General features: G+C 72.6%; 55 protein-coding genes (2 of these 55 cut by a window edge). 32 read left to right on the forward strand and 23 right to left on the reverse strand.

Features of this window, described 5'->3' with window-relative positions; all coding sequences use genetic code 11:
* Together BJ958_RS01085 and BJ958_RS01090 are read left to right on the forward strand one after the other, a co-directional pair.
* Positions 1-913 carry the 3' portion of an AlkA N-terminal domain-containing protein gene (locus BJ958_RS01085; RefSeq protein ID WP_179724777.1) on the forward strand. 572 nt of this gene lie to the left of the window's left edge, so the window shows 913 of its 1,485 coding nt (coding positions 573-1,485); its start codon lies beyond the left edge, outside the window; the stop codon is at positions 911-913.
* Entirely contained in the window at positions 910-1,407 is a 498-nt protein-coding gene (locus tag BJ958_RS01090; RefSeq protein ID WP_343052524.1) for a methylated-DNA--[protein]-cysteine S-methyltransferase, read from the forward strand. Before BJ958_RS01085 ends, BJ958_RS01090 begins: the two co-directional genes overlap by 4 nt.
* A gap of 114 nt (positions 1,408-1,521) precedes the next feature.
* On the opposite strand, the gene BJ958_RS01095 is transcribed toward BJ958_RS01090, so the two are convergent.
* Positions 1,522-2,244, reverse strand: a complete 723-nt coding sequence (locus tag BJ958_RS01095) for an IclR family transcriptional regulator (protein WP_139622247.1) — start codon at positions 2,242-2,244, stop codon at positions 1,522-1,524.
* A 100-nt stretch (positions 2,245-2,344) separates the two neighbouring features.
* Here BJ958_RS01095 and leuC point away from each other — a divergent pair, with 100 nt between their 5' ends.
* The 3 genes from leuC (at position 2,345) to BJ958_RS01110 (ending at position 5,269) form a co-directional block, all read left to right on the forward strand.
* Positions 2,345-3,757 (forward strand): 3-isopropylmalate dehydratase large subunit, encoded by a 1,413-nt coding sequence (gene leuC / locus BJ958_RS01100; RefSeq protein ID WP_179724779.1) that lies wholly within the window; start codon positions 2,345-2,347, stop codon positions 3,755-3,757.
* Positions 3,758-3,772: 15 nt separating this feature from the next.
* Positions 3,773-4,366: a 3-isopropylmalate dehydratase small subunit gene (gene leuD, locus BJ958_RS01105; protein ID WP_179724781.1), complete on the forward strand. Its 594-nt coding sequence runs from the start codon at positions 3,773-3,775 to the stop codon at positions 4,364-4,366.
* Between the two features lie 288 nt (positions 4,367-4,654).
* Positions 4,655-5,269, forward strand: coding sequence for an HU family DNA-binding protein (locus BJ958_RS01110; protein WP_179724783.1), 615 nt, complete (start codon positions 4,655-4,657; stop codon positions 5,267-5,269).
* 64 nt (positions 5,270-5,333) lie between these two features.
* On the opposite strand, the gene cofC is transcribed toward BJ958_RS01110, so the two are convergent.
* Positions 5,334-5,984, reverse strand: a complete 651-nt coding sequence (gene cofC / locus BJ958_RS01115) for a 2-phospho-L-lactate guanylyltransferase (RefSeq protein WP_179724785.1) — start codon at positions 5,982-5,984, stop codon at positions 5,334-5,336.
* Positions 5,985-6,052: 68 nt separating this feature from the next.
* Here cofC and BJ958_RS01120 point away from each other — a divergent pair, with 68 nt between their 5' ends.
* Both BJ958_RS01120 and BJ958_RS01125 read left to right on the forward strand, forming a co-directional pair.
* Positions 6,053-6,805 (forward strand): 1-acyl-sn-glycerol-3-phosphate acyltransferase, encoded by a 753-nt coding sequence (locus tag BJ958_RS01120; protein ID WP_179724787.1) that lies wholly within the window; start codon positions 6,053-6,055, stop codon positions 6,803-6,805.
* Positions 6,805-7,809 carry an NAD(P)H-dependent glycerol-3-phosphate dehydrogenase gene (locus BJ958_RS01125; RefSeq protein WP_179724789.1) on the forward strand — a complete coding sequence of 335 codons (1,005 nt, stop codon included), beginning with the start codon at positions 6,805-6,807 and terminating at the stop codon, positions 7,807-7,809. The genes BJ958_RS01120 and BJ958_RS01125 overlap by 1 nt, the downstream gene beginning before the upstream one ends.
* Before the next feature lie 6 nt (positions 7,810-7,815).
* Here BJ958_RS01125 and BJ958_RS28335 read toward each other — a convergent pair whose 3' ends face one another.
* The 3 genes from BJ958_RS28335 to BJ958_RS01140 all read right to left on the reverse strand — a co-directional run bounded on the left by BJ958_RS28335 (position 7,816) and on the right by BJ958_RS01140 (position 11,871).
* Positions 7,816-9,450, reverse strand: coding sequence for a LuxR C-terminal-related transcriptional regulator (locus tag BJ958_RS28335; protein WP_179724791.1), 1,635 nt, complete (start codon positions 9,448-9,450; stop codon positions 7,816-7,818).
* 57 nt (positions 9,451-9,507) lie between these two features.
* A complete protein-coding gene (locus BJ958_RS01135; RefSeq protein WP_179724793.1) occupies positions 9,508-10,602 on the reverse strand; it encodes a flavin-containing monooxygenase in 1,095 nt (364 codons plus the stop codon).
* Between the two features lie 153 nt (positions 10,603-10,755).
* Complete coding sequence (locus BJ958_RS01140; protein WP_179724794.1) at positions 10,756-11,871, reverse strand: trans-sulfuration enzyme family protein; 1,116 nt, start codon at positions 11,869-11,871, stop codon at positions 10,756-10,758.
* A 24-nt stretch (positions 11,872-11,895) separates the two neighbouring features.
* Here BJ958_RS01140 and BJ958_RS01145 point away from each other — a divergent pair, with 24 nt between their 5' ends.
* Positions 11,896-13,020, forward strand: coding sequence for a D-alanine--D-alanine ligase family protein (locus BJ958_RS01145; RefSeq protein ID WP_179724796.1), 1,125 nt, complete (start codon positions 11,896-11,898; stop codon positions 13,018-13,020).
* 6 nt (positions 13,021-13,026) lie between these two features.
* Here the strand turns inward: BJ958_RS01145 and BJ958_RS01150 are convergent, their stop codons facing one another.
* The 7 genes from BJ958_RS01150 to BJ958_RS01180 are packed head-to-tail and all read right to left on the reverse strand — an operon-like array spanning position 13,027 to position 21,007.
* Positions 13,027-14,469 carry a chlorohydrolase family protein gene (locus tag BJ958_RS01150; protein ID WP_179724799.1) on the reverse strand — a complete coding sequence of 481 codons (1,443 nt, stop codon included), beginning with the start codon at positions 14,467-14,469 and terminating at the stop codon, positions 13,027-13,029.
* Positions 14,466-15,290, reverse strand: a complete 825-nt coding sequence (locus tag BJ958_RS01155) for an ABC transporter ATP-binding protein (protein ID WP_179724801.1) — start codon at positions 15,288-15,290, stop codon at positions 14,466-14,468. The genes BJ958_RS01150 and BJ958_RS01155 overlap by 4 nt, the downstream gene beginning before the upstream one ends.
* Positions 15,283-16,290, reverse strand: coding sequence for an ABC transporter ATP-binding protein (locus BJ958_RS01160; RefSeq protein ID WP_179724802.1), 1,008 nt, complete (start codon positions 16,288-16,290; stop codon positions 15,283-15,285). The genes BJ958_RS01155 and BJ958_RS01160 overlap by 8 nt, the downstream gene beginning before the upstream one ends.
* Positions 16,287-17,168, reverse strand: coding sequence for an ABC transporter permease (locus BJ958_RS01165; RefSeq protein ID WP_179724804.1), 882 nt, complete (start codon positions 17,166-17,168; stop codon positions 16,287-16,289). The genes BJ958_RS01160 and BJ958_RS01165 overlap by 4 nt, the downstream gene beginning before the upstream one ends.
* 12 nt (positions 17,169-17,180) lie before the next feature.
* Positions 17,181-18,122, reverse strand: a complete 942-nt coding sequence (locus BJ958_RS01170) for an ABC transporter permease subunit (protein WP_218865526.1) — start codon at positions 18,120-18,122, stop codon at positions 17,181-17,183.
* An 8-nt stretch (positions 18,123-18,130) separates the two neighbouring features.
* Positions 18,131-19,762 (reverse strand): ABC transporter substrate-binding protein, encoded by a 1,632-nt coding sequence (locus BJ958_RS01175; RefSeq protein ID WP_179724806.1) that lies wholly within the window; start codon positions 19,760-19,762, stop codon positions 18,131-18,133.
* 18 nt (positions 19,763-19,780) lie between these two features.
* Complete coding sequence (locus tag BJ958_RS01180) at positions 19,781-21,007, reverse strand: amidohydrolase (protein WP_218865528.1); 1,227 nt, start codon at positions 21,005-21,007, stop codon at positions 19,781-19,783.
* Between the two features lie 172 nt (positions 21,008-21,179).
* On the opposite strand from BJ958_RS01180, the gene BJ958_RS01185 reads away from it, so the two are divergent.
* Entirely contained in the window at positions 21,180-21,893 is a 714-nt protein-coding gene (locus BJ958_RS01185; RefSeq protein ID WP_179724810.1) for a GntR family transcriptional regulator, read from the forward strand.
* 7 nt (positions 21,894-21,900) lie between these two features.
* On the opposite strand, the gene BJ958_RS01190 is transcribed toward BJ958_RS01185, so the two are convergent.
* Together BJ958_RS01190 and BJ958_RS01195 are read right to left on the reverse strand one after the other, a co-directional pair.
* Positions 21,901-22,389, reverse strand: a complete 489-nt coding sequence (locus BJ958_RS01190) for a DUF3515 family protein (protein ID WP_179724812.1) — start codon at positions 22,387-22,389, stop codon at positions 21,901-21,903.
* Positions 22,368-22,604: an Lrp/AsnC family transcriptional regulator gene (locus BJ958_RS01195; RefSeq protein ID WP_179724814.1), complete on the reverse strand. Its 237-nt coding sequence runs from the start codon at positions 22,602-22,604 to the stop codon at positions 22,368-22,370. Before BJ958_RS01195 ends, BJ958_RS01190 begins: the two co-directional genes overlap by 22 nt.
* Positions 22,605-22,723: 119 nt before the next feature.
* Here BJ958_RS01195 and BJ958_RS01200 point away from each other — a divergent pair, with 119 nt between their 5' ends.
* Complete coding sequence (locus BJ958_RS01200) at positions 22,724-23,695, forward strand: thiamine-phosphate kinase (protein ID WP_179724816.1); 972 nt, start codon at positions 22,724-22,726, stop codon at positions 23,693-23,695.
* Positions 23,696-23,942: 247 nt separating this feature from the next.
* Here the strand turns inward: BJ958_RS01200 and rpmB are convergent, their stop codons facing one another.
* Positions 23,943-24,128, reverse strand: coding sequence for a 50S ribosomal protein L28 (gene rpmB, locus BJ958_RS01205; RefSeq protein ID WP_179724818.1), 186 nt, complete (start codon positions 24,126-24,128; stop codon positions 23,943-23,945).
* A gap of 136 nt (positions 24,129-24,264) precedes the next feature.
* Between rpmB and BJ958_RS01210 the strand changes: the two genes are divergently transcribed.
* From BJ958_RS01210 to mutM, 8 genes are all read left to right on the forward strand, one after another.
* Entirely contained in the window at positions 24,265-25,962 is a 1,698-nt protein-coding gene (locus BJ958_RS01210) for a DAK2 domain-containing protein (RefSeq protein WP_179724820.1), read from the forward strand.
* A gap of 13 nt (positions 25,963-25,975) precedes the next feature.
* Complete coding sequence (locus tag BJ958_RS01215) at positions 25,976-28,228, forward strand: DEAD/DEAH box helicase (protein ID WP_179724822.1); 2,253 nt, start codon at positions 25,976-25,978, stop codon at positions 28,226-28,228.
* Positions 28,229-28,234: 6 nt separating this feature from the next.
* On the forward strand, positions 28,235-28,828 hold the full coding sequence (gene rsmD, locus BJ958_RS01220) for a 16S rRNA (guanine(966)-N(2))-methyltransferase RsmD (protein WP_179724824.1): 594 nt from the start codon (positions 28,235-28,237) through the stop codon (positions 28,826-28,828).
* Complete coding sequence (coaD, locus tag BJ958_RS01225; RefSeq protein WP_179724826.1) at positions 28,825-29,310, forward strand: pantetheine-phosphate adenylyltransferase; 486 nt, start codon at positions 28,825-28,827, stop codon at positions 29,308-29,310. Before rsmD ends, coaD begins: the two co-directional genes overlap by 4 nt.
* An 80-nt stretch (positions 29,311-29,390) precedes the next feature.
* Entirely contained in the window at positions 29,391-29,945 is a 555-nt protein-coding gene (locus BJ958_RS01230) for a YceD family protein (protein ID WP_179729909.1), read from the forward strand.
* 43 nt (positions 29,946-29,988) lie between these two features.
* Entirely contained in the window at positions 29,989-30,174 is a 186-nt protein-coding gene (gene rpmF, locus BJ958_RS01235) for a 50S ribosomal protein L32 (RefSeq protein WP_028655951.1), read from the forward strand.
* A 113-nt stretch (positions 30,175-30,287) separates the two neighbouring features.
* Positions 30,288-30,941 carry a ribonuclease III gene (gene rnc, locus BJ958_RS01240; RefSeq protein WP_246318988.1) on the forward strand — a complete coding sequence of 218 codons (654 nt, stop codon included), beginning with the start codon at positions 30,288-30,290 and terminating at the stop codon, positions 30,939-30,941.
* Between the two features lie 10 nt (positions 30,942-30,951).
* The gene (mutM, locus tag BJ958_RS01245) at positions 30,952-31,824 is read left to right on the forward strand and encodes a bifunctional DNA-formamidopyrimidine glycosylase/DNA-(apurinic or apyrimidinic site) lyase (protein ID WP_179724828.1); all 873 of its coding nucleotides are present in this window, start codon (positions 30,952-30,954) and stop codon (positions 31,822-31,824) included.
* Here mutM and BJ958_RS01250 read toward each other — a convergent pair.
* The gene (locus BJ958_RS01250; RefSeq protein ID WP_179724829.1) at positions 31,748-33,055 is read right to left on the reverse strand and encodes a hypothetical protein; all 1,308 of its coding nucleotides are present in this window, start codon (positions 33,053-33,055) and stop codon (positions 31,748-31,750) included. The two genes, mutM and BJ958_RS01250, sit on opposite strands and share 77 nt — an antisense overlap.
* On the reverse strand, positions 33,052-33,693 hold the full coding sequence (locus BJ958_RS01255; protein ID WP_179724831.1) for a sigma-70 family RNA polymerase sigma factor: 642 nt from the start codon (positions 33,691-33,693) through the stop codon (positions 33,052-33,054). Before BJ958_RS01255 ends, BJ958_RS01250 begins: the two co-directional genes overlap by 4 nt.
* Before the next feature lie 160 nt (positions 33,694-33,853).
* Here BJ958_RS01255 and BJ958_RS01260 point away from each other — a divergent pair, with 160 nt between their 5' ends.
* From BJ958_RS01260 to BJ958_RS01280, 5 genes are all read left to right on the forward strand, one after another.
* The gene (locus BJ958_RS01260) at positions 33,854-34,804 is read left to right on the forward strand and encodes a calcium-binding protein (RefSeq protein ID WP_179724833.1); all 951 of its coding nucleotides are present in this window, start codon (positions 33,854-33,856) and stop codon (positions 34,802-34,804) included.
* Between the two features lie 96 nt (positions 34,805-34,900).
* Complete coding sequence (locus tag BJ958_RS01265) at positions 34,901-35,830, forward strand: calcium-binding protein (RefSeq protein ID WP_179724835.1); 930 nt, start codon at positions 34,901-34,903, stop codon at positions 35,828-35,830.
* Positions 35,831-36,024: 194 nt separating this feature from the next.
* A complete protein-coding gene (locus tag BJ958_RS01270; RefSeq protein WP_141799620.1) occupies positions 36,025-36,219 on the forward strand; it encodes a hypothetical protein in 195 nt (64 codons plus the stop codon).
* Between the two features lie 226 nt (positions 36,220-36,445).
* The gene (smc, locus tag BJ958_RS01275) at positions 36,446-40,012 is read left to right on the forward strand and encodes a chromosome segregation protein SMC (protein ID WP_179724837.1); all 3,567 of its coding nucleotides are present in this window, start codon (positions 36,446-36,448) and stop codon (positions 40,010-40,012) included.
* 67 nt (positions 40,013-40,079) lie between these two features.
* Positions 40,080-40,550: a thioesterase family protein gene (locus BJ958_RS01280; protein ID WP_179724839.1), complete on the forward strand. Its 471-nt coding sequence runs from the start codon at positions 40,080-40,082 to the stop codon at positions 40,548-40,550.
* On the opposite strand, the gene BJ958_RS01285 is transcribed toward BJ958_RS01280, so the two are convergent.
* Both BJ958_RS01285 and BJ958_RS27485 read right to left on the reverse strand, forming a co-directional pair.
* Complete coding sequence (locus BJ958_RS01285; protein ID WP_179724841.1) at positions 40,486-43,038, reverse strand: rhamnan synthesis F family protein; 2,553 nt, start codon at positions 43,036-43,038, stop codon at positions 40,486-40,488. The genes BJ958_RS01280 and BJ958_RS01285 overlap by 65 nt on opposite strands.
* The gene (locus BJ958_RS27485) at positions 43,035-43,535 is read right to left on the reverse strand and encodes a hypothetical protein (protein WP_246318990.1); all 501 of its coding nucleotides are present in this window, start codon (positions 43,533-43,535) and stop codon (positions 43,035-43,037) included. Before BJ958_RS27485 ends, BJ958_RS01285 begins: the two co-directional genes overlap by 4 nt.
* A gap of 142 nt (positions 43,536-43,677) precedes the next feature.
* Here BJ958_RS27485 and BJ958_RS01295 point away from each other — a divergent pair, with 142 nt between their 5' ends.
* The 6 genes from BJ958_RS01295 (at position 43,678) to BJ958_RS01320 (ending at position 50,594) form a co-directional block, all read left to right on the forward strand.
* Positions 43,678-43,902 (forward strand): hypothetical protein, encoded by a 225-nt coding sequence (locus BJ958_RS01295; RefSeq protein ID WP_179724843.1) that lies wholly within the window; start codon positions 43,678-43,680, stop codon positions 43,900-43,902.
* Between the two features lie 91 nt (positions 43,903-43,993).
* Entirely contained in the window at positions 43,994-45,136 is a 1,143-nt protein-coding gene (gene ftsY / locus BJ958_RS01300; protein WP_179724845.1) for a signal recognition particle-docking protein FtsY, read from the forward strand.
* A gap of 147 nt (positions 45,137-45,283) precedes the next feature.
* Positions 45,284-46,630 (forward strand): ammonium transporter, encoded by a 1,347-nt coding sequence (locus BJ958_RS01305; protein WP_218865530.1) that lies wholly within the window; start codon positions 45,284-45,286, stop codon positions 46,628-46,630.
* Complete coding sequence (locus BJ958_RS01310) at positions 46,627-46,965, forward strand: P-II family nitrogen regulator (RefSeq protein WP_139622495.1); 339 nt, start codon at positions 46,627-46,629, stop codon at positions 46,963-46,965. Before BJ958_RS01305 ends, BJ958_RS01310 begins: the two co-directional genes overlap by 4 nt.
* Before the next feature lie 117 nt (positions 46,966-47,082).
* The gene (locus tag BJ958_RS01315) at positions 47,083-48,372 is read left to right on the forward strand and encodes an ammonium transporter (protein WP_343052525.1); all 1,290 of its coding nucleotides are present in this window, start codon (positions 47,083-47,085) and stop codon (positions 48,370-48,372) included.
* 47 nt (positions 48,373-48,419) lie between these two features.
* Positions 48,420-50,594 (forward strand): [protein-PII] uridylyltransferase, encoded by a 2,175-nt coding sequence (locus tag BJ958_RS01320; protein ID WP_343052526.1) that lies wholly within the window; start codon positions 48,420-48,422, stop codon positions 50,592-50,594.
* A gap of 12 nt (positions 50,595-50,606) precedes the next feature.
* On the opposite strand, the gene BJ958_RS01325 is transcribed toward BJ958_RS01320, so the two are convergent.
* The 4 genes from BJ958_RS01325 to BJ958_RS01340 form a co-directional block, all read right to left on the reverse strand.
* A complete protein-coding gene (locus tag BJ958_RS01325; protein WP_179724849.1) occupies positions 50,607-51,398 on the reverse strand; it encodes a histidine phosphatase family protein in 792 nt (263 codons plus the stop codon).
* Between the two features lie 118 nt (positions 51,399-51,516).
* On the reverse strand, positions 51,517-51,798 hold the full coding sequence (locus tag BJ958_RS01330; RefSeq protein ID WP_179724851.1) for a hypothetical protein: 282 nt from the start codon (positions 51,796-51,798) through the stop codon (positions 51,517-51,519).
* Positions 51,799-51,817: 19 nt separating this feature from the next.
* Positions 51,818-52,012: a CstA-like transporter-associated (seleno)protein gene (locus tag BJ958_RS01335; RefSeq protein ID WP_179724853.1), complete on the reverse strand. Its 195-nt coding sequence runs from the start codon at positions 52,010-52,012 to the stop codon at positions 51,818-51,820.
* Positions 52,009-54,198, reverse strand: coding sequence for a carbon starvation CstA family protein (locus BJ958_RS01340; RefSeq protein ID WP_179724855.1), 2,190 nt, complete (start codon positions 54,196-54,198; stop codon positions 52,009-52,011). Before BJ958_RS01340 ends, BJ958_RS01335 begins: the two co-directional genes overlap by 4 nt.
* 184 nt (positions 54,199-54,382) lie before the next feature.
* Between BJ958_RS01340 and ffh the strand changes: the two genes are divergently transcribed.
* The 3 genes from ffh to BJ958_RS01355 all read left to right on the forward strand — a co-directional run.
* Positions 54,383-55,951: a signal recognition particle protein gene (ffh, locus tag BJ958_RS01345; RefSeq protein WP_179729914.1), complete on the forward strand. Its 1,569-nt coding sequence runs from the start codon at positions 54,383-54,385 to the stop codon at positions 55,949-55,951.
* A gap of 98 nt (positions 55,952-56,049) precedes the next feature.
* Positions 56,050-56,403: an NYN domain-containing protein gene (locus tag BJ958_RS01350; protein ID WP_273520433.1), complete on the forward strand. Its 354-nt coding sequence runs from the start codon at positions 56,050-56,052 to the stop codon at positions 56,401-56,403.
* Between the two features lie 50 nt (positions 56,404-56,453).
* Positions 56,454-56,459: the 5' portion of an amidohydrolase family protein gene (locus BJ958_RS01355; RefSeq protein WP_179724857.1), read on the forward strand. Its footprint extends 1,077 nt past the window's final position; 6 of the gene's 1,083 nt are visible here — the first part of the coding sequence; its start codon is at positions 56,454-56,456; its stop codon lies off the right edge, out of view.

Consider the following 56,459-nt stretch of genomic DNA (forward strand, 5'->3'; position numbering starts at 1 on the left):
CGGCCGCAGGTCGCCCACGGCGAGCCAGGTCCCCGGAGCCATCGACCTGCGGATCGCCGTTCGTACGCCGTTCCGGGGCTCCGCGCTGCTCCGCTTCCTCGCCGACCGCGCCGTCCCCGGCGTCGAGGTCGCCGAGGTCGCGGCCGACGGCAGCGGCTGCTACTCCCGCACGCTCGCCCTGCCCCACGGGCCGGGCGTCGCCCGGGTCGAGCTCGCCGACCTCGACGGCGTCGGGTCGTCGTACCTGCCGCTGCGCCTGGTCGTCGAGGACCTCCGTGACACCACCGCCGCGCTCGCCCGGATGCGCGCGCTGCTCGACGCCGATGCCGATCCCGTGGCGGTGGACGCCCACCTGGCCACGGATCCGCTGCTGGCACCACTCGTCGCGGCCCGGCCGGGACTGCGCGTGCCGGGACACGTCGACGGCGCCGAGGTGGCGGTGCGCGCGGTCCTCGGCCAGCAGGTCACGGTCGTCGCCGCCCGCACCGCCGCTGCCCGGCTCGTCGCCGCCCACGGGCGTCCCGTCGAGACCGGGGTCCCCGGACTGACGCACCTGTTCCCCGACGCGGCAACCGTCGCGGCCCTGCCGCCCGAGGAGTTCCGGATGCCCCGAGCCCGCGGGAGGGCGCTCGTCGGGATGTGCGCGGCGATCGCGGCGGGCGAGGTCGTGCTGGACCGCGGCCCCGACCGCGGCGACGTACGCCGCACGCTGCTCGCCCTGCCCGGCATCGGCCCCTGGACGGCCGACTACATCGCGCTGCGTGCACTCGGGCACCCCGACGTGTGGCTGCCGACCGACGTCGGCGTCCGCAACGCGCTCGCCCGGCACCCCGACGCCGACATCACCCCGGAGGGCTGGGCGCCCTGGCGCTCCTACGCCCTCCTCCACCTGTGGACCTCGCTGGAAGGATGAGCACTGCCATGTGGACCGTCATCGAATCGCCCATCGGGCCGCTGCGCCTCGTCGAGCAGGGCGGCGCGATCACCGCGATCGAGTTCTCGCCGTTCCGCGACGGCGTCCGCCCGCTCGGCGCCGAGGGCGCCGACCACCCCGTCCTGGTCGCCGCTGCGCACCAGCTCGCCGAGTACTTCGCCGGCGACCGCACCGAGTTCGACCTGCCGCTCGCGCCGGCCGGCAGCGCCTGGCAGCGCTCCGTGTGGGCCCAGCTGCTCGGCATCGGCTACGGACAGACCGCGTCGTACGGCGAGATCGCCGCACGCCTCGGCAAGACGAACGCCGCATCCCGCGCCGTCGGCACGGCCAACGGCGCGAACCCGATCCCGATCGTGATCCCGTGCCACCGGGTGATCGGTGCCAACGGGACGCTCACCGGCTACGCCGGGGGACTGGAGCGCAAGCAGCTCCTGCTCGACCTGGAGCGGGACGAGGACGCCGCGCTGTTCTGACGGGAGCGGTGGGTCAGTTTCACCGGCCGGCCGGTGAAACTGGTGCTTGGACGAGGAAGCATCCTCGTCCAAGCGCGAGTTTCGTCGTCCAGGCCGACACTGCTGGGGCTGGAGTTACTCCGCAGCCGCGCGGCGCAGCGACTCGGAGAGCCGCTCGGCGGCGGCGAGCACCGCAGGTGCGTGCATCCGGCCGGGCTGGCGGGACAGGCGCTCGAGCGGGCCCGAGACGGACACGGCGGCGATCACCTTGCCGCCGGGGGAGCGGACGGGAGCGGACACCGAGGCCACGCCCTGCTCGCGCTCGCCGACCGACTGCGCCCAGCCGCGGCGGCGGATGGCGGACAGCTCGGCCGCGGAGAACGCGGAGTTCTGCAGGCCGCGGTGGATCCGCTCCGGGTCGTCCCAGGCGAGCAGCACCTGTGCGGCGGAGCCGGCGCGCATGGTGAGCTGGGAGCCGATCGGGATCGTGTCGCGCAGACCGGAGGGCCGCTCGGCGGCGGCGACGCATACGCGGTGGTCGCCCTGGCGCCGCCACAGCTGGGCGGACTCGCCGGTGATGTCGCGCAGCCGCGCGAGCACGGGGCCGGCGGTCGCGAGCAGCCGGTCCTCGCCGGCTGCCGCGGAGAGCTCCGCGAGGCGCGGCCCGAGCACGAAGCGGCCCTGCATGTCGCGGGCGACGAGGCGGTGGTGCTCGAGGGCGACCGCCAGGCGGTGGGCCGTCGGCCGGGCCAGGCCGGTGCCTGCCACCAGGCCGGCCAGGGTGGCCGGGCCGGACTCCAGTGCGGTGAGCACCAGGGCCGCCTTGTCGAGAACTCCGACGCCGCTCGAGTTGTCCATATGGCAATACTGCCGTCTCGGATCCTGGGATGCAAGAGTACGCTTCGTCACGGAGGGCGGCAGAGGTGCCGTCATCGACCCGAACGAGGAGGAGCGAGTCATGGGCAAGACCCTGGCGGAGAAGGTGTGGGACGAGCACGTCGTCCGATCGACCCCGGGGGAGCCGGACCTCCTCTACATCGACCTCCACCTCATCCACGAGGTCACCAGCCCGCAGGCCTTCGACGGCCTGCGCCTGGCCGGGCGCAAGGTGCGCCGTCCCGACCTGACCCTCGCGACCGAGGACCACAACGTCCCGACGCTCGACTGGGACAAGCCGATCGCGGACCCCGTGAGCAAGACCCAGGTCGACACCCTGCGCAAGAACGCCGAGGAGTTCGGCGTCCGGCTGCACCCGCTCGGCGACGTCGAGCAGGGCATCGTCCACGTCGTCGGCCCGCAGCTCGGCCTGACCCAGCCCGGCATGACGATCGTGTGCGGTGACTCGCACACCAGCACCCACGGCGCCTTCGGCGCGATCGCGTTCGGCATCGGCACCTCCGAGGTCGAGCACGTGCTCGCCACGCAGACGCTGCCGCAGGCCAAGCCGAAGACCATGGCCGTCACGGTCAACGGCAGCCTCGCCGCGGGCGTGACCGCCAAGGACCTGATCCTCTACCTGATCACGCAGACCGGCACCGGTGGCGGCCAGGGCTACATCGTCGAGTACCGCGGCGAGGCCATCGAGGCGCTCTCGATGGAGGGCCGGATGACGGTCTGCAACATGTCCATCGAGTGGGGCGCCAAGGCGGGCATGATCGCGCCGGACGAGACCACGTTCGCCTACATCGAGGGCAAGGCCGAGGCGCCGAAGGGTGCCGAGTGGGACGCCGCCGTCGCCCACTGGAAGACGCTGGTCACCGACGCCGACGCGACCTTCGACAAGGAGATCGTGATCGACGCGGCCGACGTCACGCCGTTCGTCACGTGGGGCACGAACCCCGGCCAGGGCGCGCCCCTGGGCGCGAACGTCCCCTCGCCGGAGGACTTCGAGGACCCCTCCGACAAGCTCGCCGCCGAGAAGGCGCTGGAGTACATGGGCCTCGAGGCCGGCCAGCCGCTGCGCTCGGTCAAGGTCGACACCGTCTTCGTGGGCTCCTGCACCAACGGCCGCATCGAGGACCTGCGCCTGGCCGCCGAGATCATCAAGGGACACAAGGTCGCCGAGGGCACCCGGCTGCTCGTCGTCCCGGGCTCGGTGCGCGTGCGCAACCAGGCCATGGAGGAGGGCCTCGACAAGGTCTTCATCGAGGCCGGTGCCGAGTGGCGCGGTGCGGGCTGCTCGATGTGCCTGGGCATGAACCCCGACACCCTGAAGCCGCAGGAGCGCTCGGCGTCGACGTCCAACCGCAACTTCGAGGGTCGGCAGGGCAAGGGCGGACGCACCCACCTGGTGTCCGTCCCCGTCGCGGCCGCCACCGCCGTCAAGGGCACGCTGGCCTCTCCGGCCGACCTGTCCGCCGAGCTGGTCTGAGAAGGAGACAGAGTCATGGAGAAGTTCACCTCCCACACCGGTACGGCGCTCCCGCTGCGCCGCAGCAACGTCGACACCGACCAGATCATCCCGGCGGTCTACCTCAAGCGCGTGACCCGCACCGGCTTCGAGGACGGCCTGTTCGCCGCGTGGCGCAACGACCCGGAGTTCGTCGCCAACAAGCCCGAGTACCAGGGTGTCTCGATCCTGGTCGCCGGCCCCGACTTCGGCACCGGCTCGTCGCGCGAGCACGCCGTGTGGGCACTCATGGACTACGGCTTCAAGGTCGTGCTGTCGAGCCGGTTCGCCGACATCTTCCGCGGCAACTCGGGCAAGGCCGGACTGCTGTCCGTCCCGGTCGAGCAGGACGTCATCGAGCAGCTGTGGGCGGCGATCGAGGCCGACCCCACCACGCAGATCACCGTCGACCTCGGGTCCCGCACCGTCACCTGCGGCGACCTGGTCGCGCCGTTCGACATCGACGACTACACCCGCTACCGCCTGCTCAACGGGCTCGACGACATCGGCATCACGCTGGGCAACGAGGCCGACATCGCGGCGTACGAGAGCGGTCGCCCGAGCTGGAAGCCGGTCACCCAGCACGCATGAGAAGAGGCTGAATACCGCTCTACGACGGGCCGATCCGCGACTTTCGCGGGTCGGCCCGTCGTCTTTCCCGCATTCGTCGTGAAAGCTGCGAACAAGCCCCGACAGGCGGAATGAGGCCCGAAATGGCCGAAATACCGCTGAAATCGCGAAAAAAGACGCACGAACTTCGGCGTGGTGATTGTGAGTGTGCCCACTAGTGCCTAGCGTTCCCATGAAAGGACGGCTGGGCGAGGGCTCGGCCGCATCAGCCCAAGGGACGCCCAGCGCGGCGTTTCGGAAGGACAGGTAGTGAACAAGTCTCAGTTGATCGACGCGCTGGCCGACCGATTCGAGGGCAGCCGCAAGGACGCGGCCCACGCTCTCGACGCGGTCCTCGACACGATCACCCGTCAGGTGGCCAAGGGCGAGAAGGTCGCCATCACCGGCTTCGGCTCGTTCGAGAAGGCCGTCCGCAACGCCCGTTGGGTCCGCAACCCGCAGACCGGCGAGCGTGTGAAGACCAAGAAGAAGGCCGTCCCGAAGTTCAGCGCCGGCGCTGACCTCAAGAACGTCGTCTCCGGCGCGAAGAAGCTCGCGCCGCTGCCGAAGCCGGCCAAGAAGGCCGCTGCTCCGGCGAAGAAGGCCGCCGCTGCTGCCGCCGCTCCGGCCAAGAAGGCTGCGACCACCGCCGCCAAGAAGGCTGCTGCTCCTGCCAAGAAGGCCGCCGCCACCGCGAAGAAGGCGGCTCCCGCCAAGAAGGCTCCGGCCAAGAAGGCTCCGGCCAAGAAGGCCCCGGCTGCGAAGAAGGCGGCCCCGGCCAAGAAGGCGGCTCCGGCCAAGAAGGCGCCCGCCGCCAAGAAGGCCCCTGCCAAGAAGGCTCCGGCCAAGAAGGCTCCGGCCAAGAAGACCGCGAAGAAGGCCTGACGCCTGCTTCGACGATCACCCCGAACGGGCCGTACTCCACACGGAGTGCGGCCCGTTCGTCGTGTCAGGAGCCCCGAGGGAGCAGACCGATCGACCGCACGACGTCTGCGGAGGAGTCGCCGAGGCCCAGCGCGATCGCGTCCGCCAGGCTGTCGACGTCGTCGACGTCGCGGCGCAGCGTGGGCAGCTCCCCGGCCAACGGACGCGCGCCGGAACCCTCATGGGCCGCGGCCGATCCTGCGCCGAAGCGCGGGTCGAAGCCGTCGTACGACGCGCAGTACAGCGTGGTTCCCGTCGTGTCGGCGTCGCGGACGAAGCACGGACCGGGCTGGGTCGCGGCGTCAGCCAGGGCCGTGGCGAGGTCGCCGGGCACCAGCGACGGCAGGTCGCCGCACAGCGCGACGGGCCGCAGGTCGGGGCGGCGTTCGTGCAGGTGTGCCGCCGCGTGCCGCAGCGCGGCGTTGAGGCCGCCGCCCGGATCGGCACAGGTCGCCGCACCGCGAGCGGCCAGGGTGGCGGCGAACGCGGCGTCGTCACTGACCACCAGGACGCCGGCGACGCCGTCGGCGCGCAGGCACGCATCGACCACGTCGGTCGCGAACGCCGCCGCCAGCCGGGCCCGCTGGTCGTCGCGCAGCGTCGAGAGCCGCGACTTCCCGGTCCCCGGGGACTTCACCGGCAGCAGCACGGCGAAGGCGCCCGGACGGGTGAACACCCCTGAATCCTGACAGGTCGGTCGTGCCCGGCCGTGGCCGGTGTCACTGACCGGTAACCTGCATTCTCGTGAGCGTGCGGAAGCTGCAGGAGAAGCGGGGCTGGGCCTTCAACATCGCCGTACCCATCATCAAGCCGACGCTGCTGGCCACCACCCGCCGCGAGTGGATCGGCGGGGAGAACATCCCCGAGCGGGGCGGTTTCATCATCGCGCTCAACCACATCTCGCACGTCGACCCGCTCACCGCCGCGCACCTCGTCTACGACCACGGCTACAAGCCGCGCTACCTCGCCAAGTCCGGCCTGTTCGACAACAAGGCACTCGGGTTCTTCCTGCGCAGCGCGGGCCAGATCCCCGTGCGGCGCGAGACCAAGGACGCCGTCGGTGCGTACTCCGCCGCGGTCGACGCCGTGCGCGACGGCCAGTGCGTCGTGATCTACCCGGAGGCCACCATCACCCGTGACCCCGACATGTGGCCGATGAAGGGCAAGTCCGGCGCCGCACGGATCGCCCTGGAGACCGGGTGCCCGGTCATCCCCGTCGGGCAGTGGGGCGCCCACGAGATCCTGGCGCCGTACACGAAGCGTCCACACCTGGTCCCTCGCCACAAGGTCGTGATGCGCGTCGGGCCGCCCGTCGAGCTCGACGACCTGCGGGCGAAGGAGCGCACCACTGCCGTCGTCAACGAGGCCACCGCCCGGATCATGGCGGCGATCACGCACGAGCTCGAGCTGGTGCGCGGCGAGACGGCGCCGGCCGAGCGCTACGACATGGCCGTGCGCGGCGACCGGTTCAAGAAGAACAAGAAGGCGGCGAGCTGATGGGCAACAAGATCGCGGTGCTCGGCGCCGGTTCCTGGGGTACGGCGTTCTCGATCGTGCTGGCCGACGCCGGCAACGACGTGTGCATCTGGGCCCGTCGCGAGGAGGTCGCAGCCGCGATCAACGAGCGCCACGAGAACGTCGACTACCTCTCGGGCATCGAGCTCCCGCGCCGGATCACCGCCACCCACGACCCCGAGCGGGCCCTCGCCGGGGCCGACGTCGTCGTCCTGGCGGTGCCCTCGCAGTCGCTGCGCGACAACCTGCCCACCTTCCTTCCCCACGTCGAGAAGGACGCCGTCCTCGTCTCCCTGATGAAGGGCGTCGAGCTCGGTACCCTCAAGCGGATGTCCGAGGTGATCGCGGAGGTCGGTGACGTCGGCGCCAGTCGGATCGCCGTCGTCAGCGGCCCCAACCTGGCCCGTGAGATCGCCCGTCGCGAGCCGGCGGCCTCCGTGGTCGCGTGCGCCGACGAGGACGTCGCCACGATGCTGCAGCACCGGCTGCACTCGCCGGCGTTCCGCCCCTACACCAGCGTCGACGTCCTCGGCTGCGAGTACGGCGGTGCCTACAAGAACGTCGTCGCCCTGTGCGTCGGCATGGCCGTCGGCCAGGGCTTCGGCGACAACACGACCGCCTCGCTGATCACGCGCGGCCTCGCCGAGACCGCCCGCCTGGCCATGAACCTCGGCGCCAATCCGCTCACCCTGATGGGCCTCGCCGGGCTCGGCGACCTCGTCGCCACCTGCTCCTCGCCGCTCTCGCGCAACCGCACCTTCGGCGAGAAGCTCGGCCAGGGCATGACCGTCGAGGAGATCTACGCCTCGACCCGGCAGGTCGCCGAGGGTGCCAAGTCCTGCTCCTCGCTGCGTGCCCTCGCCGCGCGCACCGGCGTCGACGCGCCGATCGTGGACGCCGTGGACGAGGTCGTGCAGGGGCGGCTGACCACGTCGCAGCTGATGGACGCCTTCATCTCGCGCGACACCAAGGCCGAGCTGAGCTGAGCCGGCTCACAGCAGCCGGTTCTCGAACGCGTACGCCGCGGCGGCGGTGCGCGACGAGACGTCCAGCTTGGTGAAGATGTTGGACAGGTGCCGGGCGACGGTCTTGTCGCTCAGCACCAGCGCTGCCGCGATCTCCGGGTTGCTGCGTCCGCTGGCGACCAGGCGGAGCACCTCGACCTCGCGCTCGGTGAGCCCGCCCGGCCGGACCGGCCCGAGGAGTGCGGCCGCAACCTGCTCGGCCGGCCGGGCGCCCAGGTCCTGGAAGGCCCGCCGGGCCCGCGCGAGCTCGGACGTGGCGGAGTCCTCGTCGCCCAGCTGCCGCAGCGCCCGACCCAGCAGCACCTGCGCGCGGGCGACCTCGTACGGTGCCGTGAGGCCGCGCCACACGCCCTCGGCGCCGCGGGCGGCGGTGGCGGCGGCGCCCGGCTCGTCGGCTGCGAGCAGGCACTGCGCCCGGGCGTGCAGTGCGCGACCGCGCAGTCCCTCGCACCCGAAGGCGTCGGCGAGGGCGGTGAGCTCGTCCGAGGCGGCAGCCGCGGCCTCGACCCGCCCGGCCTCCAGCAGCACCTCGACGGCTCCGGGAAGGAGCTGCGAGCGGTGGACCGGGTCCCGCGGCTCGTCCAGCAGTCGCTGGACGGCGTTGACCGCGGCCGTGGTGCGACCGCGTGCGAGCCAGAGCAGGGCGAGTCCGGGCTGCGGCTCGAAGCCGTACGACGACGCCTGCTCGTAGGCCCCGTCGGCGGCGTCGAGCTCGCCGCGGATGCGACGGACTTCGCCACACTCGGCGTAGGCGATGCCCGCCGGAGCGGGTGTCCCGGCGGCGAGGTAGCGCTCGGCCGCCCGGGCCAGCTCGTCGAGGGCGTCGGCGTACGCCCCCTGCATCCGCATGATCTGCCCGCGGTGGACGGCGCACTGGCCGGCGAACGCGATCAGGCCCGGCTGGGCGTCGACCCACGAGGTGAGCGCCCGCGTCCACTGCGTCATCCGGCCGAGGTCGGAGACCTCCTGGCACGCCTCGATCAGCGAGCAGTAGATCTGGCCCGCGAAGAGCGGCGACACCTCTCCGGTGGAGAGGCCGATCATGGCCTCGTCCAGCAGGGCGAGGCCCTCCGGCACCTGTCCCGCGTAGAGCAGCATCCGGCCCTGCGCGTTGAGCCCGTTCGCCAGCAGGTCCGGGTCGTTGAACCTGCGGCCGTAGGAGGTGACCTCGAGCGCGAGGTCGAGCGCCGGTGCGAGCTCGCCGGAGAAGATGCGCCGCATCATCGTGTGGGTGAGCAGGTAGCCCTGCTCGACGACGTCCCCGGGGACCTCGTCCAGGAGTCGCTGGCTGCGCGCTGCCCAGCCGCTGCTCACCGCATCCTCACCGGCCTCCAGGAGCACCATGGCCAGCCAGAACCCGGCGCGGACCGCTTCGAGTCTCCGGCCCGCAGCGAGGTGGCCCTGGTAGGCCCGCTGCAGCGCCTGGACGCAGTCGTTGTGCCGCCCGAGGAGGTAGGCAGCGGTGGCGAGCTGGGCGAAGTCGTGAGCGGTCGGTGCCGGCCCCTCCGTGTCCTCGGCCCCGGACAGCAGGTCGTAGGCGCGCACCCAGTCGCGGCGTTCGTAGGCCTCCCGGGCCCGGGCGAGATCGTCGACGACACCCATCGCGCACCACCTTCCCTGCCGATTATGCGCCGGTCCGGGACGTGGCGGGGTGCGCCGTCAGGCGGCCGCGGCCTCGCTGCCGCGTGCGGCGATCCGGCGGGCGACGTACTCGGCGTCGCGCCCCACGCCGGGCAGGACCATCGAGCTGAAGGCGAACTGGAAAGACAGCCCGCAGAAGAAGAGGCCGGGCACCTGGTCGACCACCCCGCGGTACTCCTGCGGCCAGCCGTCCGGCCCGATCGCAGGCAGGTCGATCCAGCCGAAGGCCTGCTCGAAACCGGTGGCCCAGATGACGGTCGCGGCATCGACGACCGTGCCGTCCTCGAGAACCGGCAGCCCGTCCCGGACGCCGGACACCCGCTGCTCGATCCGTTCGACGCCGCGCTGCGCGAGGTCCTCCCGCTTGACCCGCAGCATCGGTCCGCCGTGGTGGCGGACCTCCTCCATCTCCTTGCGCCCCAGCGGCGTGCGACGGGTCAGGACGTGGCGCCAGACGAACACCAGGACCGGGAACACCCGGCGGATGGCCTTCTTCTCCCACCGGAACGGGATCTGCCCGCAGTCCCGGCCGACGAGGGTCGTGGGCCGGTGCTCGGCCACCTCGTAGGCGATGTCGCAGCCGGAGTGGGAGGCTCCGACCACCAGGACCCGGCCCTCGGCGAGGTCGTCCGGTCGCTTGTACTGCGTGGAGTGCAGCTGCCGGATCGACGGGTCCAGCCCGGCGGCGACGTCGGGCACGTGCGGCGTACGGCCGAAGGAGCCGGTCGCCACCACGACGTTGTCGCAGGTGATCGTGTCGTCGCCGACGGCAGCGGTGAACCCGCCGGCGGTACGCCGAGCGAGCCGGTCGATCCGGGTCCGCATCCGGACGGGCAGGTCGAACTCGACGGCGTACTTCTCGAGGTAGTCGGCGACGTCGTCCTTGGACGGGTAGGTCCAGGGCGCTGCGGGGAAGCGCAGGCCCGGGAGCCCGTCGTACTTCGCGGGGCTGTACAGCCGCAGCGAGTCGTAGTGTGCCCGCCAGTTGTCGCCGACGCGCTCCGCGCCGTCGACGATGAGGAAGCGGCGGCCGCGCCCCTGCAGGGCGTGACCGGTGGCGAGGCCGGCCTGGCCGGCGCCGATGATCAGGGTCTCGATGTGCTGGGTCGACATGGTCTGCTCCTGGTGGCTCGTGGGGACGAGCACGACGTTAGGAAGCAGCACCGCCCGGGCGCGTCGGGCGAACCACCCATCCGACCGTGGAGCTCGATGGGTAGGACGACCCAGTGTCGTTCGGCGAGCGCCAGATCAAGGAGCGAGCGCCAGTCAGGCAGAGATGCGGTCCAAGGCCTGCTTCAGGTCCGCCCACAGGTCCTCGACGTCCTCGATCCCGACGGACAGCCGCACCAGCCCCTCGGGGATCGTGGTCGGCTCGAGCTTCCACCGGCGCCGGCGCTCGAAGGTCGACTCGACGCCACCGAGCGAGGTGGTGTGCACCCACAGCGAGGTGGCGCGGACCAGGAAGTCGCCGGCGTCGGCGCCACCGGCGAGCACGGGCGCGACGATCGCGCCGAAGCCGGGGTAGCGGACCTCTGCGACGGAGGGGTGGTCGGTGAGGCGGCGGGCCAGCTCGGCGGCGTTCGCGGCCGCACGCTCCAGGCGCACGTGCAGGGTCCGCAGGCCGCGCAGGGCGAGCCAGGCCTCGAACGGACCGGGTACGGCGCCCGCGAGGTCGCGGCGGCCCTTGAGGGCGCCGTACACGTCGTCGTCGGTCCCGTCAGCAGGCACGACGATCGCGCCCATCAGCACGTCGCTGTGCCCGGCGATGTACTTCGTGGCCGAGTGCACGACGATGTCCGCGCCGAGGGACAGCGGCTGCTGGAGCAGGGGAGTGGCGAAGGTGTTGTCGACGACCACACGGATCCCGAGCTCGTGGGCGGCCGCGGACAGCGCTGTGATGTCGGCGATCTCCAGGGCCGGGTTGGTCGGGGACTCCAGCCAGAGCAGCCCGCAGTCCTCGTCGGCCTCCATCGCGGCGATCACGGCCGCGGTGTCGGTGATGTCGACCAGCGTGGCCTTCAGCCGGCCGCGGGACTCGGCGTCGGTGAGGGCGGTCACCGAGCCGTTGTAGGCGTGCCGCGGCGCGATCACGCTGCTGCCGAGGCCCACCAGGTCGAGGATCGTGGTGACCGCGGCCATGCCGGACGAGAACGCCAGCGCCCGGCCACCCTCCAGCGCACCGAGGGCGTCCTCGAACGCCGTCCAGGTCGGGTTGCCGTACCGGCCGTACTCGAGGTCGCCGGTCGCGCCGTAGGTCGAGGTCATCGTGATCGGCACGTTCATCGGCTGGTCGGGCTCGTGCGGGGGACGTCCCGCCGTGACGGCGACTGTTGCGGGGCGGAGCGGACGAGGCGGGTGGGGTGCGGACTCGGATCCGGACATGTCCCAAAGGTAGGGTCATCGCCGATGAGCTCTCCCACCGGCCGCCGTGTCCGCGTCGCTGTCGTCTTCGGCGGCCGCTCCAGTGAGCACGCCATCTCGTGCGTGACCGCCGGGAGCGTGCTGCAGGCGATCGACCGTGAGAAGTACGACGTCGTCCCCGTCGGCATCGCCACCGACGGCCGCTGGGTGCTGGAGGCCGACGACCCGCAGCGGCACCGGATCACGGGCCCCGGCCAGCTGCCGTCGGTCGACGGCGGGCGAGCACCCGTCGCGCTCGCGCCCACGAGCGACGGCACCGGCCTGGTCGTCAGCGAGCCGGCCGAGACGCCGCGCGCTCTCGGTGACGTCGACGTCGTCTTCCCGCTGCTCCACGGCCCCTGGGGCGAGGACGGCACCATCCAGGGTCTCTTCGAGATGTCCGACGTCCGCTACGTCGGCTCCGGTGTGCTCGCCTCGGCGGTCAGCATGGACAAGGCGTTCATGAAGGTCGTCCTGAAGGACGCCGGCCTGCCGGTGATGCCGAGCGTCACCGTCACCGCGCGCGAGTGGAAGGCGGACCCGCAGGCCGTGCGGGAGCGTGCCGCCGAGCTCGGGTACCCCCTCTTCGTGAAGCCGGCCCGTGGCGGCTCCAGCATCGGCATCGCCAAGGCCCACACGCCCGACGAGATCGACGCCGCGATCGAGGGGGCGCTCGAGCACGACCCCAAGGTCCTGGTCGAGGTGTCCGCCGAGGGCGCCCGCGAGATCGAGTGCGGCGTCCTGGAAGCCCTCGACGGCGGCGTGGAGACCAGCCTGCCCGCCGAGATCCGGATCACCGGCGAGCACGAGTTCTACGACTTCGAGGCCAAGTACCTCCCCGAGGAGCACACCGAGCTCGACGTCCCCGCGATCCTGCCCGACGGCGTCGAGGAGCGGATGCGCGCGATGGCCGCGGCCGCCTTCACCGCGGTCGGCTGCGAGGGCCTCGCGCGCGTCGACTTCTTCCTCATGCCCGACGGATCGCTGGTCGTCAACGAGCTGAACACGATGCCGGGCTTCACGCCGCTGTCGATGTTCCCGCAGATGTGGGCCGCGACGGGCGTGACGTACGGCGAGCTGGTCGACCGGCTCCTCACGCTGGCTCTCCAGCGCGACACCGGCCTGCGCTGACCCGGCCTAGCCCCGGACCCGGAAAGACGGGGGCATCAGCGTCTCGACCGGGCGCCGCAACGCGTCCCGCTCGGTGAACGACGCGCGGTAGTCGTCGAAGAAGCGCTGGGCGCGCGCCCGCATCGCGGGTACGTCGACGCCGGGCACCGCGCCGTCGCGCACGACGAACCGGCCGTCGACCACGACGTGCCGGACGTGCTGGCCGCCGCCGTGCATCACGATCGAGCGGAGCGGGTCGTCGACCGGTCCGAGCCGCAGGTCGTCGAGACCGACGACGACCAGGTCGGCCTTCGCGCCGACCGCCAGCCGTCCGAGGTCGGGACGGCCGAGGGCTTCGGCGCCGCCGACGGTCGCGGCCCGGAACAGGTCGGCCACCGACCCGGCCGTGTGGTCCTGCTCCACTGCCTTGGTCAGCACCGAGCCGTGGTCGATCGCGCGCAGCACGTCGGGCGGGAAGGTGTCGGTGCCCAGGCACATCCGCACGCCGGCACGACGGTAGGAGTCGAAGGAGTCCAGCACCATGCCGTAGCGACCGGACGCCAACGGGCAGAAGACGACCGTCGTCCCGGTCTCGGCGAGGCGTCGCACGTCGTCCCCGGCCGCGTCGACGGCCCAGCAGTGAGGGACCAGCAGGCCCGGCCCGAGCAGGCCGAGCCGGTCGAGCACCTCGACCGGGCGGGCGTCGTACCGCTCACGGAGGAGGACGACCTCCTCGTGGGACTGGCCCGCGTGCAACCGGACCGGTACGCCGAGCCGGGCCGCCTCCTCGCGGGTGCGGACGAGCAGCTCCGGCGTCTGGGTCTCGATCCGCGCCGGGGCGAGCAGGCCCCGGATCCGCCCGTCGTGGGCGCCCTCCCAGCGCTCGGTGAACCGGATCGCGCCGTCGAGCCCGCGCTCGCCCTCGGTCTCGTCCCAGTGCATCGCCCGGGTGCCGTCGGCGTCGGTCGTCGGTACGCCGGCGCGGTAGCTCGGCCCCAGGTACATGCGGATCCCGAGCCGCCCGGCGATCTCGGCGAGGTCGTCGAGCTCGTCCTCGGTCTCCGCCCAGGCCCGGTAGGTCTCGGCGGCGATCGGCAGCGCCGTCGTGACGCCGTTGAGGAGCAGCTGGACGACGGCGTACTCCCGGCGGAACGCGAGGTCGGCCCGGTCGAAGACCTCGCGCCGGTGGTGCCGGGCGTGGTCCGGCGACCAGTCCTGCCCGGCCAGCAGCTCGTCGGGCTGGAAGCTGTCGAAGATCGCGTGGTCGATGTCGCCGAGGGCGTTGAGGTCGACGAAGCCGGGGACGACCACGGCCTCGCCGCAGTCGACGGTCTCGTCGACCGGTCCGTCGTAGCGGCCGCCGACGTGGACCAGCCGGTCGTCCTCCCAGACCACGTCGCCGTCGCGGACCAGGAGGTGGTCGCCGTCCCCGTGCCCGACGACGTGGGCCGCGCGGAGGCGGGTCCTCACGAGGCCGTGCCGCTGCGCTGGGGCGTCCAGCCGGGCCGGGGGACCGCGTCGATGAGGCGCCGCGTGTACTCCTGGGCGGGGGAGGAGAGGACCCGGGCGGTCGGCCCCTCCTCCACCACCGTGCCGCCCCGCATGACCAGGGTGCGCTCGCAGACCTGGTTGACGACGGCGAGGTCGTGGGTGATGAACAGGAACGCGATGTCGGTGCTCTCGCGGATGTCGCAGAGCAGGTTGAGGACCTGCGCCTGCACCGACACGTCGAGGGCGGCGACCGCCTCGTCGAGCACGAGCACCGAGGGCTGCGCGGCAAGCGCGCGGGCGATGGCGACCCGCTGCCGCTGCCCGCCCGAGAGCTGGCGGGGGTACACGGTGGCGTGGCGGGGGAGCAGGCCGACCTGCTCCATCAGCTCGTCCACCCGGGCGCGGCGCGCCTCGCGGGACAGGTCGTGCTGCAGCCGGACCGCGGTGTCGAGGATGTCGCCGATGCGCTGGGAGCGGTCCAGGGACAGGTACGGGTCCTGGAAGACGAGCTGCATCTCGCGAGCCCGGCGGCGCCGCTCCGCGGCCCCGGGGCGGCCGCTGCCGCGCGACCGGCCGCACACCTCGATCGTGCCGCTGGTGCGCTGCTCGAGGCCCATCAGCATCCGGGCGACGGTGGTCTTGCCGGACCCGGACTCGCCCACGACGGCGAGCGCCTCCCCGGCTCCGAGGTCGAAGCCGACCCCGTCGACGGCCACGACGGGGTGGCGTCGGTCGTGGCCCGGGAACTCCTTGCGCAGGCCGCGGACCCGGACGACGGGCGTGGGGTGCTGCTCAGGCATCGGCGGTCGCCTCCTGCGGGGACGGGACGGGGGTCGCGGTGGCGAGCTCGTCGTGCCGGTGGCACGCGACGTGGCCGGTCGTGGTGGTCACCAGGGGCGGGGCCGAGGCCCGGCAGGCGTCGGCGACGTGGGCGCACCGGCTGGCGAACGCACATCCCGCACCGGCCTCGAAGGCGGCGAGCGGACGGCCGGGGATCACCGGCAGCCGTCGTACGGACGTGTCGATGCTGGGCCGGGCGACGAGCAGCCCTGCGGTGTACGGGTGCTGGGGATGGTCGGCGAGGGAGGACGACGCCTGCTCCTCGACGATCCGGCCGGCGTACATGACGGTGGTCCGGTCGCAGGTGGCGGCGGCCAGCTCGAGGTCGTGGGTGATGAAGAGCATCGCCAAGCCGCGCTGCGTGCGCAGGTCGCCGAGGATCGCCATCACCTCCGACTGGGTGGTGACGTCGAGCGCCGTCGTCGGCTCGTCGGCGAGGATGAGCTCGGGCTCGATCGCGATCGCCGTGGCGATCATGACCCGCTGCAGCAGGCCGCCCGACAGCTCGTGCGGGTACTGGCGCACTCGCCGCTCCCCGTCCGGGATGCCCACCTCGCCGAGCAGGTCGACGGCCCGCTTCTCGGCCGCAGCCCGCTTCATGCCGAGGTTGCGCCGCATCGCCTCGGTCATGAAGTCGCCGACACGGTGCACGGCGTTGATGTGGGCACGTGGGTCCTGGAAGATCATCGCGACCCGCCGTTCGCGCGCTGCCCGCAGCGCCCTGCGGTCGCCGAGCACGGAGGCCCCGCCGACCTCGATCCGGCCGGAGACGTCGGCACCGGGCGGGAACAGCCCCAGCACCGAGCGCGCCGTCATCGACTTGCCGGAGCCGGACTCGCCGACCAGGCCGACCGCCGTGCCGGCGTCGATCGCGAGGTGGACGCCGTCGACGATCGTGCGGTGGCCGCCGCGGTGGCGGACGCCGACCCGGAGGTCCTCGATGGACAGGACGGTGCTCATGCGCGCTCCTCGGAACGACGGGTCAGCCGGTCGCCGAGCACGATGACCGAGCCGACCAGCAGGGCGATGCAGGATCCGGCGAAGACCGCCTCGCCCGGTTGGTTGCGCAGCATCCCGTCCAGGCCCGAGCGCATCGTCAGGCCCCAGTCGGGGTCGGGCGCCTGGACGCCGAGGCCCAGGAACGACAGCGCCGACAGGTCGATCAGGGCGAAGCCCAGCGAGCTGACGGCCTGCGCCACGATCAGCGGCATCAGGTTGGGCAGCAGGTGGCGCAGGCAGATCGCGGTACCGCTGCGTCCCTGCACCCAGGCGGCAGCGACGTAGTCGAGCCTCGCCTCCCGCAGCACCGCGCCCCGCACCACCCGGGCGACGTACGGCGTGTAGCCGATCGTGAGGCCGAGGACGACGCCCGTCGTGCCGGGGCCGGCGATCGCCACTGCCGAGAGGGCGAAGACGATGCCGGGCACGGCGAAGAGGATGTCGAGGACCCGGGACACGAACGCGTCGACCACACCGCCGATCCAGCCGCTCGCGAGCGCGATGGCGGTGCCGACGACGGTCGACAGCACGATCACCGAGACCGAGGCGACCAGCGCCACGCGGCCGCCGTACATGAGCCGGGAGAGGAGGTCGCGACCGAGCGCGTCGGTGCCGAGCAGGTGCGCGCCCGACGGCGGTGCGTACGCCTCGAGCGGGGCCGGCAGGTTCGGCGGGTAGGGGGCCAGCCACGGCGCGAGTGCGGCAGCGAGCACCACCAGCACCAGGTAGGCGAGCGACAGGGTGCCGCCGGGACCGAGCGTGCGCCAGACCGCGCGGAAGGGCCTGCGGCGCACGCGCACCGAGGGCACCGCGTGGTCGAGGGCGAGGGCGTGACTCATGGGTTTCCTCCGTCAGGAGAGCGAGATGCGGGGGTCGACGAGGACGTAGACGACGTCGACGAGCGTGTTGACGACGACGAACGTCGCGACCAGCGCGAGGATGACGGCCTGCACCACGACGAAGTCGCTGCGCAGGATCGCCTCGACCAGCAGTGAGCCGAGACCGTCGAGCGCGAAGACGTTCTCGACGACCACCGCTCCCGCGATCAGGGTCGCGATGGTGAGGCCGAGGACGGTCGTGATCGGGATCATCGAGTTGCGCAGCACGTGGTGCCGCAGCACGTAGCCGCTGCTCAGGCCGCGGCTGCGCGCGGTCTCCACGTGCTCGCTGCGCAGCTCGTCGGACACCGCCGCCCGGGTGATCCGCGCGAGGTACGCCGCCGACGCGAGGCTGAGCGTGACCGCGGGCAGGACCAGGTGGACCAACCGGTCACCGAAGCCGGACCCGGCGCCGTACAGCGGGAGCCAGTCCAGCTGGCTGGCGAAGACCCAGATCAGGGCGACGCCGCTGACGAAGACCGGCGTCGCGAGGAAGGACGTCGTCACGAAGGTGATCACGCCGTCCACCGGGCCGGGCCGGGTGCCCGCCAGCAGCCCGAGCCCGACGCCGGCGACCGCGATCAGCAGGCCCGCGAGGAGCACCAGCCCGACGGTGGTCAGCACCCGCGGCCCGAGCAGGTCGAGCACGTCCTGCTTGTAGGCCACGCTGCGCCCGAGGTCGCCGTGGAGCACGTCGGTCAGCCAGGTCCAGTACCGCACGAGGAACGGGTCGTCGAGGTGGTACCGGGCCTCGACCCGGGCGATCTGCTCCGGGGACGCGCTGCGGTTGCCCAGCAGGAAGGTGAGCGGGCTGCCCGGGGCGAGCTCCATCAGGCTGAACACCAGGAAGGAGGCGGCCAGCATCACCACGAGCAGGCTCGCGATCCGCTTGCCGGCGAACGTCAGGACGGTCACGGCGGGCCTCAGCGGGTCCCGATGGCCGAGGCCCACGGGTAGTAGAGGTAGTTGGACGTCGCGATCGACCCGGTGATCCGCTTGTTCTGGACCAGGATGACCGGCAGGTACTCCAGCGGCAGCCAGGCCTCGTCGGTCACGGCCCTGTGCTCCAGCTCGGCGACCAGCTCGGCCCGGGTCTCGTCGTCGGTCTCCGAGCGCGCCGCGACCAGCTGGTCGGCGATCGCGTCGTACCGGCCGTAGTTGTTGTAGGCGTCCTTCTCGAACATCAGGTACGAGTCGAGCGGGTCCGCGACGCTGTAGTAGGTGCTGAGGAAGGCGTCGATGCCCTTGCGTGCCTGCGGGTCGACGTAGACGTTGCCGTACTGCTCCACCGGGATCGTCTTGATCTCGATGTGGAGGCCGATCGCCTCGCCGGCGGCCTGGAGCAGGTTGGCCGTCTGCTCGTGGACGACCGAGCTGCCCTGGACGGCGATCGTGATCGGCTGGTCGCCGACGCCGGAGTCCTCGACCAGCTTGGTCGCAGCCTCGATGTCGACGTCGGTGCCGGGGAGCTCGTCGTACGCCTTCTCGAAGATGCTCCTGCCGTAGGTCCAGGAGGCCGGCGTGGCCAGCGAACGGGCTGGGATGGCGGTGTTCTGGAGCACGGTGGAGGCGATCGCGGCCCGGTCGGTCGCCATCGACAGCGCGCGACGCACGTCCGGGTCGGCGAACGGCCCGTCGGATGCGGCGCCGAGCAGGTACCAGCCGGCGAGCGAGGTGCCGAGGACGACCTCGGTGTCCTCGCCGTTGCGCAGCTTGTCGAGCCCCGCCGGCGGCAGGTAGAAGAACTCGCCGTCGAGCTCGCCGCTCTCCAGGGCGAGGACGGCGGTCGACTCGTCGGTCACGAACGAGAGCTCGAGCTTCGAGGAGAGCGGCTTCAAGGCGTCGTCCCAGTAGGCGTCGTTGCGGCTCAGCTCGATCGCCTGCCCGGGCTTCCAGGAGTCGAGGCGGAACGGGCCGGTGCACATCGGGAGGTGCTGCGGCGTGCCGAAGTCCTCGCCCGCGGCCAGGCTCGACGCCTTCTCGGTGACGATGCCGCCGAGGGAGGCCAGTGCCTGGGTGAGCAGGGCGTCGGGCTTCTTCATCCTCATCGTGACCTCGAGCGGTCCGCTCGCGGTCACCGAGGCGACGTTGGTCAGGTACGTCGCGACGTACGACCCGGAGTCGGGGTCGAGGTGACGCCCGATGCTCCACGCGACGTCCTCGGCCGTCAGCGGCTTGCCGTTCCAGAAGGTGACGCCCGGGCGCAGGTGGAAGACCCACGTCGTCGGGTCGGGCTGGTCCCACTTCTCGGCGAGGCCCGGACCGACGGTGAAGTCGGGGTTCGCGCGCAGCAGTGCCTCGCACGAGTTGGCCAGGGCCGTGTTCTCGGCGTAGTTGAAGGTCTTGATCGGGTCGAGGCTGAGCGGCTCGTAGGGCAGGTTCCAGTGGATGGTCCCGGCGTCGCCCGTGCCGGCCGGTGGGTCCTGGGCGAGGTCGGAGAAGTCGAGCGCGTCGGCGGGGTCGGGGGAGGCCGGCGTACCGGCGTTGCAGGCGGTCGCGACCAGCAGGACGGACGCGGCTGCGGTGGCGCGGAGGGCGGTGCGGGTGCGGGGCATCAGTCTTCTCCCTGGGGTTCAGGCCCGAGTGGTGGTGCTGGCGGTGGCGGCGGGGGTGAGGTGACCGTCGGCGGCGACGACGCGGCCGGCGCGGAGCACGAGGCGGGGGAGCGGGCGGTCGACGACGGCCTGCGCGGCGCACTCGGCGTCGAGGACCATGACGTCGGCCGGGTCGCCGACGTGGAGGCCGGAGTGCGGCAGGCCGAGCAGCTCGGCACCTGCGTGGGCCGCGACGTCGAGGCACGCCTCGATCTCGTCGTCGGTCGCAGCGCCCAGCTGGTAGGCGAGGAGGTGGGTGCGGTCGATCATGTCGGCGTTGCCGAACGGGGACCAGGCGTCCCGGATGCCGTCGGAGCCGAGGACGACGCGTACGCCGGCCGCGCGGAGCTCGGGCACGGGCAGCGCGAGGTCCGGACCGCCCAGCGCGCAGGTCGCGAGGGTGACGCCGGCCTCCGCCGTCGCCGCGGCGAGGTCGGCGAGCGCGGATCCGGTGAGGTCGGCGTAGTAGAACGCGTGCCCGAGGGTCATCCGGCCCTGCCAGCCGGCCTCGACCGTGCGCCGGAGGACGGCCTCGACCTGGAGCCGGCCGGTCTCGCCGGTGTCGTGCAGGTGGATGTCGAGGTCGACGTCGAGCTCGGCGGCGAGCCCGAAGACGATGTCGAGGTGGCCGTCGAGGTCGCCGTCGAGGCCGAGCGGGTCGATGCCACCGAGCACGGTGGCGCCGGCGCCGACCGCCTCCCGGAGCAGCTCGGCCGTGCCCGGCGTGCGGAGGATCCCGAGCTGCGGGAAGGCGACGATCTCGACGTCGAGCGCCGGGCCGATCGCCGCGGCGGCCTCGGCGACTCCGCGGACGTTGTCGAGGCCGTGGACCGGGGCGACGTCGACGTGCGCCCGGACGGCGCGGGCACCGTGGGCGACGTAGCGCTCCAGCAGGCTGCCCGAGCGCTCGGCGACCGAGCGGGTGAGCTGCTTCTGCACCCGTACGTCGTTGTCGATCAGGTCGGCCAGGCTCTGAGCGGGCTGCCGGGAGAGCCACGGCTCGCCCCAGGTCGTCTTGTCCGGGTGGCAGTGGCCGTCGACGAGGGTCGGCAGCAGCAGCCCGCCACCGCCGTCGACGATCTCGTCCGCAACCGGTCGAGGCGCGCCGGGGGCGAGGACGGCGGCGATGGTGCCGTCCTCGATCACGACGTCCGCGGCGCGGCCGGTGGCCGTCGTGCGGACGTCGCTGAGCAGGGTCGTGGCCACGCGAGCTCCGTTCGTTAGTGGTATACCGTTATCCGCGGAACGTAGCAGGGCGAATCGGCCGATGTGAAGTGGCTCACGAGAAAATCCCGATAGCATCGCCAGATGGCAGGCATCTGATCACCTGCACCAAGCGTGGATTGCGGCATACCAACGGGTCGCAGGAGGAGGGCTGATGGCGACAGCACAGGGGCGCCGCTCCTTGGCCGTCCAGGCGTTCGAGCGGATCAAGGGCGAGATCGTCTCGCTGCAGCGCCCGCCCGGGCAGCGCCTCGTCGAGCGCGACCTCGCGGCCGAGCTCGAGATCTCCCGCATCCCGTTGCGCGAGGCGCTGCGCCAGCTGGAGGCCGAGGGGCTGGTCGTGATAGTGCCGCGTCAGGGCGCGATGGTCGCGCCGTTCACCGCGGCGGACGTGCGTCACCTGTTCGACGTCCGCGAGAGCCTCGAGGTCCTCGCGGTGCGGCTGGCCGCCCAGCAGGCCGACAGCCGTGGGCTCGCCACGCTCCAGGGCCACCTCGCAGCGGCGCACGCCGCGCTCGCGGCCCGGGACCTGAACGCCCTCGCCGACGCCAATGCAGGCTTCCACGAGACCGTGATCGCGATGTCGGCCAACCCGCTCCTGCAGTCGATCATGCAGCCGCTCAACGCGCGGGTGCGCTGGCTCTTCCACCTCGCACAGGGCCCCGACGAGGACGACGACATGTGCGCCGAGCACGAGGCGATCTACCGGGCGATCGCCGCCGGTGACGCGGAGCGTGGCGCGGCACTCGCCTACGAGCACGTGCGGGAGACGCGCGAGGCGACGCTCGAGATGGCCGCCGGCTGGACGGTGCCGGACCTGGACCCGGTCGCCGTCACCCGCACCCGGCAGCGCGAGCGGCGCTCCTGAGCACTCCCTAGTTGCAGTCGTCGACCAGGGTGAGGTGCTGCTTGATGAGAGGGGCCAGGACGGCCATCGCGGCCGGCCCGGCGTTCGGCCGGTAGCGCGACGGGATGCTGACCTCGACCCGGGGCCGGTAGCCGGCGGCGGTCAGGGTGAGGTCGAGGCCCTGGTCGGTGTACTGCTCGTCGGGGATGTAGTAGCCCACCCCGTTGGCGGACTCGCAGGACGCGGTCTCGTCGAAGCCCTTCGGCACGCCGACGCCGCAGCGCACGACGATCGCCGGGTCGCCGTACGCCGCCGCGGGCGCGTCAGCAGGCTCGATGTCGACCCGCTCCTCGTCGTACAGGGTGGCGGGCAGGTCGGCGGTGAACGCGTCGCACGCCGCCTGGTCCGCCCGCGACAGCTCGGGCACGTCGACCTGCACCGGCCCACCGCACCCGGCCGCCAGCAGGGTGAGGGGCAGTGCGAGACCGGCGAGCGTCAGATGTGGACGACGGGGCACGTCAGGGTGCGGGTGATGCCCTCGAGGTTCTGCACCTTGGACACCACGAGCTTGCCCAGCTCGTCGACGTTGCGGGCCTCGGCGCGCACGATCACGTCGTACGGACCGGTGACGTCCTCGGCCAGCGTGACGCCGGCGATCTCGCCGACCTCGCGGGCGACCTCGGCCGCCTTGCCGACGTCGGTCTGGATCAGGATGTAGGCCTGCACCGTCATGGGGTCACGCTCCCGCCGGATTGGATTGGTGGAACGCCTCAACCTACCGCGCGCCCCCGGGGGAACAGAACTCGTGAGCCCAGGAACTTACCGACGGGTACGTCTGGTGGGATGGGGGCATGGCTGACGCGATCGACCGGGACACGACGCTGGCGGACCTCGGGGAGTTCGGGTTGATCGCCCGGATCGGCGAGCTGGTCGCCGCCACCGCACCCGGTGAGGACGTGCTGCTGGGGCCGGGCGACGACGCCGCCGTGCTGCGTGTGCGCAAGGGTCACGTGGTCGTGTCGACCGACGTGCTGGTCGAGGGGCGGCACTTCCGGCGCGACTGGGTGGAGGCCTACGACGTCGGCCGTCGCGCCGCCGCGCAGAACCTCTCCGACATCAACGCCATGGGCGGGCGTGCCCAGTGGCTCACCGTCGGGCTGGCCGCGCCCGCCGACCTCCCGGCCCAGTGGGCCCTCGACTTCACGCGCGGGTTCGCCGAGGAATGTGCCCTTGTCGGCGCCGGCCTCGTCGGCGGCGACGTCACCCGTGCCGACCAGGTCGTCATCGCGGTGACCGCGTTGGGTGCCTGCACGGTCTCCCCGGTGCTGCGCTCCGGCGCCGCGCCCGGCGACGTGCTGGCCCTGTGCGGCCGCCAGGGCTGGTCCGCCGGCGGCCTCGCCGTGCTCGGCCGCGGGTTCCGCTCGCCGCGGGTCCTCGTCGAGGCCTACCGCCGCCCCGAGCCGCCGTACGACGCCGGACCGGCCGCCGCCGAGGCCGGTGCCACGGCCATGATCGACGTCTCCGACGGCCTGCTCGCCGAGGTCGGCCACCTGGCCGCCGACTCCGGGGTGAGCATCGACGTCGAGACGGCCGCCTTCGACGTACCCGAGCCGCTGCTGGCCGTCGGCCAGGCCACCGGCGCCGACCCGCTCCAGTTCATCCTCGGCGGGGGAGAGGACCACCCCCTGCTCGCCACGTTCCCGCCCGGCGTCGCCCTGCCCGACGGCTGGACCCGGATCGGCTCGGTCAGCGCCCGCGGCGACCTGCCCGTCACCGTCGACGGTGCGGCGTACGACGGCCCCACCGGCTGGACCCACTTCTGACCGACCCGGCCCGAACTGGCTCCCTGGTTGCGCCGACCCGGCGCGAACTGGCCCCCGGAACGCGCCGACCCGGCAGGAAGTGGCGCGCTCATCGTGCACGGCGCGCCATCTTCTGCCGGGTCAGCGCGATGTTCGAGCCACGTCGCGCCGGGTCGGCAGGAATCCCGGGCCACTTCCTGCCGGGTCGGCCAAAAACACACCGACCCGCCGCGGAGTGCGGCGGGTCGGTGAGAGGACGAGCGTCAGGTCAGCGGGAGACCTTGCCGGCCTTCAGGCAGCCGGTGCACACGTTCATGCGCTTCGGGGTGCCGTTGACGACGGCGCGGACGCGCTGGATGTTGGGGTTGAAGCGGCGCTTGGTGATCTTGCGCGACCACGGCCGGTTGTTGCCGAAGGTCGGCTTCTTGTCGCAGATGTCGCACACGGCGGCCATGGTTGTCACTCCTGGATCGCGGATCTAAGTTTCACGGGCAGCCCGCGCGCTCAGAAGGCGCTTCGGGCAACCGGAAGAGAATAGCCGACCGGGTCGCACCGGCCGAAATCGGCGAGGTTCCCCTAGGGTGACCCCGATGGACGAGCGGACGGTGCCGGGGGAGCGGCGGAGAGGGATCGCGCTGTCGGCCGTGCTCCGGTTCGTCGACATCGCGGTGGACGCCCTCGCGGGCGCGCGCGAGGAGGTCGACGCGCTCAACGTCTACCCGGTGCCCGACGGCGACACCGGCACGAACATGTACCTCACCGTCGTCGCGGCCCGGGACGCGATCCGCACGGCCCTGGGCGAGCACGCCGACCACCCGGACGACGCCGGGGCGGCCGACGGACCGCTCGCCGCGCTCGCCCGCGGAGCCCTGCTCGGCGCCCGCGGCAACTCCGGCGTGATCCTCAGCGAGATGCTCGGTGCCGCCGCCCGCCGGATCGCGGCCGCTCGTCCCGACGAGCGCAACGCGGTCGTCATGGCCGAGGCGCTGCAGGAGGCGTCGAGCGCGAGCTACGCCGCCGTGGGGGAGCCGGTCGAGGGCACCATGCTGACGGTGATGCGTGCCGCCGCCGAAGCCGGTACGACGACCGCCACCGACCCCGAGGCGCGCACCAGCGACGTGCTCACCGCCGCGGCCGCCGCCGCCCGTGAGGCGCTGGGCCACACGCCCGAGCAGCTCGAGGTGCTCGCCCAGGCCGGTGTCGTCGACGCCGGCGGGCGGGGGGTGTCGGTGATCCTCGACGCCGCCGAGACCGTGCTGACCGGGCGCCGTCCGATCCCGGTCACGGCGCCGCTCGGCAGCCACGTCATCCCGGTGCCCCATGTCGAGCACGCGAGCGACGAGCTGAGTGCGGACGGCCCGGCGTACGAGGTGATGTACCTCCTCGACACCGACGACGACCGGGCCCCGCGGCTGCGGGAGCAGCTCGGCGAGCTCGGCGACTCGGTCGTGGTGGTCGGCCGCGACGGGCTGTGGAACGTGCACGTGCACACCGACGACGTCGGCGCCGCGATCGAGCTCGGGCTGGGGATCGGGCGTCCGTACCGGATCCGGGTCACCCACTTCGCCGAGCAGATCGCCGCCCAGACGGCGGCCCAGGAGCAACCGGCGCCCCTCGCCGGGCGCCGCGTGGTCGCGGTGGCTGCCGGGCCGGGCCTGGCCGAGCTGTTCGAGGAGGCCGGCGCCGAGGTCGTGCGCGGAGGCCCCGGCCGGCGTCCGTCGACCGGCGAGCTGCTCGAGGCGATCACCGCCTGCGGCGCGCGCGAGGTCGTCGTGCTGCCCAACGACGAGCCGACCATCCGCGCGGCGCTGGCCGCGGCGAGCACCGCCGAGGCCGACCACGGCAACCGCGGCCTGCGGGTGGCGGTGATCCCGACCCACACCCAGGTCCAGGGCCTGGCCGCGGTCGCCGTCCACGAACCCGGCCGCGCCTTCGACCAGGACGTCACCGAGATGACGGCGACGGCGCGCCACGTGCGCCACGGCGCGGTGACCATCGCGGCCCGGCAGGCGATGACGATGGCCGGACCCTGTGAGCCCGGCGACGCGCTCGGCGTCATCGCCGGCGACTTCGCCGTCGTGGGCGACGACCTCGGCTCGGTCGCGCTGGTCGTCCTCGACCGGTTGCTGGCCGCCGGCGGCGAGCTGGTCACGATCGTCAGCGGTGTCGACGGCGAGGGCCTGGCCGAGCGCGCGAGCGCCTGGGTCGAGGAGTTCCACCCCCATGTCGACGTCGTGGTGTACGACGGTGGCCAGGAGCGCTACCCGCTCCTGATGTCCGTCGAATGAGAGAGCAGCACCCGTGGCGATCACCCTCGACTCCCCGCTGACCGCCGTCCTCGGCGCGGCGACCCCGGCCAAGCGCAAGCGGTTCGCGGCCGGCCTCGGCCTGCAGACGGTCGGCGACCTCCTGCGCCACTTCCCCCGCCGCTACCTCGAGACCGGCTCGCTGACCCGGATCGACAACCTGCGGATCGGGCAGCTGCTGTGCGTCGTCGGCGAGATCGACGAGTGCGAGATCAAGACCTACACGGACCGCCGCTCGGGCCGCACGGCGTACCGCGTCGAGGCGGTGCTCCGCACCGGTGGACCCCGTCTGAAGATGACCTTCTTCGCCAAGAACCAGGGCACCGCGGGCTGGCAGGCGCGTCGGGTGGCCGTCGGCAACCGCGGCGTCTTCCTCGGCAAGGCCGACCGGTTCCGCGACCAGTGGCAGCTGGTCAACCCGGCCATGACGATCTTCGGGATGGGCGACGAGGCCGAGGGGGAGGGCGACGGCGTCGAGGACGTCCTCGACTTCGGCCCGCTGTTCCCGATCTACCCGCTCACCAAGGGCGTCGAGACCTGGGACATCGCCCGGGCGGTCACCTTCGCGCGCCAGGTGATGGAGCCGGTCCCCGAGCTGCTCCCCGACGCCCTGCGCGAGGAGTACGACGTCCTCGGCATCCAGCAGGCCTACGACTGGGTGCACCAGCCCGACGACCGCGACCAGGTCGCGCTCGCCCACCACCGGTTCCGGTTCGAGGAGGCGCTGGTCACCCAGCTGGTGCTCGGCCGGCGCCGGCGGGCCCGGCAGGCCGAGGGCGCGACCGCCCGGACCGGGGGAGTCGGCAACGTCCTGGCCGCCTTCGACGCCCGGCTGCCGTTCGAGCTCACCGCCGGGCAGACGGCCGTCGGCAAGGAGATCGACCACGACCTCGCCCAGCCGCACCCGATGAACCGCCTGCTGCAGGGCGAGGTCGGCTCCGGCAAGACCCTCGTCGCGCTGCGGGCGATGCTCCGCGTCGTCGACTCCGGCGGACAGGCGGCGCTGCTCGCGCCGACCGAGGTGCTCGCCCAGCAGCACTACCGCTCCATCGCCGCCATGCTCGGCGACCTCGGCGAGGGCGGCACCATCTTCGGCTCGGGGGAGGGCACCCGCGTCGAGCTGCTCACCGGCTCGATGGGCAAGACCCAGCGCACCGGCCCGCTCTCGCGGATCGCCAGCGGCGAGGCCGGCATCGTGATCGGCACCCACGCGCTGCTGCAGGACCAGGTGATGTTCGCCGACCTCGGCCTGGTCGTGGTCGACGAGCAGCACCGCTTCGGCGTCGAGCAGCGCGCCGCGCTCACCGACAAGGCCGCCGCGCCGCCGCACCTGCTGGTGATGACCGCGACCCCCATCCCGCGCACGGTCGCGATGACCGTCTTCGGCGACCTCGAGACCTCGACCCTGACCGAGCTGCCGGCCGGCCGCGCGCCGATCCAGACCAACGTCGTCCCCCTGGCCGAGCAGCCCGGCTGGATCGGCCGGGTCTGGGAGCGGGTGCGCGAGGAGGTCGGGAAGGGCCACCAGGTGTACGTCGTGTGCCCGCGCATCTCCGGCGACGAGCACGAGGCCGGTCAGGTCGACGCGGTCGACCTGCCTGACGAGGACGCCCCGGTCGAGGAGACCCCCAAGCCGCCCGCCGCGGCCGTCGAGGAGGTGGTGGGCCGCCTCGCCCGGGGCCCGCTGTCCGGCATCCGGGTGACCGGCCTGCACGGCCGGCTCCCGGCCGACGAGAAGGACGCCACCATGCGCGCCTTCGCCGCCGGCGAGGTCGACGTGCTCGTCTCCACGACCGTGATCGAGGTCGGTGTCGACGTCGCCAACGCGACCACGATGGTCATCCTCGACGCCGACCGGTTCGGCATCTCCCAGCTCCACCAGCTGCGCGGCCGGGTCGGTCGTGGCGGCCTGCCGGGCCTGTGCCTGCTGGTGACCCACGCCGAGGCCGGCTCGCCGTCGCGGGAGCGGCTGGAGGCGGTCGCCTCGACCACCGACGGCTTCGTGCTCAGCCGGATCGACCTCGAGATGCGGCGCGAGGGCGACGTCCTCGGCGCCTCCCAGGCCGGCGGCCGCTCCAGCCTCGAGAACCTGCGCGTGCTGCGCGACGAGGACACCATCGTCACCGCCCGCCAGGCCGCCGAGGGGCTGCTCGACGTGGACGCCGACCTCGGCCAGGCCCCGGGGCTCGCCGCCGCCGTCCGTGACCTCGAGCAGTCCCAGCTCGCCGAGTTCGTCGACAAGTCCTGAGGAGCCATGACCCGCATCATCGCCGGCCGCGCCGGCGGCCGCCGGCTGCAGACGCCCAAGGGGGACCAGACCCGCCCCACCAGCGACCGGGTCCGCGAGGCACTCTTCTCCGCGATCGAGGCCTGGGCCGGCTCGCTCCACGACCTGCGCTTCCTGGACCTGTACGCCGGGTCCGGCGCGATCGGCCTCGAGGCCTGGTCGCGCGGCGCTGCGGCGGTCACCCTGGTCGAGGCCGACCGCCGCACCGCGGAGCTGGTCCGGGCCAACGCCCGCAGCGTCGACTGCGACGTCGCCGACGTCGTGGCCCGCGCGGTCGCCACCGTGCTCGCCGAGCCCGCCCGGTCGTCGTACGACCTCGTGTTCGCCGACCCGCCCTACCCGCTGCCCGACGAGGCCGTCGCCACCGACCTCGCGCTGCTCGTCGAGCACGGCTGGCTCGCCGACGGCGCCCTCGTGGTCGTCGAGCGCTCCCGCCGCAGCCCCGAGCCGACCTGGCCCACCGGCCTCACGCCGCTCGCGGGCAAGCGTCGCCTCAAGAAGTACGGCGAGACCAACCTCTGGCTCGCCGAGGCGGGCCCCACCGATAGCCTCGCCCCATGACCCGCGCGGTGTGCCCCGGCTCCTTCGACCCGGTCACGTACGGCCATCTCGACATCTTCCGTCGTACCGCCGGGCTCTTCGACGAGCTCGTCGTCGCGACCGGCACCAACATCTCGAAGTCGCGCCTGTTCGACCCCGACGAGCGCCTCGAGATGCTCCGCGAGGCGTGCGCGGAGATCCCCAATGTCACCGTGATGGGCTTCACCGGCCTGATCGTCGACTTCTGCCGCGAGATCGACGCCCAGGCCATCGTCAAGGGACTGCGTGGCGGCAACGACTACGAGTACGAGCTGCCGATGGCCCAGATGAACGCCCACCTCACCGGGATCGAGACCATCTTCGTGCCGACGACCGCGAGGCTGGGCTACGTGTCGTCCAGCCTGGTCAAGGAGGTCGCCTCGCTGGGCGGCGACGTGTCGGAGTTCGTGACCCCCGCGGTGCACGAGCGACTGACCGCGAAGCTCGCCGCCCGCCACGCGTGAGCGCCGGGTGATTTGGTCGCGCTGCCGACGCCCCACTAATATCGACCTGATCTGTTGTGCCCGGACCTGGAAGTGAACCCCTGAACACCCTGGACCCGAGAGCGCCGCTCGTGCTCGACACTCGCGAGCTCGGCCGCCGCCCGGGGTCCCAGCGTCAGGTGTCGCGGACAGTGCCGGCCCCAGCAGATCTGGGCATCGAAGTCCTCTCCGTCCCCGAGGGCGCGCCGGTCGAGCTCGACCTGCGCCTGGAGGCGGTCATGGAAGGCGTGCTCGTCACCGGGACGGCCTCGGCCGTGCTGGAGGGTGAGTGCGTACGGTGCCTGGAGCCGATCCACGACGAGCTCGAGGTGCGGTTCCAGGAGCTGTTCGTCTACGACGACATCCGTGACTCCGAGGGAGCCGAGGAGGACGACGAGGTCAGCATGCTCCAGGACGACCTGCTCGACCTGGAGACCGTGCTGCGGGACGCGGTGGTGCTCGCACTGCCGTTCCAGCCCTTGTGCCAGGACGACTGTCCCGGGTTGTGCCCCGAGTGCGGGGTACGACTCATCGACGAGCCGGACCACACGCACGAGGCTGCGATCGACCCGCGGTGGGCGGCGCTGACCGAGCTCAAGCAAGACCCAACGGACTGAAGAGGCGCTCGACCCCGAGCGCACCCGAACCAAGGAGAAGACAGTGGCTGTTCCGAAGCGGAAGATGTCGCGCAGCAACACGCGGCACCGTCGCTCGCAGTGGAAGGCTGTCGCCCCGTCGCTGGTGACCTGCGCCAACCCGGCCTGCGGTGCCAAGCACCTCCCGCACCGTGCCTGCGGCACCTGCGGCCAGTACGGCGCGCGCGCCGACCGTCGCCAGGTCCTCTGACCCACCCGGTCGATCCAGGCCCGTCGAGTCAGGCCAGCGGCATCACCAACTACGTCGAGCTGCGTCGAGCGCTCGGGGATCCGACCCTGGACCCCGAGCTGCTCGAGCGCGCGATGACGCACCGGTCCTTCGCCTACGAGAACGGTGGTCTTCCGACCAACGAGAGGCTGGAGTTCCTCGGCGACTCGGTGCTCGGCGTGGTGGTGACCGAGACGCTCTACCTGGCGCACCCGGACCTCTCCGAGGGCCGGCTCGCCAAGCTGCGCGCAGCGGTCGTCAACGCCCGTGCGCTCGCCGGAGTGGCCCGTGACATCGGGCTCGGAGCCCACATCAAGCTCGGTCGCGGCGAGGAGGCCACGGGCGGTCGCGACAAGGCCTCGATCCTGTCCGACACGGTCGAGGCCGTCATCGGCGCGATCCACCTCAGCGGCGGCATCGAGGTGTCCGCGACCGTCGTGCACCGGCTGTTCGACCCGCTCATCGAGGCGGCGTCGGCCCTCGGCGCCGGCCTCGACTGGAAGACCTCGCTCCAGGAGCTGGCCGCCGACCAGTCGCTCGGCGTGCCCGAGTACGTCATCGAGGACGACGGTCCCGACCACATGAAGACCTTCACCGCACAGGTCCGGGTCGGCGACAAGCTCTACGGCAACGGCACCGGCCGCTCCAAGAAGGAGGCCGAGCAGGGCGCCGCCGAGACGGCGTACGGCGAGATCGCCTCCGCCCTCGGCCTCGACGCAAACGGCCGCCCGATCAGCTCCGGCAGCTGACGTCCGCGCGATGCCCGAGCTCCCCGAGGTCGAGGTCGTCCGCGCCGGCCTCGAGCGCCACGTCACCGGCGCCACGATCGCCGCGGTCGACGTCCTCCACGACCGCCCCGTGCGCCGCCACCCGACCGGTGCCTCCGGCTTCGCGGCCGCACTGACCGGCCGCCGGATCGAGGGCGCCCGCCGTCGCGGCAAGTACCTCTGGCTCCCGCTCGACGACGGGAACGCGATCCTCGGCCACCTCGGCATGAGCGGCCAGATGCTGGTCCAGCCCGTCGCCGCCCCGGCCGAGCGTCACCTGCGGGTCCGCTTCGCCCTCACCGGCACCGAGCACGGGCGTGAGCTGCGCTTCGTCGACCAGCGCATGTTCGGGGGACTGTCGGTCTCGCTCGGCGGCGCTGACCTGCCGCCCGAGATCGCCCACATCGCCCGCGACCCGCTCGACCCCGAGTTCGACGACGACGCCTTCGTGGCCCGGCTGCGCAAGCGCACGTCCGGCGTGAAGCGACTGCTGCTCGACCAGGGCCTGATCTCCGGCGTCGGCAACATCTACGCCGACGAGTCGCTGTGGCGGGCCCGCCTCCACGGCGAGCGGCCGGGCAACCGCCTGACCCGCGCCCAGGCGGTCGAGCTGCTCGGCCACGCCCGTGACGTGATGAACGCGGCGCTGGCCCAGGGCGGCACGTCCTTCGACGCGCTCTACGTCAACGTCAACGGCGAGTCGGGCTACTTCGACCGCTCGCTGCACGCCTACGGGCGCGAGGACGAGCCCTGCGACCGGTGCGGCACGGCGATCCGCCGGGTCGCGTTCATGAACCGGTCGTCGTACTACTGCCCGCGCTGCCAGACGGCTCCGCGCTCGGCGAGGCCGAGGGCGACGGCGTAGCCGACGGGACCCGCGGCACCCGCACCGTGATCCACCGCTGGACGGCAGTGTGGGTCGAGGTGCCGAGCACCCGGACCAGCACCCGCACGCGTCCGGTCCAGGCGGACAGGTCGTAGCTCGCGTCGCCCCGGTCGTCGAGCCTGCGGATCCCGATCCGCTCCAACCGGCCGTCGGCGGCGCGGCGGCTGACCGTGATCGCGTCACCGGTCCCCGCGCCGACCGCGTGCACGTCGACGACGGGGCCGCTCGAGCTCAGCGTGAGGATCGGCTGCACGCCGATCCGGCGCTTGCGGGACAGCAGCACGCGGTCCGCCTCGGCGTCGCCGTCGGTGTCGACCTCGACCCGGAACCGGAAGGTGGTCGTCTCGACCAGGGGACCGGTCGCGAAGATCGCCGTGCCCTCCTGTCCGGTGACCGCGGTCCCGGCGCGGGTCCACCCGCTGGTGCCGTGGCGCTGCAGCAGCGTGACCTCGGCGCCCTCGACCAGGTCGCCGTGGTCGCGGACCACCCCCGTGACGCTCGCGCGCCCGCCGGTGACGACCCGCCGCGTGGACGCTGTCGCGCCGACGCTGGTCGCACCGACCGGCGGCGTCGGGGCTCCGGTGGTCGGCTCGTCGGTGCCGGGGCTCGTCGGCCCCGTCGAGCCGCCCACCGAGGGGGAGCCGGACCCGGACGGGGAGCCGGTCGCCGTACCCGTCGCCTCGGGGGAGGAGGCCCCGGTCGTGCCGACCGAGGCGTCGTCGCCGATGGACGGCTGCCCGCCGGGCCGGGGCGAGCGCTCGCCGTCGGGCGTACGACGCTCCTCGGGACGCTCGCTCGCGGTGGCGCTCGGGGTCGGCGTCGCAGTGGGCGCCGGCCGGGGGGCACGGGTCCGCGGTGCCGCGGGGCGGGCCGGTGGCACGCCGACGCCGCCGAAGGCGTCGTGGGCGAGGACCTGCACGGAGTGCGGCAGCCGTTGGGTGTAGGCCGCCGCGGCCACCCCGCCGGTCAGGGTGACGGTCGCGAGCAGGGCGGCGCCGCCGACGCCGATCCGCCCGAGGACCCGGCCTCCCCGCCCTCCCCGGCCTCCCCGGCCTCCCCGGCCGCTGTGCGCGACCGGCCGGCGTGCTGCGGCGAAGGCGGCGACGAAGCGCGCCTCGTCGGCCAGCTCCTCGGGCGTGCCGGGGGCGCGCAGCGCCCGGACCAGCGGGGAGTCCTCGAACTCCTCCAGGTCGTCGTGCTCCGTGCTCATCTCACCCCCCTCGTGGTGCGGCTCTCGTGCGTGTGGGCCAGCTTCTTCAGCGCCCGGTGGATGTTGACCGCCACCGTGCCGGGTTTCTTGCCGACGATCGCGGCGACCTCCGCCACCGAGAGGCCGGCCACCACCCGCAGCATCACCATCTCCGCCTGGTGGGCCGGCAGGGTGGCCACCAGGCGGACGGCCGCCTCGGTGTCGACCCGTTCGAGCGCGGCTGCCTCGGCGCTCGGCGCCGTACCGATGTCGATCACCTCGGCTGTCGGCGTGCTCGGCCGCGCGGCCCGCGCGCGGCCGGCATCGATCGCCCGGTGCCGGCCCAGGGTGAAGACCCAGGCCCGGAACTCCGCGGGGCCGCCCGCGAACCGGTGCAGGTCGCGCACGACGTGCAGCCAGGTCTCCGCCGCGACGTCCTCGGCGGCCTCGCGCTCCCGCACCCGCAGGTAGCGCAGCAGCGGTGGGTGCAGCAGGCGCCAGACCTCGCCGAAGGCGTCCTCGTCACCGCTGAGGGCCCGGGCCAACGGCTCCCCGAGGGGGTCGACGGCGGGGCGGTCGGGCGGGATCAGGACGCCTCCTCGCTCGGTGGTCAGGGCACGGACGGCAGGAAGCGCCGGGACGTCCCCGAGCTCGCCCACCGCCATCGATCCTGACACACCACGGTGAGCGGGCCGGGAGACCGATCCATTACACCCGTGAACCGCCTGCTCCCGCCTTCCCCGTCCGGCTGTGTGTAATCCCTCACAGCCGCCGTCCGCTCCCCGGTGAGACATCCGGCTCTCGACAGGAGTGCACACCATGAACCGTCGATCTCGGGCAGTGACGGCCATGACCGTCCTGGCGACGGGCGGGGCCCTGTGGGCCGCCCTCGGCGTACCGGTCACCGCGAGCGCGGCACCCGCGCCGGAGTGCGGCGGACGCCCGGCGACCATCATCGGCAAGGACGGCGACGACGTCCTCGTCGGTACGCCGGGCGACGATGTCGCCTTCCTCGACAGGGGCAGCGACCGCTTCGACGGCCTCGGCGGCAACGACGTCGTCTGCGGGGGACCGGGCAACGACGTGATCGTCGGCGGCGACGGCAACGACGTGGTCAACGGCGGCGACGGGGACGACTGGATCGACGGCGGCGCGGGCGACGACAGGATCAGCGTGCTCGCCGGCAGCGACGGCGTGCTCGCCGGCGACGGTGCCGACACGATCACGGTGCGGGTCCCGGTCGCCGACGTGCACGCAGGAGCCGGGAACGACGTCGTCTACGCCGCCTGGCTCACCACCCCGCTGCGGATGAACGCGGGCGACGACACCGTGGTCTTCCACAACACCTCCGGCGAGGTGCGCGGCGGCAAGGGCGAGGACGTCTTCGTCGACGCCGCGTCCGACCCGGTCCTCGCGGACCAGCCCGACCTCAACCGGGCGACGACCTCGCTGCTGCGCGGCGGCTCGGGCGAGGACACCTTCACGCTCGTCTCCCAGCCGGCACCGGTCCGGCTCGACGCGGAGGCCGGTCTGGTGACCTGGCAGGACAACGCCGCCCGGACCAGGGGGATGCAGACCTACGTCGGGGGCACCGGCACTGACGTCCTCCTCGGCAGCCACCGTGCGGAGACGATCCGCGGCAGTGCCGGCAACGACGTGATCCGCGCCCGCGCGGGCAACGACCGCGTCCGAGGCGGTGCGGACCTCGACGTCGTCTACGGCGGCGCCGGCCGCGACGACTGCACGGGCGAGGCGCGGCACTCCTGCTGATCGGTCCGTGGTCCCACCAGCCCCACCTGTAATGCCCCACCGCCGCGATCCGCTGTGGTGGGTGTCATGTTCGACGACACCCAAGGAGTACGAACCATGAACACCAATCTTCGGCGCACGGCCGGCGCCCTCGCCCTCGTGACCGGCGGCGCCCTGTGGGCCACGACCGTGGTGAGCGGCACGGCGTACGCCGTCGACGCCCCGCTGTGCAACGGCAAGGCGGCGACCATCCTCGGCACCGACGGCGACGACACCCTGTCCGGCACCGACGGCGACGACGTCGTCTTCCTCGGCAAGGGCAACGACAAGTTCGACGGCCTCGCTGGCAACGACACGATCTGCGGCGGCGAGGGCAACGACACCCTCGACGGCGGTGCGGGCGACGACTGGATCGACGCGGGCCTGGGCGACGACAAGGTGAGCGTGCTGGCCGGGAACGACCACGTCTACGGCAACGACGGCGACGACACCATCACCGCCACCGTGCCCGTCGCCGACATCCACGCCGGCGCGGGTGACGACATCGCCTACGTCACCCACCTGACCAGCGGACTGAGCATGAACGCCGGTGACGACACCGTCGTGTTCGACCGCACCTCGGGCGAGCTGCGCGGCGGCAAGGGCGAGGACGCGTTCCTCGTCGCCACCCCGACGCCCGCACCGGGCGAGCCGACCCCGGGCCTCAACACCGCCACCACCTCGGTCCTCAAGGGTGGCTCCGGCGTCGACACCTTCACCCTGGCCCCGCTCACGGTCCCGGTCCGCATCGACGTCGCGGCGGGCGTCGCCACCTGGGAGGGCGGCAACGCGGCGAGGCTGAAGGGCTTCCAGGCCTACATCGGCGGTGGCGGCAGCGACACCCTGCTCGGCAGCGACCGTCCCGAGACCATCCGCGGCAAGGGCGGTGACGACGTGGTCCGTGGTCGCGGCGGCAACGACACCCTGCGCGGCGGCCCCGGCACCGACGTGGTCTACGGCGGCACCGGCCGTGACAACTGCACCGGCGAGGTCCAGCACGGCTGCTGAGCCCCGCCGTCCCTGAGCGTGTCGGGAAGGCCCGGTCTCCGGGCCTTCCCCGTTGCGGCGACCGCGGCCTTCCCGGCACTTCCCCGACGCTCCCGGCTCCGGCCGGCGCAGGTTTGACCCGGCCGTCTCGAAGTGGGACTCTTGGAGACGGCCCCCCACGGGCCGACACCCGTCGAACCGGAAGGCTCAACTTCATGGCCAAGGCGCTGATCGGCCACCTGAACAGCGACCTCCGCGACCCCCGTATCGCCCTCGAGAACGCTCGACTGCGCAACCGGGTCGCTGAGCTGGAGTCCCTCGTCCTCCGCCTCTCCGAGGAGAACGACAAGCTGATGTCGGCCCGCGCGGCCGAGATCCTGACCGGCGACGCGGAGATGCAGCCGGCCTGACCCAGGACTCCGACGACGAGCTCCCGTCGTCGCCCCCAGGTGCACAACAACGGACCACCCCCCGCCGAGCACCGGCGCCGGGTGGTCCGAGTGCCTTTTCACCCGGCAGTCGACGCGAGGACCCGCTCGGCGCGTGCAGCGAACCGTCGATCCCGCGGGGTAACGTGAGGCCTGCCGAGCTTCCCCCGCGTCGGAACCACCTTGCCCGACCCCGAAGGGAGACCGCGTGTACCTGAAGAGCCTGACCCTCAAGGGGTTCAAGTCCTTCGCCTCCGCGACAACCCTGCAGCTCGAGCCCGGCATCACCTGCATCGTCGGCCCCAACGGGTCCGGCAAGTCCAACGTCGTCGACGCGCTCGCCTGGGTGATGGGCGAGGCCAGCGCCAAGAGCCTGCGCGGCGGCAAGATGGACGACGTCATCTTCGCCGGTACCTCGGGCCGCCCGCCCCTGGGCCGGGCCGAGGTCGTGCTGACCATCGACAACTCCGACGGTGCGCTGCCGATCGACTACACCGAGGTCACCATCAGCCGGACCATGTTCCGCACCGGTGGCTCCGAGTACGCCATCAACGGCACGACCTGCCGCCTGCTCGACGTCCAGGAGCTGCTCAGCGACTCCGGCATCGGCCGGGAGATGCACGTCATCGTCGGCCAGGGCCAGCTCGACCAGATCCTGCACGCCACCCCCGAGGACCGCCGCGGGTTCATCGAGGAGGCCGCGGGCGTCCTCAAGCACCGCAAGCGCAAGGAGAAGGCGCTGCGGAAGCTGGACTCCACCGAGGGCAACCTCAACCGGCTCAACGACCTGCTCAGCGAGATCCGGCGCCAGCTCAAGCCGCTCGGTCGCCAGGCCGAGGTCGCAAGGCGCGCCGCGACGGTGCAGGCCGACGTCCGCGATGCGCGGGCGCGGCTGCTCGCCGACGACCTGGTGACCGCCCGGACCTCCCTCGAGCAGGAGCTCGCCGACGAGAGCGTGCTGCTCGCCCGCCGCGAGGAGGTCGAGTCCGCGATCGCGACCGCGCGCGAGCAGGAGGCCACCTTGGAGGCGGCGCTGCGCGAGGACCTGCCCGCGCTCTCGGCGGCGCAGGAGACGCTGTCGTCGCTGACCGCCCTGCGCGAGCGGTTCCGCGGAACCCAGAGCCTGGCCGCCGAGCGGGTCCGCAACGCCGCCGGCGTCGCCGAGACCGAGGTGGAGCAGGGCCGCGACCCCGACGAGATCGAGGCCGAGGCCGGGCGGCTCGCCGCCCAGGAGGCCGAGATCGCCGCGCAGGTCACCGAGCAGCAGGCCGCGCTCGAGGAGGCCGTCGCCGCTCGCCGGGGCGCCGAGGAGGCCGCGGCCAACGAGGAACGACGGGTCGCCGGGCTGCTCCGCGCCGCCGCCGACCGCCGCGAGGGCCTCGCCCGCCTGCACGGCCAGGTCAACACCCTGCGCTCGCGAGCCCACGCCGCCGAGGAGGAGATCGGCCGCCTCGAGGCCGCCCGCGCCGACGCCCTGGCCCGCGCCGAGCGCTCCCAGCGCGACTTCACCGCGCTCGAGACCAAGGTCGCCGGCCTCGACGCCGGCGAGGAGGGCCTCGACGCCGAGCACGAGGCCGCGGTCGCCGCGCTCGACGACATCGAGGAGCGGCTGGTCAAGGTCCGCGAGGAGGCCCAGCAGGCCGACCGCGAGAAGGCCGGGCTCAGCGCCCGCAAGGAGGCCCTCGAGATCGGCCTGGCCCGCAAGGACGGTGCTGGCGCGCTGCTCGCCGCCTCCGACACCGTCTCGGGCCTGCTCGGCTCGGTCGCCGCGCTGGTCACGGTGCGCGGCGGCTACGAGGGTGCGGTCGCGGCCGCGCTGGGTGCTGCCGCCGACGCCGTCGCCGTCGCCGACGCCGACACGGCCGTCGCGGCCATCGACCACCTCAAGAACGACGACCTCGGCCGCGCCGGGCTGCTGCTCGGCGGGGGAGAGGCCGAGACCACGTCGGGCTGGCCGGCGTTGCCGCCCGGTACGTCGTACGCCGTCGACGTGGTCGAGTGCCCCGCCCAGGTCCGGCCCGCGCTCAACCGGCTGCTGCGCAAGGTCGCGGTCGTCGACGACCTCGGCGCCGCCCGCGCCCTGGTCGGCGACCTCGCCGACGTGGTCGCGGTGACCCGCGACGGCGACCTGCTCGGCGCCCACTTCGCCTCCGGCGGCTCCCACGCCACGCAGAGCCTGATCGAGATCCAGGCCGCGGTCGACGAGGCCACCGAGTCGCTCGTCGAGGCCGTCGCTGCCGCGGAACGGCTCGGCTTCGACCTCGCCCGCCTGGAGAACGAGCGGCTCGAGGCCCGCCAGCGCGTCGACGTCGCCCTCGCCCGGTTGCACGAGTCCGACGCGACTCTCGCCGCCGTCGCCGAGGAGCTCGGCCAGCACGGCTCGCTCGCCCGCGCCGCCCGCGCCGAGGCCGAGCGGATGACCGAGGCGATCGCGCAGGCCGAGACCTCCCGCGAGCAGGCCCTGGTCGGGCTCGCCGAGCTCGAGCAGCGACTCGCCACGGCCGAGCAGGACACCGACGAGGAGCCTGACACCACCGAGCAGGAGCGCCTCGTCGAGGCCACGCGCGCGGCCCGGCAGAGCGAGATGGAGGCGCGTCTCGCGCTGCGCACCTCCGAGGAGCGCGCCCGCGCGCTGCACGGACGGGTCGACCAGATGCGCAAGGCCGCCGAGACGGAGCGCCAGGCGCGGGCCCGCGCGGCCGAGCGGCGTACCCGTCTGCTGGCCGAGGGCCGCGCCGGCCAGGCGGTCGCCACCGCCGTCACCTTCGTGCTCGCCCGCCTCGAGCGCTCGATCGAGGAGGCCGCGGCCCGGCGCCAGTCCGTCGAGGACTCCCGCCGTGGCCGCGAGCAGGAGCTGATGGTGGTGCGGCAGACGCTGCGCGACCTCGGCAAGGAGCACCAGGACCTGGTCAGCTCCGTGCACCGTGACGAGATGGCCCGGGCCCAGCAGCGGATGCGGATCGAGCAGATCGAGACCAAGGCGCTCGAGGAGCTCGGCCTCGAGCCCGACGGCCTGGTCGCCGACTACGGCCCCGACCAGCCGGTGCCGGTGCTCGAGCCGCCCGCCGAGGGCGAGGCGGCCGACCCCGACGCCGAGCCCCGCACGGTGCCCTACGTGCGCGAGGAGCAGGCCAAGCGGCTCAAGACCGCGCAGAAGGCGCTCGGCATGCTCGGCCGGGTCAACCCGCTCGCGCTCGAGGAGTTCAGTGCGATGGAGGAGCGCCACCAGTTCCTCTCCGAGCAGCTCGAGGACCTGCGCGCCACCCGCAAGGACCTGCTCGACATCGTCAAGGACGTCGACGTGAAGGTCGAGCAGGTCTTCACCGAGGCGTACGCCGACGTCACCAAGGCCTTCGACCACACCTTCGCCCGCCTGTTCCCGGGAGGCGAGGGCCGCCTGGTCCTCACCGACCCCTCCGACATGCTCGCGACGGGCGTCGAGGTCGAGGCCCGGCCCCCCGGCAAGAAGGTCAAGCGGCTCTCGCTCCTCTCCGGCGGCGAGCGCTCGCTGGTCGCCGTCGCCTTCCTGGTCGCCCTGTTCAAGGCCCGGCCCTCGCCGTTCTACATCCTCGACGAGGTCGAGGCCGCCCTCGACGACACCAACCTCGGCCGCCTGCTGGAGATCTACGAGGAGCTGCGCGAGAACTCCCAGCTGCTCGTCATCACCCACCAGAAGCGCACCATGGAGGTCGGTGACGCGCTCTACGGCGTCACCATGCGCGGCGACGGTGTCTCGGCGGTGATCAGCCAGCGGCTGCGGGACGAGTCGGCATGAACCACCCCACCACGTTCCTCGTCCCCCCGCTTCGCTCCTCCGCGAACGCCGCCGCGGGGAACCCGGTGTGAGCGCTCCCGACCGCACCCGGCCCGACCGGTCGTCGTACCGCGCCTGGCGCACGGCGACCACCCGTTGGTCCGACGACGACGTCTACGGGCACCTCAACAACGCCCGCTACTTCGACCTGATCGACACCGCGGTCAACGCGCACCTCCACGAGGCGACCGGCACCGACATCCGCCGGCTCCCCGCGATCGGGGTGGTCGCGGAGGTGTCGTGCCGCTACTTCGCCGAGATGGGCTACCCGCGCCCGATCGAGCTGGGGCTGGCGGTCGAGCGCCTCGGCACGTCGTCGGTGATCTACCGCGTCGGCCTCTTCCAGGGCGACCCCGAGGGCGAGGGCGCGCTGGCGTCCGCGGAGGGCCGGTTCGTCCACGTGTACGTCGACAACACCGACCCCGCGCGGCCGGTCACGCCGTTGCCGGACGTCGTCCGTTCGGTACTCGAACCGTTGGTGGCGCAGCCGGATCGCTGAGGCTCGCCCGCCGTACCTGCTCGACGACGCGGTGAGCGGCGCCGTCGTCGGCAGGACCGACCAGGTGGTCGCGGCACCGGGTGTAGCGCTCGACCTCGTCCGGGGTGCGCGCGGCCAGTGCCCGCTCCAGGGCCGGGACCAGGTCGGCGCCCGTGCGGCACACCGGACCCGGCAGCTCCGGCTCCGCGTCAGCGCCATCGAGGACGACGACCGGATCGCCCGTGAGCAGGAAGTCGGCCAGGTAGTGCGAGTTGTCGGTGACCAACAGGTCCGCCTCGCGGAAGAGCACCTCGACGTCGGGGAACCGACGGGGCATCAGCAGGAGCGGGTCGAGGTCGGTGAAGAGGTGGCCGTCCGCGTTGCTCCGGACGCCGACAACCGTCCCCGTGCGTCGCGCCCAGTCGGCCAGCGCAGCTGTCTCGGTGCCCCCGAGGCCGGGGATGCGGGTGCCTCCGGCCGGCAGCCACAGGACCAGGCGGCGACCGGCGAGCAGGGCCCGCAGGTCGGCGAGCTCGGCGCGCAGGTCGGCGGGCAGCTGCTCCTCGGGACGCAGCAGGAACGCGTGCCGAGGCTGGCCGGTCGCCCACACCTCGAGGCCCGGTGACACGCCGTCCCGGGTCTCGACCGGCATCGCGTCGAGCGCACTGGTGGTCACCACGACGTGCCGTTCAGGCCGTGCGCGACCACGGCGCACGGCGGTCGGCGAGGGGGAGAGCGGGTGCTGCTCGCCGTTCGCGCGCGGCCGCGGCAGTCCGGCGCCGACGTCGATGACCCGGTGCTGGTCCATGTCCAGCTCCCAGGGAAAGGTCAGGTCGACGCTGTGTCGCACGAAGACCTGCCCCGCTCGGGCGAGGAGCTCTTGCCCGGCCCGGCTGTCGAGCGGCACCGTGACGACGTTCTCGCCGGTCAGGTCCACCGTGCGGGATCGGGTCAGCACGATCTTCCTGATCGACGGGTCGTGCCGGACCTCCTCGAAGATCGCGCGCTCGTTGCCGGTCAAGGAGGGCTCGCCCGGCGCGACCGGGAAGGCCCACCAGTGGTCGAACCGGGGTGACACCCGGCTCTCGACCCGGAACTCCTTCTTGTTGAGCCGCCGCTGGAAGTCGACCAGTCCGTTGAGCTGCGTGTGGACCCGACTGGTCCGGTCCAGCTTGTCGGCCGGGGCCACGCGGTGCAGGTTGCGCTCGAACAGCTCGACGGGTGCGTCCGGGACCTGTGCCAGCACGCGCTCCTTCCAGCGGCCCAGGTCGGGCGTGCCGACGTTCTCGCCGATGAAGTTCCGCTTGAGGAGCGGGAAGCCGCGGGCCACCAGCTCGAAGTAGTCGGCCGAGTAGAGCGGGTGGAACGGGTAGAGGTCGGGGACGAAGGTCTCGAAGTCGAAGCCGGCCTTGATCAGGTAGTCGCTGAGCCCGATCTCGTACTTGAGGATCACCAGCTCCTTGTGCCCCTGGCTCACCACGGCGCCCAACCGGCGGCGGAAGCCCGGGTCGGCGACCACGGGCCGCCGGAACGTCAGGAAGTAGGAGCTGAGGTGCATCCGGTAGTGCGGGTTCCAGTCCTCGAGCTCGGTGTGGAACCGCTTGCCCTCGTCGAGCGGGACAGGGGCGAGGTGCCCCTCGTGGCGGGAGAAGTCCATCTTGGTGGCCTGCATGCCCCACCAGTCGGCGGCGCGGGCATCCATCCGCGCGAAGGTCTCGTCGAGGCTGCGCAGCAGGTAGCAGCTGTCGTTGGCGAACATCAGCTCGTCGTACTGGTCGATCGTCTCCCAGCCCACGAGCTCGGTGGCGAGCAGCGAGAAGGAGCCGAAGTCGTAGCGCGCGTGGGGGATCGACCACGCCGCGACGGTGACCTCGGCCAGCTTCGCCAGCTCGGTGTGCGGCATCACGCCGTCGGCGAGGTAGTAGACGTCAGCGTGCCGGCTCAGCTCGCGCAGGTAGTGCAGGACGTAGTCGTCGACGATGCCGTCGGCGTCGTAGGCGGCGTACAGGCAGATCCGGCGCGGGCCCGAGGCGGGGGGAAGGACGCCCGTGCGCGGAGCGACCCGGGGCGGAGCGGTCGGGAGACCGGCGCGGCGGCCGACGAGCACGTGGAAGAGCAGTGGGTTGATGGCGTCGTGGGTCGGGTCGAGATGCTCGGACCAGTACCACCACACGTCGAAGTCGGGGCGCGGGCTGCGCAGCCAGCGCCACCCGATCCGGCAGAAGTGCTCGACGGGATCCATCTGCTCGTCGCGCAGGACCTTGAGCTCCTTGTTGGCGCGTGCATAGCGGCGGGGCTTCATCGCACGAGCCCGACGGATCACCTCGATCTCGCAGGCGAGCAGCACCTCTGCCTCCGGTTCGGGAAGCGCGTCGCCCGCGTGCGAAGGCAGCCCGTTGCGGACGGCGTCGGCGAGCAGGCCGTCGGCGGCCTTGCGATCGTCGGCTGCGAGGGTCTCCCAGCGGCTGACCAGGGCGTGCCAGGCTCGGGTGAACTGCTCAGGGGTCATCGCTGTGAGCGCAGGTGGTGGAGGAGGGGATTGACCTCCGCGCCGAGCTCGGGGTGCTGGCGCCGGTAGGCACGGGTGTCGAAGTCCGGGCCCGGGTCCTTGCCCGACCAGGCGCCCCGGCGCAGGTAGTGCAGGGCCGGAGTGGCGCCGCTGCCCGCAGCCGCGGGATAGGTGCGCAGGTACCACGCGCCGTCGAACAGGTTCGAGCTGGTGATGAGCGCCAGGTCCGCCCGCTCCGAGCGCGTCGGCATCTCGGGAGCGAGCCACCTGCGCAGCGGTCCCCACCAGCGCGACCGGCGCTCGCGCTTGGTGAGCCAGGTGTCCACGGCCAGCGACAGCTTGATCAGCTGCTCCTCGGCGCGCGCGGCCGTAGCCAGCAGCTCGCGGTCGATCTCCTGCTGCTCGCGCAGGGCCGCCAGCTCGAGGCGGCAGGTGTGCAGCTCCTCGCGGAGCTGCGAGGGCTCACGCGCGCTGTCGGCAAGGATCTCCGGCTCCACGGTCTGCTGCCCTCTTCGTCCCTGTTCGTCGCCTTGCTGTCCGTCGCTCGACGCTAGCATCCGCGCGTCCGCGGGCGGGAGCGGGCGCGCGTTGGCCCAGCGCTGGGCGGCTTGGAGGCGCGACGTAGGATCAGGGCACCGTTTGCCCCGCAGCGATCCCTACTCGGAGGAGTCGAAGGTGCTGTTCGTCGCGCTCGCCGTGATCCTGAGCCTCGCCGTTTCTGCTGTTGTCGCGCTCTACGTCGCCTACCCCGGCCGGGGCGAGCAGATGCCGCTCGTCCCGTGGCTCGGTGACGCCCTGGGGCGTGCCGTCGACTCGGCTCCGGTGCTGGCCGACGACGAGCGGGACCTGCAGCGTCTCGGCTGATCCCTGTGCCTGCCTGCGTCGACCTGCCAGCGTCGAGCTGAGCGGGGCCGCCCGTTTCTGAGTCGGGCGGGCGGCGTGATGGGATGACCGCATGCAGGAGTGGCTCTACCTCGTCATCGGGGTCGCCGTCGTCGGCGTCCTCGCGATCGCCGGCTTCGTCGGGACCCGGGTCCGTCGTACGCCGAAGGCCCCGGAGGCGACGACCGACGTCATCGCCCCGCCGGCCCCCGAGGTCGGGACCGAGGCGCCCGACGTCGCGGTCGAGACCCCCGAGGTCGAGACGCCCGCGGAGCCCGCGGCTCCCGCCCTCGAGACCCCGGAGAAGCCGGCCTCGCGGCTGGTCCGGCTGCGTCAGCGGCTCGCCGGGTCCAACGCGCTGGGCCGCGGCCTGCTCGGGCTGCTCAGCCGCGACAAGCTGGACGAGGACACCTGGGAGGCGATCGAGGACCTGCTCCTCGCCGCCGACATCGGCGTCGCGCCCACCCAGGAGCTCGTCGAGAGGCTCCGCACCCGCCTGCGGGTCGAGGGCGGCCAGGCGCCGGACGCCCGCACCGTGCTCCGCGAGGAGCTGATCAACCTGGTCGACCCGACGATGGACCGCTCGCTGCGGGTGAGCGGCGAGGGTGACGCCCCCGGCGTGGTCCTCGTGGTCGGCGTCAACGGCACCGGCAAGACGACCACCGTGGGCAAGCTGGCCCGGATCCTGGTGGCCGACGACCGCACGGCGCTCCTCGCCGCCGCCGACACCTTCCGCGCGGCCGCGACCGAGCAGCTCGCCACGTGGGGTGAGCGGGTCGGCGTCGAGGTCGTCCGCGGTCCCGAGGCCGGCGACCCGGCCAGCGTCGCGTTCGACGCCGTCAAGCAGGGCGTGGACCGCGGCGTGGACACCGTCGTCGTCGACACCGCGGGCCGGCTGCAGAACAAGCAGGGCCTGATGGACGAGCTCGGCAAGGTCAAGCGCGTCATCGAGAAGCAGGCGCCGGTCACCGAGGTGCTGCTCGTCCTCGACGCCACCACGGGGCAGAACGGCCTGATCCAGGCCAAGGTGTTCTCCGAGGTCGTCGACGTGACGGGCATCGTGCTCACCAAGCTCGACGGCTCCGCGAAGGGCGGCATCGTCGTCGCCGTGCAGCGCCAGCTCGGCGTACCGGTCAAGCTGGTCGGCCTGGGCGAGGGCCCCGACGACCTCGCGCCGTTCGACGCCGCCGCGTTCGTCGACGCGCTCCTCGGCTGATCGACGGCGCCTCGCCGTCACCGGCGAGTGTGGCCCGCCTCACGTCCGCGGCGGGGTTCATCGGCCCGTAACTGCCGTGCGGCACCCGTTACGAGCCGGAAACATCCGGTCGCGCGAGCCGAAACCTGCGCCGCCGAGTCTTCGGGCATGGAAAACGGCTACTACACCTGGATGCTGGTGTCGGCCTCGCTCGTCCTCTTGATGACCGCCCCTGGCCTGGCGCTCTTCTACGGCGGCATGAGCCGGACCAAGTCAGTGCTCAACATGATGATGATGTCCTTCAGCGCCCTCGGCGTGGTGGGCATCGTGTACGCCCTGTGGGGCTGGTCGATGTCGTACAGCACGACGTTCGCCACCGCCGGGGGTACGACGGGCAAGGAGATCGGCAAGCTCTTCTCCAACCCGTTCAACCAGTTCGGCCTCGAGAGCACGGATCCCGCGAACTACGTCTTCGTCGCCTTCCAGCTGACCTTCGCGGTGATCACCGCCGCGCTGATCAGCGGTGCGGTGGCCGACCGGATGAAGTTCTCCGCGTGGCTGGTGTTCCTGCCGATCTGGGTGACCCTGTCGTACTTCCCGCTGGCGCACATGGTGTGGGGCGGCGGCTTCCTCAGCGGCGTGGAGAACGGTCTGGCCGACCTGGTCTTCCCCGGTGACGGTGGCGCCTCCGTCGCGCCGATCGACTACGCCGGCGGAACGGTGGTCCACATCAACGCCGGTGTCGCGGGCCTGGTGCTCGCCCTCCTGCTCGGCCGGCGGCTCGGCTTCGGCAAGGAGCCGATGAAGCCGCACAACCTGACCCTGACCATGATCGGCGCGGGCCTGCTGTGGTTCGGCTGGTTCGGCTTCAACGTCGGCTCGATCGTCAACCTCGACGACTACACGACCGAGACCGGCCTGGTCTGGCTCAACACCACCCTGGCCACCTGCGCCGCGATGATGGGCTGGCTGCTCGTGGAGAAGATCCGCGACGGCCACGCCACCTCCCTCGGTGCCGCCTCCGGCGCGGTCGCGGGTCTGGTCGCGATCACCCCGGCCTGCGGCAACCTGGTGCCCTGGAGCTCGATGGTGCTCGGCCTGGTCGCCGGTGGCGTCTGCGCCCTGGCGGTCGGCCTCAAGTACCGGTTCGGGTACGACGACTCGCTCGACGTCGTCGGCGTCCACCTGGTCGGCGGCCTGATCGGCACGATCGGCGTCGGCTTCCTCGCCTCCAATGACGGTGGTCTGCTCACCGGCGGTGGTGCCAAGCAGCTGGTCGTCCAGGTCCTGGTCGCGGCGTTCGCGATGGTCTGGTCGGCGATCGCGACCCTCGTGGTCGGCCTCGGCATCAAGGCCGTGATCGGCCTGCGGCTCCCGGAGGAGGACGAGGTCGACGGGATCGACTTCGCCGAGCACGGCGAGGCGGCCTACGATCTCACCACCGGCGGCGGTGCCGCCCGTCGTACCTCGCTCCTGAGCACGTCGTCGACCACCCCTTCGGAGGTAAACGCATGAAGCTGGTCACCGCGGTCATCAAGCCGCACAAGTGGGAGGACGTCCGGGAGGCGCTCGAGGCCTTCGGCGTCACCGGGATGACGGTCAGTGAGGTCAGCGGCTACGGCCGGCAGAAGGGCCACACCGAGGTCTACCGGGGCGCGGAGTACGACATCGCGCTGGTGCCCAAGATCCGGATCGAGATCGTCGTCGACGACGCCGATGCGGCCGACATCGTCGGGATCATCACCAAGACGGCCCACACCGGCCGGATCGGTGACGGCAAGGTCTGGGTGAGCCCGGTCGAGTCGGTGGTGCGGGTCCGCACCGGCGACACGGACGCCGCGGCACTCTGAGTCAGACGAACCCCGAGCCGGGGTCCGCCCACGCGGCGGACCCCGGCTTCACGGGCGTGTAACCGCTGTCGGGAGACGCGTTACACGCGCGAAACATTCGGACCTCACAGTGTCCGAGTGCTCGATCCACTGCTCGTCGCCGCGCCCCCCTCGGCCGCCGGTGACACCGCCTGGCTCCTCGCCGCGGCCGCCCTGGTCCTGCTGATGGCGCCGGGCCTGGCGTTCTTCTACGGCGGCATGGTCCGCTCCAAGAGCGTGCTCAACATGATGATGATGGTCTTCGGCGCCCTTGCCGTCGTCATGGTCGTGTGGGTCGTCGTCGGCTACTCGCTGGCGTTCGGCGACGACATCGGCGGCGGTCTTCTCGGCGACCCGGCCCAGTTCTTCGGCTTCAAGGGGATGCTCGAGGCCGACCCGGAGGCGTCGTACCCGATCACGCTGTTCGCCGCCTTCCAGGGCCTGTTCGCGGTGATCACCGTCGGCCTGATCGCGGGTGCGATCGCCGACCGCACCCGGTTCGGGACCTGGCTGCTGTTCGCAGGGCTGTGGACGGTGCTGGTCTACGCCCCGGTGGCCCACTGGATCTTCGGCGGTGGCTGGATGGCCGGGAAGCTCGGTGCGCTCGACTTCGCCGGGGGCACGGCGGTCGAGATCAACTCCGGCGCCGCCGGACTGGCTGCGGCGCTCGTGCTGGGTCGCCGGGTCGGCTTCGGGCGCGACCCGATGAAGCCGCACAACCTGACCCTGGTCATGGTCGGTGCCGGCCTGCTGTGGTTCGGCTGGTTCGGCTTCAACGCCGGCTCCGCGCTCGCGGCGGACAACACGGCCGCGATCGTCTTCGTCAACACACTGCTGGCCGGCTGCACCGGCCTGCTGGCCTGGCTCGGCGTCGAGCGCTACCGCGACGGCCACGCCACCTCCTTCGGCGCCGCCTCCGGCGTGGTCGCCGGCCTGGTCGCGATCACCCCGTCCTGCGGCGCGGTCACCCCGATCGGCGCGATGCTGGTCGGAGTCGCAGCCGGCGCGATCTGTGCGCTGGCCGTCGGCCTGAAGTACACGTTCAAGTACGACGACTCGCTCGACGTCGTCGGCGTCCACCTCGTCGGCGGGCTCGTCGGCACCGTCGTCATCGGCTTGCTGGCCTCGTCCTCGGTGACCGCCGTCGACGGCCTCTTCTACGGCGGAGGAACGCACCTGCTCGGCAAGCAGCTGGTGGCGGCGGGCGTGACGCTCGTGTTCTCCTTCACCATGACCGCGCTGCTGGTGTGGGTGCTGGAGAAGACCGTCGGCTTCCGGGTGGACCCGGAGCACGAGGTCGCCGGCGTCGACCTGGTCATCCATGCCGAGACCGCCTACGACCTGCACGTCGCGACCAGTGGTGGCCGCCCCCACTTCGGGCACGGATGACAGCGGCGGAGCGCGCCGAACGGACCGAGGCGGCCGACGGGCTGTGCGTGGGCGCGTACGACGCCGCGGGGGGCCCCGACACGGGCGTCGCCCTGGTGGCCGTCGGCGGCTACGGGCGCGGCGAGCTGGCGCCGTACTCCGACCTCGACGTGGTCCTGGTCGCCGACGAGGGCGTCGACGAGGAGCTGTGGCACGACCTGGCCGGTCAGGTCTGGTACCCGCTGTGGGACTCGGGAGCGAAGCTCGACCACGCGGTCCGCACGCTGCCGGAGATGCTGGCGGCGGCCGAGGGCGACGTCCGGGTGGCGTCCGGGCTGCTCGACGTGCGGCACGTCGCCGGCGACCACAGCCTGGCGCTGCGGCTGCGCACGACCACGCTGACGCACTGGCGTCGGCAGGCCCGCGAGCGGCTGCCCGAGCTGCGCGAGCTGGTCCGCAGCCGGCACCGGCTGGTCGGTGAGCTCGCGCACCTGTCCCTGCCCGACCTCAAGGAGGCCGAGGGCGGGCTGCGTGACGCGACCGTGCTCAAGAGCCTCACCGCGACCTGGCTGGTCGACGTGCCGGCGGCCGATCTCGAGCGCTGCCGCCAGCAGCTGCTCGACGTACGCGACCTGCTGCACGCCGCCGCCGGTCGCGCGTCCGACCGGATCGCCCCTGAGTACTGGGGGCAGCTGGCCGAGGGGCTCGGGCTGCCGGACGAGGCGTCCGCGCAGCGCCACGTCCGCGAGCTGGGCCGCCGGGTGACCCACCTGTCGCGGCTGGCCTGGCGGCGCACCGACGACGCACTGCGCCGTACGCCGGCCGCCAAGCCCCGGCGCCCCGAGCTGGAGCGGGTCGCTCCCGGCGTCGCGCTGTCGCGCGGGGAGATCGTGCTCGAGGCCGCCGCCAAGCCGGCCGCCGACCCCGTGCTGCTGCTCCGTGCGGCTGCGGAGGCAGCGGTGCGCGACGTCGTCCTCGCGCCGCCGACCGCCGCCCGGCTGGTCCGCGAGTGCCCGCCGCTGCCCGAGCCGTGGCCCGACGAGGCCCGCCAGCAGCTCGTGCGCCTGCTCGCCGCGGGCCCCGGCCTGCTGCCGGTCTGGGAGACGCTCGACGAGACCGGTGCGCTCGACCGGATCCTGCCCGAGTGGGAGCGGATCCGGCTGCTGCCGCACGCCTCGGCGATCCACCGGTTCACCGTCGACCGGCACGTGGTCGAGACCTGTGTCGAGGCGGCCGCGCTGATCCGCGACGTGTCCCGTCCCGACGTGCTCGTCGTGGCCGCCCTGCTGCACGACATCGGCAAGGGCGAGCTGACCGAGCACAGCGTCGCCGGTGCCCCGATCGCGCGAGCCATCGCCGCCCGCATGGGCTTCGGCCCGCACGAGGTCGAGCTGATCGCCCAGCTGGTGCGCTGGCACCTGCTGCTGGCCGACATCGCGACGACGCGCGACCCCGACGACCCGGCCACGATCGACGCCCTGCTCGAGCACGTCGACAGCCTCGACGCGCTCGCGCTGCTGACGGCGCTCACCGAGGCCGACGCCAAGGCGACCTCGCCGAAGGCCTGGTCGTCGTGGCGCGCCGGCCTGGTGCTCGACCTGTCCCGGCGTGCGCGCTCGGCGCTGGAGCGGGGGAGTGCGCCGCCGGCGTTCACCGTCGAGGAGATCCCGGTCCCGGCAGGCGTCGTCGGCGGCGACGTGTCGATCGTCGTCGAGCCGGTCGTCGACGGGTCGCGGGTGACCGTCGTGGCCGTCGACCGGGTGGGCCTGCTCGCCGACGTGGCCGCCGTGTTCGCGCTGCGGCGGGTCACGGTGCGCGCTGCCAGGTTGTGGGCGCAGGGGGACTACGCCGTCTCGGTCTGGGACGTCGCCGAGGCCGGGCTCGACCCGCGTGCCCTGGGCGACCAGCTGGACGCGATCACCTCGCGCCGCGTCGATCCCGCCGCGCGGCTGGGGGCACGCCAGGTGGCCGGCGAGCTGGACCCGGCGGTCGTCCTCCGACCGGAGGCGAGCGACCACGCGACGGTGATCGAGGTCCGGGCCGCCGACCGCCTCGGCGTCGTGTACCTCGTCAGCGCGGCCCTCGCCGCCCTGGACATGACGGTGCGCTCGGCGCACATCTCGACGCTCGGCCCCCAGGCCGTGGACGTGTTCTACGTCCAGGAGGTGGCGGCAGGAGCGCTCTCCGAGACGCGGGCGGCCGAGGCCGCCCACGCCGTGCGGAGGGCGATCAGCTCGGGCTGACCACGCGGTCGGTCACGACTGCGGCGAGGTCACCTGGGTGGCGGCACCGGTCACGGGGTCGACCTCGTAGTAGTAGTGCGGCGAGCCGTCGCGGTTGGGCATGCCCGCCGGGTCGGGGCTGACGCCGAAGGCGGTGCAGACCAGGGTGCCGTTGGGGTTCAGGTGGGCCTTGATCATCTCCGTGTTGCCCGGGAACCGCTCCGAGAACGGAAGCTGCGGCTTGTTGGCGCAGGTCTCGGGCAGCATCAGGCCGTAGATGCCGCCGTGGGCGACCACGACGCCGGTGCCACGGTCGTTGCGGTGCTCGCGGGCGTACCGGGTCCACCAGCGGTCCCAGCGCGCCTCGACGTCGTAGTAGTTCTCGGCGCCGCCGAAGCTGTTGGTCCGGGTGGAGGGGTCCATCACCCAGCTGGCCAGGATCCCGCCCGCGACACGCTCGTCCTTGGAGACCAGCTCGACCTCGCGGAGGTCCTCGTCGGCCAGCACCGGGACGTCGTGGTCCGCGGCCACCCCGTCGGCGGTCTGGTAGGTCCGGACCATGATCGAGGAGTCGACCGACTCGATCGGCTCGTCGTGGAGGAAGGTGACCAGCTTGGCCGCCTGCTGGATCCCGAGCGGCGACAGCTCCTCCTCCGGGACGGGGTAGGTGCTGTTGGCGTGACGGACGAAGAGGATGTCGTAGCCGGGGTTCGCCTGCTTGGGCCTCGGGTCGGCGTCGGCGCCCTGCAGGCCCACCACGGCGGGCGTCGTGGCGAGGACGGCGAACGTCGCGGCGAGGGCGGAGAGTCGGGTACGGCGCTTCATGGTGCCTCCGGTCGGGAGTGGGACGGAGCGCCGAGCATCGGGAGGCGGGAGTGGCCGGGGGCGCGGGGTCCCGGTGAGTGAGACCTGCGTCACGCTGCCGGGCCACGCCGGGCGGCGCTCAGCGGGGCCGCCGTACCTTCGCGACGCCGGAGGCGAGGTCGACCCGGACCGGCCGGTCGTCCTCGTCCGGCTCGGGCGTCACGGTGCCCTGGTTGTCGTGGGACCGCAGGTCCCGGTCCGCGCGTGCCCGGGCGGGGTCGAACACGTCGATGAAGCTGCCCATCCCGTCGGCGATGCCGCCGCCGGTGGGGCCGCCCTTGCGGAGGGTGCGGTCGCCGGCCAGCACGACGAGCACGAGCAGCACCAGGCCTCCGCCGCCGAGCACCGCCACCGTCGTCACGTCCCCACCCTAGGTCGCCTCAGCAACACCGCGACTGCGGTCGGTGCTCCCTCGCCTCGGCGCGGTTCCGCTCCCAGGTCCGCCGCGAGACCGGCTCCGTGCCCTCGCGGGCGCAGGACTCGACGTACGCGTCCCAGCGGGCCTCCCCGGTGGCCTCCCGGACGTACCAGCGCACGCCGCGCCAGGCGCGGAGCGCCGGGTCCAGGACGCTCACGGGTGCCTCCCGGTCCCGGTCAGGCGCGACGCCTCCCACTCCCTGACGGCGGCCTTCTCCTCCGCCGTCGCGAAGAAGTCGGCCGGCGCCACGATCCGGGACGGTACGGCGGGCACCTCGGTCGTCGGCAGGCCGCCGGCCCGCAGCGCCCGGACCCAGACCACGACGGCGTTCGCGACGACGACGACCACGAGGATCGCGAAGGTCAGCTGCAGGACGCCGTTGGTCGTCGAGTTGGTGATCACCTGGTCCATCTGCCCGGCGTCCTTCGCCGGAGCCAGGACCTGGCCGGCGTCGCGGGCGTCGCGGTAGCGGTCGGCCTGGGCGAAGTAGCCGATCGCGGGGTTGTCCGAGAAGACCTTCTGCCAGCTGGCGGTCATCGTGGTGACCAGGTCCCACACCAGGGGGGCCAGAGGGACCCACACCCAGCGGGCCCTGCCGTGCTTGAGCATCAGGGTCACGCACACGCACAGCGCGATCGCCGCGAGCAGCTGGTTGGAGATGCCGAACAGCGGGAACAGCTGGTTGATCCCGCCGAGGGGGTCGGTCACGCCGACGTAGAGCATGTACCCCCATGCCGCGACCACGAGGGCGCTCGCCGACCACGCCGCCGGCCGCCAGGACGTGTCGGCGTACCGCGGCCAGATGTTGCCGATCGTGTCCTGCAGCATGAACCGGCCCACCCGGGTGCCGGCGTCGACCGCCGTGAGGATGAACAGTGCCTCGAACATGATCGCGAAGTGGTACCAGAACGCCGCGAGCCCCCCGCCGAACGCGTCGGTGAAGATCTGCGAGATGCCGACCGCCAGGGTCGGCGCGCCTCCGGTGCGGGAGACCAGCGTCGGCTCCTGCACGGCCGCCGCCGCCTGTGTGAGCGTGTCGGGGGAGAGGGTGAACCCGAGCGAGCCCACGAACTGCGCCGCGCTGGAGGCGGTGCCACCCGTGGCGCCCGCGGGGCTGTTGATCGCGAAGTAGAGGCCCTGGTCGATCACGCACGCCGCGATCAGTGCGCTGATGGCGACGAACGACTCCATCAGCATGCCGCCGTAGCCGATCATCCGGACGTGGCTCTCCTTGGCGATCATCTTCGGGGTCGTCCCGGAGGAGATGAGGGCGTGGAAGCCCGACAGGGCGCCGCACGCGATGGTGATGAACACGAACGGGAACAGCTTGCCGGCGAACACGGGGCCGTCCCCGTCGAGCGCGAAGCTGGTGACGTCGTCGTTGGCGAGCACCGGCCGGGCCAGGACCAGGCCGACCGCGAGCAGCGCGATCACCCCGACCTTCATGAACGTCGAGAGGTAGTCGCGCGGCGTCAGCAGCATCCACACCGGCAGCACCGAGGCGACGAAGCCGTACACGACCAGGCAGATCGTCAGCGTCTCGTGGGACAGGGTCAGGCTGTCGCCGAGCCCGGTGTCGTCGATCCAGCCGCCGAGGACGATCGCTAGCAGCAGCAGGCCGACCCCGATCGCCGTGGTCTCCGAGACCCGGCCCGGCCGCAGGTAGCGCAGGTAGAAGCCCATGAAGAGCGCGATCGGGATGGTCAGGCCGATGGAGAACACGCCCCAGGGCGACTCGGCGAGCGCGTTGACCACGACCAGCGCCAGCACGGCGAGGATGATGATCATGATGGCGAACACCGCCACCAGGGCGGCGATGCCGCCGATCGTGCCGATCTCCTCGCGCACCATCTGCCCCAGGCTCTTGCCGTCGCGGCGCATCGAGAAGAACAGGACCATCATGTCCTGGACCGCGCCCGCCAGGATCACGCCGACGATGATCCAGATGGTGCCGGGCAGGTAGCCCATCTGCGCGGCCAGCACCGGACCCACGAGCGGACCGGCGCCCGCGATCGCGGCGAAGTGGTGGCCGAAGAGGACCCGCCGGTCGGTGACGTCGAAGTCGTGGCCGTTCTCCAGCCGTTCGGCCGGGGTCGCCCGCGTGTCGTCGACCTCGAGCACCCGCTCGGCGATGAAGCGGGCGTAGAACCGGTAGGCGATCGCGTACGACGCCAGGGCGGCGAACAGGATCCACAGCGCCGACACCTCCTCGCCGCGCGAGAGCGCCAGCACCGTCCAGCAGACCGCGCCGACGACGGCGATGCCGCCCCAGATCGCGATGCCGGCCGGAGTCATCCGGCGGCCGGGGCCGCCCGGGCGTCGTACGGGTGTCGTGGTTGCCATCGTCGATCCTCCTCGACCCGGTGGGGTGCCCCCGATGGCACTCCCGACCACCGCGACAGGTGGCCAGCACCCGCGCAGTACCCTCGGACCCTCACCGCAGACGTCGGGACCCACGGCCCCGACGGTTACGATCGTGTTCGAAGACTCCACTTCTACCGACGACTCCGACGAGGACGCAACGCTCTTGTTCGCCACACTGTCCGACCGCCTCAACGCGACCTTCAAGAACCTCCGCGGCAAGGGGCGGCTCTCCGAGGCCGACATCGACGCCACCGCCCGGGAGATCCGGATCGCGCTGCTCGAGGCCGACGTCGCGCTGCCGGTCGTCAAGGAGTTCGTCGCCGCCGTCAAGGAGCGCGCCCGCGGCGAGGAGGTCAGCGGAGCGCTGAACCCCGCCCAGCAGGTCGTCAAGATCGTCAACGACGAGCTGATCGAGATCCTCGGTGGCGAGACCCGCCGGCTGCGGTACGCCAAGACCGGCCCGACGGTCATCATGCTCGCCGGTCTGCAGGGTGCCGGAAAGACCACGCTCGCAGCCAAGCTCGCGCTGTGGCTCAAGGACCAGGGCAAGACCCCGATGCTCGTCGCCTGCGACCTGCAGCGCCCGAACGCGGTCCAGCAGCTGCAGGTCAACGGCGAGAAGGTCGGCGTCCCCGTCTTCGCACCCGAGCCGGGCAACGGCGTCGGCGACCCCGTGTCGGTCGCGAAGGCCTCCGCCGAGGAGGCCAAGCGCAAGCTCCACGACGTGGTCATCGTCGACACCGCGGGCCGCCTCGGCGTCGACGCGGAGATGATGGGCCAGGCCGCCGCGATCCGCGACGCCGTCCAGCCCGACGAGGTCCTCTTCGTCGTCGACGCGATGATCGGCCAGGACGCGCTCGTCACGGCGCAGGCATTCCTCGACGGTGTCGGGTACGACGGCGTCGTGCTCACCAAGCTCGACGGTGACGCCCGCGGTGGTGCCGCGCTCTCCATCCGCCAGGTCACCGGCAAGCCGGTCATGTTCGCCTCCTCCGGCGAGAAGATGACCGACTTCGACGTCTTCCACCCCGACCGGATGGCCTCGCGCATCCTGGACATGGGCGACGTCCTCACCCTGATCGAGCAGGCCGAGAAGGCCTTCGACCAGGACGAGGCCCTCAAGGCCGCCGAGAAGCTCACCCAGGGCGACTTCACGCTCGACGACTTCCTCGCCCAGATGCAGCAGCTGAAGAAGCTCGGCTCGATGCAGAAGATCCTCGGGATGCTGCCCGGCATGGGTCAGATCCGCGAGCAGCTCGAGAACTTCGACGACCGCGAGATCGACCGGATCGAGGCGGTCATCCGCTCGATGACGCCCGCCGAGCGCGCCAACCCCAAGATCATCGACGGCTCGCGCCGCGCCCGCATCGCCAAGGGATCGGGCCGCAGCGTCTCCGACGTCAACACCCTCGTCGACCGTTTCTTCGAGGCGCGGAAGATGATGATGCAGATGGCCCGCGGTGGCGGGATGCCCGGGATGCCGGGGATGCCCGGCATGGGTGGTCCCGGCGGCGGCAAGCGAGTCAGCGCCAAGCAGAAGGCCAAGCAGTCCAAGGGCAAGGGTGCGCGCAAGTCGGGCAACCCGGCCAAGGCCGCCCAGGAGGCCGCTGCCGCCAAGGCGAAGGCAGCGGCCGCCACGCCCAACCCGTTCGGGATCGGGCAGGACATCGACTACGAGGCGGCGGCCGAGAACCTGCAGCTGCCGAAGGACTTCTCCAAGTTCCTCAAGTAGGTCACTCATGTTGCGGTTTGGGACCAATCCGCAGCATTTCGGGGCCAGGACGTGCGGTTTGGGACCAATCGATGGGGTGAGGTGAGCTGAGCACACTCATCGTCGACGGCGCCAACGTCGTCGGGGCGCGCCCGGACGGCTGGTGGAAGGACCGGGCGGGCGCGGCAGCTCGGCTGCACGAGCAGCTCCTCGTGGCCGACATCGAGTACGACGTCGTCGTGCTCGTGCTCGAGGGTCAGGCCAAGGGCGGGGTCCGGGCGGGGCGCGACGCGCACGTGCGCACGGTGCACGCCCCGAAGGACGGCGACGCGACGATCCTCGCCGAGGCGCGCAGGGCCGCCGAGAAGGGTGGTCGGGTCGTGGTGGTGACCGCCGACCGGGCCCTGGACGCCCGGGTGCACGGCGTGGGTGCCACGACGCTCTCCCCGACCTGGTTGCTGTCCCACCTCTGACCCCCTTCGGGGGCACCGCTCGCCCGGCCGGCGTTGGTAGCGTCGCCTGCGTGAGT

Origin of the sequence: Nocardioides kongjuensis (assembly GCF_013409625.1) — a bacterium.
In the GTDB taxonomy this organism is placed as follows: Bacteria; Actinomycetota; Actinomycetes; order Propionibacteriales; family Nocardioidaceae; genus Nocardioides; species Nocardioides kongjuensis.

Coding starts and splice junctions, on each gene's coding strand:
- BJ958_RS01090 (WP_343052524.1), top strand. CDS start 910: ATGAGCACTGCCATGTGGACCGTCATCGAATCGCCCATCGGGCCGCTG.
- BJ958_RS01095 (WP_139622247.1), bottom strand. CDS start 2,244: ATGGACAACTCGAGCGGCGTCGGAGTTCTCGACAAGGCGGCCCTGGTG.
- leuC (WP_179724779.1), top strand. CDS start 2,345: ATGGGCAAGACCCTGGCGGAGAAGGTGTGGGACGAGCACGTCGTCCGA.
- leuD (WP_179724781.1), top strand. CDS start 3,773: ATGGAGAAGTTCACCTCCCACACCGGTACGGCGCTCCCGCTGCGCCGC.
- BJ958_RS01125 (WP_179724789.1), top strand. CDS start 6,805: ATGGGCAACAAGATCGCGGTGCTCGGCGCCGGTTCCTGGGGTACGGCG.
- BJ958_RS28335 (WP_179724791.1), bottom strand. CDS start 9,450: ATGGGTGTCGTCGACGATCTCGCCCGGGCCCGGGAGGCCTACGAACGC.
- BJ958_RS01135 (WP_179724793.1), bottom strand. CDS start 10,602: ATGTCGACCCAGCACATCGAGACCCTGATCATCGGCGCCGGCCAGGCC.
- BJ958_RS01140 (WP_179724794.1), bottom strand. CDS start 11,871: ATGTCCGGATCCGAGTCCGCACCCCACCCGCCTCGTCCGCTCCGCCCC.
- BJ958_RS01145 (WP_179724796.1), top strand. CDS start 11,896: ATGAGCTCTCCCACCGGCCGCCGTGTCCGCGTCGCTGTCGTCTTCGGC.
- BJ958_RS01155 (WP_179724801.1), bottom strand. CDS start 15,290: ATGCCTGAGCAGCACCCCACGCCCGTCGTCCGGGTCCGCGGCCTGCGC.
- BJ958_RS01160 (WP_179724802.1), bottom strand. CDS start 16,290: ATGAGCACCGTCCTGTCCATCGAGGACCTCCGGGTCGGCGTCCGCCAC.
- BJ958_RS01165 (WP_179724804.1), bottom strand. CDS start 17,168: ATGAGTCACGCCCTCGCCCTCGACCACGCGGTGCCCTCGGTGCGCGTG.
- BJ958_RS01175 (WP_179724806.1), bottom strand. CDS start 19,762: ATGCCCCGCACCCGCACCGCCCTCCGCGCCACCGCAGCCGCGTCCGTC.
- BJ958_RS01185 (WP_179724810.1), top strand. CDS start 21,180: ATGGCGACAGCACAGGGGCGCCGCTCCTTGGCCGTCCAGGCGTTCGAG.
- BJ958_RS01195 (WP_179724814.1), bottom strand. CDS start 22,604: ATGACGGTGCAGGCCTACATCCTGATCCAGACCGACGTCGGCAAGGCG.
- BJ958_RS01200 (WP_179724816.1), top strand. CDS start 22,724: ATGGCTGACGCGATCGACCGGGACACGACGCTGGCGGACCTCGGGGAG.
- rpmB (WP_179724818.1), bottom strand. CDS start 24,128: ATGGCCGCCGTGTGCGACATCTGCGACAAGAAGCCGACCTTCGGCAAC.
- BJ958_RS01210 (WP_179724820.1), top strand. CDS start 24,265: ATGGACGAGCGGACGGTGCCGGGGGAGCGGCGGAGAGGGATCGCGCTG.
- rsmD (WP_179724824.1), top strand. CDS start 28,235: ATGACCCGCATCATCGCCGGCCGCGCCGGCGGCCGCCGGCTGCAGACG.
- coaD (WP_179724826.1), top strand. CDS start 28,825: ATGACCCGCGCGGTGTGCCCCGGCTCCTTCGACCCGGTCACGTACGGC.
- rnc (WP_246318988.1), top strand. CDS start 30,288: ATGACGCACCGGTCCTTCGCCTACGAGAACGGTGGTCTTCCGACCAAC.
- mutM (WP_179724828.1), top strand. CDS start 30,952: ATGCCCGAGCTCCCCGAGGTCGAGGTCGTCCGCGCCGGCCTCGAGCGC.
- BJ958_RS01250 (WP_179724829.1), bottom strand. CDS start 33,055: ATGAGCACGGAGCACGACGACCTGGAGGAGTTCGAGGACTCCCCGCTG.
- BJ958_RS01260 (WP_179724833.1), top strand. CDS start 33,854: ATGAACCGTCGATCTCGGGCAGTGACGGCCATGACCGTCCTGGCGACG.
- BJ958_RS01265 (WP_179724835.1), top strand. CDS start 34,901: ATGAACACCAATCTTCGGCGCACGGCCGGCGCCCTCGCCCTCGTGACC.
- BJ958_RS01270 (WP_141799620.1), top strand. CDS start 36,025: ATGGCCAAGGCGCTGATCGGCCACCTGAACAGCGACCTCCGCGACCCC.
- BJ958_RS01285 (WP_179724841.1), bottom strand. CDS start 43,038: ATGACCCCTGAGCAGTTCACCCGAGCCTGGCACGCCCTGGTCAGCCGC.
- ftsY (WP_179724845.1), top strand. CDS start 43,994: ATGCAGGAGTGGCTCTACCTCGTCATCGGGGTCGCCGTCGTCGGCGTC.
- BJ958_RS01305 (WP_218865530.1), top strand. CDS start 45,284: ATGGAAAACGGCTACTACACCTGGATGCTGGTGTCGGCCTCGCTCGTC.
- BJ958_RS01310 (WP_139622495.1), top strand. CDS start 46,627: ATGAAGCTGGTCACCGCGGTCATCAAGCCGCACAAGTGGGAGGACGTC.
- BJ958_RS01325 (WP_179724849.1), bottom strand. CDS start 51,398: ATGAAGCGCCGTACCCGACTCTCCGCCCTCGCCGCGACGTTCGCCGTC.
- BJ958_RS01340 (WP_179724855.1), bottom strand. CDS start 54,198: ATGGCAACCACGACACCCGTACGACGCCCGGGCGGCCCCGGCCGCCGG.